This is a genomic window from uncultured Metabacillus sp. (genome assembly GCF_947503125.1).
Classification (GTDB): domain Bacteria; phylum Bacillota; class Bacilli; order Bacillales; family Bacillaceae; genus Metabacillus.
In genome coordinates, this window is sequence record NZ_CANNCR010000032.1 from 1 (window position 1) to 48,510 (window position 48,510).

Genomic DNA, 48,510 nt, shown 5'->3' on the forward strand with positions numbered 1-48,510 from the left:
TCGAGAGGTGGATCGCTGGCCTTCCTAGTTATATCAAGGCTTATTTGCCGATCTCACTCTGCGAAAGTTGAGTTAATTATATAAAACAATATGAGCCGGAGTATGTGCTTATTCTATCAGGGGATCACATTTATAAGATGGATTACAGTGAAATGCTTGCTTACCATATTGAAAAAGAGGCAGATGTCACAATTTCAGTTATCGAAGTACCTTGGGAAGAAGCAAGCCGTTTCGGTATTATGAGTACAAATGAAAGTTTGGAAATTTTGGAGTTTCAGGAAAAACCGGATCACCCAAAGAATAATTTAGCCTCAATGGGCATTTATATTTTTAAATGGTCTATTTTAAACAAGTATCTCGAAATAGATGCGCACGTCCCAAATTCGAATCACGACTTTGGAAATGACGTCATTCCTTTGCTTTTAGAACAAAAGAGAAAGCTTTTTGCATATCCGTTTAAAGGATACTGGAAAGATGTAGGGACTGTGAAGAGTTTGTGGGAGGCAAATATGGATTTACTATCGGTGAATTCACAGCTGAACTTATTTGAACAATCTTGGCGCATTTACTCTGTTAATCCAAATCAGCCTCCCCAATATATCGCCCCTGCTGCTGAGGTCGTTGAGTCCTTAATTAACGAGGGTTGTATTGTAGAAGGAAATATTTATCATTCCGTACTGTTCCAGGGAGCCCAGGTTGGAGAGCATTCGGTTGTCAATAAGTCTGTCGTAATGACGGATGCTAAAATAGGAGCTGATGTTTATATTGAAAATGTAATTATTCCTCCAGAGATGCATGTTCCAGACGGTACAATCATTCGTGCTGATTCAGAAAAGGATGAGGTTATTTTAGTTTCCGAAGAATTGCTTTCTGCGTTATAAGACGAGACAATTAAGCAAACGAAGGAGATGAACGCAATGAATAAGCAAATGTTGGGAATTATTGATGCATCACCATACACAGATGAATTAAAACCTTTAACAACTCACCGTACATTCTCTGCAATTCCGATTGCGGGAAGATACCGTTTAGTTGATTTTATGTTATCTAATCTGGTTAACTCCGGCATCTATAGCGTTGCGCTTTTTCCGAAAATTAACTCCCGTTCGTTATTAGACCATCTTGGTTCAGGCAAGCAATGGGATTTGGCTCGGAAAAGAGACGGTCTCTTTGTTTTCCCCCCAAGGGCAGATTACCCATTAGATCAATCTTCCATCGTTTCCCTATTGCGTTACCATATTGATTACTTTTTGCGAAGCAAGCAAAAATATGCGGTCATTACCAATAGTTGCACGATTTGCAATATTGATTTTAAGGATGTTCTGGATCATCATATTCGCTCAAATGCTCATATTACAGAAGTTTATCACAAAGAACAATCGCTTCATCTGTACGTTTTAGAAACAGCTTTATTGATTGATTTAATTCATCAAGAAAGTTTCCATGTGAAAACATTAAGTGAGTTCCTTCAATCTTTTTCTTCGAAATATAGCTTTTCCCGTTATGAACATGAAGGCTATACAATGGTTATATCCGACATTTCTTCCTACTTCAACAGCAGCATGGATATGTTGAATCGGCCAATCTGGGACCAGCTATTCGCAAAGGATAGACCCGTCTACACAAAAGCAAAAGATGAGCCTCCAACGCGCTATACGAAAACAGCTGTTGTAAAAAATTCCATGATTGCCAATGGGTGTGTCATTGAAGGATATGTAGAAAACTGTATTATCTTCCGCGGGGTAAAAATTGAAAAAGGTGCAATCGTTAAAAATAGCATTGTCATGCAAAAAAGCTGCGTTGGAGAGAAGGGCTTATTAAACTACGTTATTTTAGATAAAGACGTAAAGATAGAAAGAAATATACAATTAGTTGGTGATATTGAGAATCCTAATGTAATCCCAAAAGGAACCGTACAAGGCTCTTTGATGAATTTGTAATTGCGGCATTTGTCGCATCAGGATGAAAGCCGTTTGTAAAACAGGAAGTTTAGCGAATGTTCTAGGAGCTCAAAGATATGAATGAATTTAACTCCATTTTAGGCAGGTTTCACTTCATGATAGGTTACCGACCTAAGGTAATTCAACGAAAAAACGCTATCCTTTGTAATAGAATAAAAAGGATAGTGTTTTTTTATAAGTTTAAGATAATATTAATGCATTACCATTAATATTTATCCACTTGAAAGCGTTTTACAAAAGTGCTTATTTTTTCTTGATACATATTATTATCCTTTTGATAATGTTTATATCAATAGCTTTTGAATGTATTTTCAGAATAAACTTTTAAATTTTCGTTTTCTTTAAAATCGATTATAATTCTCTCATAATGAATAAATATTAGTCTTGTCTTTATTTGAAAGGATGAGGGATTTGACTAGACCAATCGTCATTTTTATTGGTTCTCTATTAATAGCAATAGCCTATAATCAATTTCTGATCCCACACGAAGTGTTAAGTGCTGGAATTAGTGGGATTGCCATAATTGTTGGCTTATTAACACCTTTTGATACTGGGGTAATGAATTTATTATTGAATTTGCCACTGCTTATTTTAGGGATGATGAAGCTTGGAAAACGATTTATCTCCTATACAATTTTGAGTGTTATTGTTCTTTCGGCAGCCCTTTACTACTTACCGGTGTATGCGGTTAGCTCAGACCCAATTCTTTCATCCATTTTTGGCGGAGTATTGTCTGGCATTGGAATCGGCTTAATATTGAGATACTCAGGATCCACAGGCGGTTTTGACATAATTGGAATGATACTAGCTAAGAAAATGGATTTCCCAATAGGAGCTATTTTGACAGGATTAAACGGAATTGTTATTTTGGTTTCAGGATTCCTTCTAAATTGGGATTCTGCTCTTTATACATTAGTGTCAATTTTTATTACAGGGAAAGTAATTGATTCCATTCATACTCACCACATGAAATTAACAGTCACTATTATTACGGACAAAGGCGAAGAAGTTCGTAACAAACTTTTAAGTCAGCTTTACCGCGGAATTACGATTATGGACGGAGAGGGCGGCTATACACAAATTAAGCGCAAGATATTGATGACTGTTATTTCCCGATACGAACTTGCTGATATGAAGCAATGTATTCGTGATGTTGACCCGAACGCATTTGTAAATATTACACAGACTGTTGATGTGATGGGTTTATTTAATCGCGATCAATCGAAAACAGCATTGCAAATGGAGAATTTGTAAACTGGGAGTGGTAATCACATTCCATAAGTTGAATAAAATTTTTTGTTGATTTTGAAAGGAGCTATTGGCTCTTTTTTTTTATACCATTAACTTCTTGTATCTAAATATAAATTGTCTATTCCAAAAATTTATCTTATCGAATTTTAGATGAAGTTGTTGAATACTTACTGGTGATAACATTTCCTTATCGCAACTTATAAATAAGTTATCATTTTCTTATTTTTATTTTCGAATATAGTAATAGTATAAGAGTAAAATCACCATGAATTGGAAACTGATATAGAACAAATTCACTAGCATTTAAGTGAAGGAGGAAAACGATGGATATTAAAAAGGATGTTCAACAGCAATTTGGTCGCAGTGCAAATCATTATGTAATAAGCAAAGGACACCGTAAAGGCGGAGATTTGAAAAAGCTCGTCGAAATGGCTCATGTGACGGGAAGCGAGGAGGTTCTTGACGTAGCCACAGGGGGTGGACATACAGCAAATGCTCTTGCTCCGCATGTTCAAAAGGTAACGGCCTTGGATCTAACACCTGAAATGTTATCAGCTGCTGAAAGGTTTATAAAAGAAAACGGACATGATAATGTTGTGTTTGTTGAAGGTGATGCTGAAAAATTGCCTTTTCCTGACGAAACGTTTGATCTCGTTACGTGTCGTATTGCCCCGCATCATTTCCCAAACATTGAACAATTTATTAGCGAGGTTTATCGTGTGTTAAAACACGGAGGAACATTCTTATTGGATGATAATGTCGCTCCCGAGGATGAGGGATTCGATCAATTCTATAATACTCTTGAAAAAATGAGGGACTATAGCCATTACCGGGCTTGGAAAAAATCAGAGTGGCTGCAAAAGCTAGAATTAAATGGGTTTGAAATACAAGAATGGCATCGTTTCGAAAAACGATTTGAATTTGAGAACTGGTGTGATCGGATGCATTTATCAGATTCGCAGAAAGCCGATTTAAACGAATTTATCCTCAAGACTACAGAAAAGGTAAAACGAAAATTTCGGATTCAAATAAATGATACTCAAATTACTTCATTCATTGGGGAGGCAATTCTGGTAAGTGCAACGAAAGAATAAAACAAATGAAAGTGGCAAGAGGAATAAACATTAATATTTATAGGTTCATACGGCTTGTTTGAAATTATTGTTGGAGCAATTTATTAGATTTATCTTTTTAAGATTAATTGTGGGAGCACTTTTCATAAAAGGAAATATAGATAAAATGCCTATGCAATACGTTTAAATATTGTGCTGCAAAAGAACTTAATTACGATCTTCCAGTATAGAACGTAAATGGTGTATTTCTAGTTTTATAAGTTTTTTAACAGATGGATCATTACATCGTTTAAAATCGCTCATTAAGCGTTCGAGTTCTCTAGAAAAAAGGAAGTAGTCATTTTTATCAAGCATATCCAACCCCCTATTCTTGGTGTTTAGTAGTAAATACCCGTTTATAAACGATTTAAAACCTCATTCAGCAATCCGTTTGTAACAAAAGAAATATTAATTTAATGATTGTGAAAAATAGAGGTTCAACTGAGGGATGAAGACTCTTTTTCAATGAAATAGGGCGCCTTCTCATTGATCATGGCGCCCGAAAATAGATCTTATCTTCATTTTTTAGTTGGATTTTCCCTTTTTAATCAATCCTAGTCATCGCGAGGAGCTTCTATGACTAATACTTAGAACTTATAAGCCCTCTTTCTCCAAGACTGGTCGTAAATTCAAATCGGTCTGAGCAATGAACACCCCGCTCAAAATGATGCTGTAGACCGCAAATATTATTTTCATTATCAAATTGATAAAAGGAAACACCCTTTTTATGTACTTTATTTTTTAAAAAATAGAGATGGTTATAGGAATATATACAATCAAAAGGCGAGAATGATAAGCTGTTAAGCTGTCTAATCAGGCGCATAAAGGTTTCATCGCGAAGCTCCTTTAGCATTTCATCAAGTGCAATAGGCAGCCTTTTTCTGATACGAACGGTATCCCCGCAATTCAATGATGTTAAGCCAAGCTCTGTTTTCACCTTCCCTAACCCCAGCCATTTTCCGGGTTTCCACCCGTGTGGACTTAAAATTTCTAAATAATTATCTTGAATCTCTTCTAATAAATGAAGTTCATCATTCATATCATCATATATGACATATTGTTCGTTCGTTACTTCGATTAAGCCAATAACGTACGAACGTTTTTGATTTAATAATAAGTCTGCTCGTTTAGAAGAATACATTCATTAAACCCTCCAGTGATTGTGAAACATGTAACGATAGTTATGGAAATACTGTTATCAACGTTTTAGACAAAAGTGATCAGGTTTATGCATGAACAGAATTTTCTGGGACAATTCAACAATTGATTAAGATGGGCATACAATACAATCTGCCAGAAGTAATGGGACGTGATGTGTTTAACAAACATGATAATTTACCCTAGGGAGATGATGCATCAATGTGTGGGATCACCGGATGGATAAACTTTAGAGAAAATATCCTTCATAAACAGGATACTGTTAAAAAGATGACAGAAACCTTGGCGAAAAGGGGGCCAGATGACACAAACATATGGGGAGAAGGAAACGTCTTATTTGGTCACAAACGATTAATTGTTGTTGACCCGGAATGCGGCATTCAGCCGATGACCCGGACAAAGGAAGGGAATTCTTATACGATTTGTTATAACGGTGAACTATATAACACAGAGGATATTAGAAAGGTCCTGTTAGCAAGAGGATACACCTTTAAAGGTCATTCAGATACTGAAGTTTTGCTGCAATCCTATATTGAGTGGGAAGAGGAATGTGTTCACCATTTAAATGGGATTTTTGCCTTTGCGGTTTGGGATTCTGCAAAGGAGAAGTTATTCATAGGCAGGGACCGTTTAGGGGTTAAACCGTTATTTTACAAGGAAGCTAACGGATCGCTTATTTTTGGTTCAGAATTAAAAGCGATTTTAGCCCATCCATCTGTTTCAGCAGTGTTAGATAAAACAGGCTTGTCAGAAATATTTGGTGTCGGCCCTTCCAGAACTCCGGGAAATGGCGTTTTTAAAGGAATCGATGAACTTCGCCCTGCTCATGCCCTTACCTTTACAAAAAATGGGTTAAAGAAATGGCGCTATTGGAATGTCGAAAGCAAGCCGCATGAGGATTCATTGGATGAGACAGCTGAAAAGGTCCGCTTCCTATTTACAGATGCCGTGAAACGGCAGCTTGTATCAGATGTGCCTTTATGTACGTTTCTTTCCGGTGGGGTCGATTCAAGCGCGATTACAGCGGTAGCCGCGGAGCATTACAAGCAGGAAGGAAAAGGCAGACTCCATACGTACTCGATTGACTATGAGGACAATGATAAATTCTTTAAAGCAAATGAGTTTCAGCCAAATTCCGATGCTCCATGGATTAATAAGATGAGTGAAACATTCAATACAGTACATCATCGCTGTGTGATTGCCCAGCAGGAATTAGTGGATAACTTAATCGAAGCGACCATTGTACGTGATTTACCAGGTATGGCTGATGTTGATTCTTCGCTGCTTTGGTTTTGCCGGGAGATCAAGAAGGAATTTGTCGTTAGCTTGTCTGGGGAGTGTGCAGACGAAATTTTTGGAGGATATCCATGGTTTCACCGCCCAGATGATTTAGCAAGATCGGCATTTCCTTGGATGCGTTCAACCGATGAGAGAATAAAGCTGTTAAAACCAGAATGGCAGGAAAAGCTAAAGTTACATGAATATGTGCAAGCACGTTATCAAGAAACGGTTAATGAAACCCCGCTTCTTGATGGAGAATCGGAATTAGAAGCTCAGCGGCGCCAGCTCTTTTATTTAAATATGCATTGGTTTATGACGAATTTATTAGACCGTAAAGATCGGATGAGCATGGGAGCGAGCTTAGAAGTTCGCGTTCCATTTGCGGATCATCGCCTTGTTGAGTATGTATGGAATATCCCTTGGGAAGTAAAGATGTATGGTGATCGTGAAAAAGGCATCTTGCGTAAAGCATTAGAGGGAATTCTTCCGAATGAAGTATTGTATCGAAAAAAGAGTCCATATCCTAAGACACATAACCCGGAATATACAAGGCTGGTGAAAAATTGGCTTTCTTCACTTATTGCCAGAAAAGATTCAATCTTACATGTATTATTAAATAAACAGGCACTACAAGATATTATTGAATCAGAAGGAAAAGCATTCCAGGTTCCTTGGTTTGGCCAGCTAATGTCCGGACCGCAGCTATTAGCACACTTAGCACAAATTCATGTATGGTTTGAAACCTATAAGATTAATATTGATGAACGGTAAAAAATGTAAGATTAAAGTAGCGAGGGACTGCAAATATGCAGTCCCTTAGTCTATCCTTCAATTATTGTGTGACGGGTCTCTGAGCAAAACTTTTTGTCATCCAAGCCCGTGATTTCCAACGATGCAGCATAATAATTCCTCGAAGCCATTCATCTGCTATAAATGCAATCCAAACGCCGATAAGTCCTAAATCAAAGTGAATGCCTAATAGATAGGCAACCGGTACACTTACACCCCACATGGACAGCATCCCCATATAAGTTGGAAAACGGATATCTCCGGCAGCGCGGAGTGATCCAATTAAAACCATATTAAAAGCTCTGCCAGGCTCAAGTAATATCGTTAGAAGAACAAGAATACCTCCAATTTCTAAAATATTTTCATTGGTTGTAAAAATGCCAAGGAGGGGATCAGAAAATATACTAAAGATGATGGCCATTAGCGTAGAAATAAGAATCCCTGAATAGAGACTTTTTAATCCCCTCGAATAAGCGGCATCATAATCCTTCGCTCCTATTAAATAACCAATTAATATTTGTGTCCCTTGGCTGACTGCTAAGCTAAACAACATCATAAACATCATGAGATTTTGTGTGTAAATTTTTGTTGTTAATGCCTCTGTTCCTAACATGGTGATAAAAAATGTTATTACCATCTGGGAAGTGTTATAAGAAAGTTGTTCACCTGCAGTAGGTACACCGATATGCAAAAGGTTTTTAATATGGTGTCCTGGCAGCTTAAATAGCTCTTTAAGATTGATCGTAAAGTGAACACGTTTCTTCAATACATAAACGATGACAATTAAACCTATTATACGTGATACAACTGTTGATATCGCAACACCTGGAACTCCGAGTACAGGTAAGCCGAATGGACCGAAAATAAAAAAGTAATTCCCTATAATATGGATAATATTCATCCCAATTGTGATATACATCGTATCCTTCGTATAGCCATAGCTTTTAAGAATGGCACTTGCTGTCATAAACAATGCTTGAATAAAGGAGAAGCCCCCTACAAGCTGTAAATAAATAGTTGCTTCCGGCAATAGTTCTCTAGGAAGATTCATCAGTAATAGAATCTCTTCACTTGCTATGACAATGGCTACACTAATAATCATGCTTATTAAAAAGTTTGCTGAAAGAGATACAGATGAAATCTCTTTCGCTTCTCTAAAATTATTCGCACCTAAATACCTAGCAACAAGAATTGTCGTACCTGTTGCAATGAAACCAAACATGACAATGATCAGAAATAAAATTTGATTTGATACACCAACAGCTGCTACTGCATTATCTGAATATTGACTTAGCATCAGTGTATCAGCACTCCCTAATAACATATGGAGCATTACTTCTATAAAAATTGGCCATGTTAGAGCAAATAATGTCATTTTACGATCTGGTTTTCTTAATGACATTTTCTCTCAACTCCTTCGATTATGCGTTAACAATTCTTACTTAGTTTACAGACGTTGTAGTATAATAGAAAGAGAGGATAACGACAACTTTTGGAGAAATACGACTATAAGGGAGATGCCGGATGGCTTACATTGCATTTAGAGTTCCGCCATTTCCGACCTTAATAAAAGGCGGGTATGCGGTATTTGAAAAGGGAGCCAAACACTTTAAAAGGGTATTTACAGTGTTTGATTTGATCTATGTGAAGTCAGGAGAATTATATATAACCGAGGATCAAACTCCTTATACTGTTGGTGAGGGGCAATACATCATTTTAGTGCCGGGGTTTGAACATTTTGGCCATAAGGAATGCCAAGTAAAGACGGAATATTATTGGTTACATTTTTTAATTCCTTTAGATCACGAGCTTGTAGAGGAAGGGATTGAGAATTGGGCGGATATCCAAGAATCAGAGGGAGACTTTGTGACTCCGGCATCGTATCGTTTTTGCCTTCCAAGTTTTGGAGAAACCCAGAATATGAAGTTTGTAGAAAATATTTTTGATAACTTAATGAGTATAGATCATCAAGCACCTGATTATCAATTAAGGCAGCAGCTGTATTTTCAAGAATTTCTTCTCCATTTGCAAAAGGAGGCCTGCAAAATCCCTTCTGCTGCAGAGCGTGTTGTTGAAGAAACGGTTAAATATATTCAGGAGAAATTTAAAGAGGAGATCAAGATGGAGGATATCGCGAATACCCTTCATTTTCATCCTGATTATATCACACGTTGTATGCAAAAAGTCATCGGTGTCACACCAAATATGTATTTAAATCAATATCGAATGAATCAAGCGAAAAAACTGCTGGCCACTACTGATGATAAAGTGGCAAACATCTCACAGGAAGTAGGGATTATTGATTCAACCTATTTCTCAAAGCTCTTTAAAAGAATTGAGGGCATAAGCCCTCTTGAGTATCGGAAAGTGATTCATAGGAGACAGCAAAGAAGTTGAACTTATTTAGTGATCAGCAAAAAAGTAAAATCATAGGGCTCTAATGTGACGGAAAGCTCGTTGGCATGTGCTGCAAACTCTTCCATCCTCCATAGATCAAGGATGGTTTTATCATGTAAGTCTAGAGGCAAGGGAAGAGTTTGTGTTGAAGGATGATTATTCATGACAGCAATGAAAAGCTGATGCTCATTTTCTTTGCTATAGCAGAGATAATTCCGTTCATTCTCAGCCGCCAAGATGTTAAATGTTCCTTCATTTGCTAAGATAGGGTAGCTCTTCCGCAAGTTGATCAGCTTTTTAAAAAAGTTCATCATGTCATGGTCCTGGTGCTCCATCTCCCACACCATACATTTTCTGCAGCCGGGATCCTGCTCGCCGGTCAGTCCGATTTCATCTCCATAGTAAATAGAGGGGGAGCCAAGAAAGCTGAGCTGAAAAGCTGTCAACAGCTTTACCTTTTGTCGATTCATTCTTGCTAGATTTAATAATCGGGGTGTATCATGGCTTCCAACTAAATTAAATGCAGCCTCATGTACAGGTTTTGGGTATTGATGAAGGCAGTTTTGCAGGTCGTGACTAAATTGTTCGGCACCTATAGCATCGTAAGCAAAAAAGCGGAGAAGATGGTTTGCTAACGGATAATTCATGACTGCATCGAATTGATCACCCGCAAGCCATGGCAAAGCATCATGCCAAACCTCGCCAACAAGATAAACATCCTTATTAATGGCTTTCACTGCTTGCCTAAAATCCCGCCAAAATTGATGATCAATTTCGTTTGCCACATCCAATCTCCACCCATCGATTTCAAACTCCCGAACCCAATATTGTCCAACCTCCAGCAAATACTTTTTGACATCAGGATGCTGGGTATTTAATTTTGGCATTTTCTTTTCGAATGCAAAGGTATGATAGTGCGGTTCACCTTCATGAGTTAAGGAAGAAAAGTGAAACCATTTCTTATATTGAGAGGCATCACGATTTTTTAAAGCATCCTGAAAAGCTGGAAACTCCTCACCGCAGTGATTAAACACAGCGTCAAGCATAACCCTTATCCCGCGTTTATGACATTCGGACACCAATCGTTTAAATGTGTTCTTATCGCCAAATTGCGGATCGATTTCCATATAATCAATTGAATCATACTTATGATTGGAACGAGCTTTGAAAATAGGTGTAAAGTAAATTCCATTGATTCCTAAATCAACTAAATAATCAAGCCGCTCGATAACCCCGTCAAAATCCCCGCCAAAGATTGTGGAAGCTGTTGGTTCCGTGCTATTCCATGGCAGTGTCCCATGCGGATCATTTTCTGGATTTCCATTTGCAAACCGATCAGGGAAAATTTGATACCAAATCGTGTTTTTCACCCATTCTGGAGCAGAAAAACAATCTGACGGGTGATGAAACGGAAAACAAAAATAAGCTGAAAAATCATCATGAACCGTGTCACTAAAGCCTTTTTCCGTGTAAAACAGCTCTTGTTCATGATTTTTTAATTGAAAGGCATAACGTATACGGCGCTGAGGCGGAATGACTTCAACAGCCCAGTAATCAAATAAATCATCATTTCCGCTCTTTTGCATATCGACAGTAGAATGCTTCCAACGGTGGTCTTCAAATTCAAACGGGTCCCCATAATAAAGGGTAATAGAATGTATGTCGTTTCGTTTTGCCTTTAACTGAATATGTAAGGCATGTTCATTAATGGCATAGGCAAATTGATTTTTTGGTCGATGGTAAATAGCCTCTTTAAACATAGATTCCTCCTTTATGAGCCTTTCATAGATTTTAAACTATCAATATAATTGACACATATTAAGAAAAATAACCAATTTCCGTTTGACGTGCGATAAGTGAAAGCGCTACTCTTAACAATAGAGTGAAAAAACCTTGAGTTTAGGAGGAACGGAAATTAAATGGTTAGAAAGGCTTTCATACGATTACTCATTCCGTTTCTTCTTTTTTACGCCTTACCAGTAAGTGCAGCTGAAAAAGAAGAACATCCATGGCAGGAGGAAATCGTTTATTACATAGTTGTTGATCGTTTTAATAACGGTAATCCACATAATGACGGGAAAGATCGAAATCCACAGGATCCCGCTGCCTATCATGGCGGAGACTTAGAAGGGGTTATAAAAAAGCTCGATTATCTGAAAGAAATGGGCTTTACCGCAATCGCTTTATCATCCGTTATGGCTAGTGAAGATTATACTGGAAATCTTGTTGAAAACCATAAACAGGTAGAAGAACATTTTGGAAGCATGGCAGATCTCCAGCGGTTGGTTGAAGAGGCACATAAACGGGAGATGAAAGTCATCTTAGAGTTTGTCGCAAACCATGTTGGACCGAATCATCCTTGGATCGAGGAAAAGCAGCAATGGTTCCATCAAAAAGTTGACTTAACAGATGTCCAAGATCAAGAAAACCGCTTAAACGGTTGGGTTAACGGATTACCTGATCTCGCGACTGAAAACGAAGAAACGAGAGATTTTTTAATTGAAACAGCTGCATGGTGGCTTGAGGAAACAAACGCAGACGGTTTTTACATCAATCATCCTGATACGATTGAAACAGAATTTTGGCAGCTATTTCAAAGTGAGATAAAAAAGGTAAACAACAATGCTTATTTAATAGGTTCCTTGCTAGACTCTAGCAATGAATCGAAGTATCTTGAGTCAGGATTTGATTCCATTCTAAATGAACGATTTTTTCAAGAAGCATCAGACATGTTTGCAAAGGTTGATCTGCCTTTTGCGGCTATGACAGACGTTGTGGAGAATTCATCACCTGCACTGATAACCTATCTTGATAGTGATAATGATGTCCGCTTTACGAGAAAATCAGTTGAAAATAACCAGCATCCAGGCATTCGCTTGAAAATGGCATTATCCTATATGTACACGATTCCTGGAACACCTTTCGTTTATTATGGAACAGAAATTGCCTTGAATGGGGGAGAGCCTCCTGAAAATCGCCCGCTTATGAATTTTCAATCTGATGAGGAATTGATTGATTATATTGGTAAGCTGGCAAAGATTCGCAACAGTCTGCCAGCCCTGACTAAAGGGGATTATCATGTCTTGTATGAAAAAGATGGTATGATCATTTTTACACGGACACTTGAGGACGAAACAGTTATTGTAGCGATCAACAATACATCTGCTTCACAAAAGGTCGTGATCCCTGAGGCTGATATTGCTGAAAATAAAGAGCTTCAAGGATTATTAACGGGTGATACATTTGAAGAAGAAAATGGAGAATATGAGTTTATCCTTGATCGCGAAATTGCTGAGATTTATGAAGTGAACGAAAAAAAGGGCTTGAATCTGCCGTTTATTAGTGTGTTTATTTTTGTACCCGTTTTGTTTATTGTGTTTTTAGTGCTGGCAAAAAAGCGAGGGAAAAGAAAAGAGTAATGGAAAAGAGCTGATCAGGTTGGTCAGCTCTTTTTGACGATCACTTAAGTATTAAAAATGGCGAACAAGAACATTCATTTTAAATTTTCTCTCATCTTTGAGAGAATGCTTCGTAGCTGCAGCAACTCTTCCTCGGAGATATTTTTACAAAGCGTTTCATGAAATTCTTCAGCGATCGGAATAACGTGCTGACTTAATTGCCGTCCAGCTTCAGTTAAATATAATCGCTGAATTCGGCGGTCATTTGGACAGCTGACCCTGTTGATAAATCCTTTTTGTTCGAGGCAGTGAGCCATTCTGGCAATATTTGTTTTATCCTTGTCGAGCTTTTCCGCAACCTCATTTTGACTTAGGCCATCTTGTTTCCAAAGCAGCATCATAATTAAATTTTGTTCTGGTGCAATATTAAGCGGGGCTAGTTTACTTTTAATGTAGCTTGTAAAAATTAAGTCGGATTGATGGATATAAATACTGATATAGTCATCTAATGCTAGGTTCATTTCATCTAAACTCCCAATTATTGTCTTAAAATAAGTTTAGATTGAAGCTATCTTAATGTCAATTTGCCTGATGAAAATGAAAAAAGGCTAACCATTTGATTAGCCTATAGAAACGAACATTAAAATGTATTTGCCGCAGTTGCTGCTTCTCTAAGTCCGTTTTCAATGATTTCATTTGCTTTGTCCGGGTTTTGATTATGCCCTTCAATAATGATGCTGGTCACATCTTTAATACCAAAGAAATCTAGAATCGTAGTTACATAGTTAACAGCCATTTCTTTTGAAGCAGCAGGCCCTTCAGAATAGACGCCACCTCGAGCATTAAGGAGAGCAACTTTTTTATCAGAAAGTAACCCGACTGGCCCTTCCGGCGTATATTTGAACGAAGTACCAGCTTGAGCAAGATAATCCATGTAGGTATGCAGTACAGCAGGAACAGTAAAGTTCCAAAGCGGGAAGGCAATGACAATTTTATCTGCTGCAAGAAACTGATCCAAATATTTTTTAACCGTTTTTGTTGCGGCTTGTTCCTCTGGAGTCAACTCGAGCCCCTTTCCTAACTTAAACATGCCGTTAATCATATCCGTGCTGTAATATGGTAAATTCTCTTCGAATAAATCAAGCTCCATGATTGTATCTTCAGCATGTGACTCTTTGTAGCTTTGCAAGAAAGCATCATATAATTGGACACTAACCGCCTGTGCCGCAGGGCGTGAATTTGCTTTAATAAATAATACGTTTGACATACATCTTCCTCCAGTTTTTAGTTGTTATAGCAACTTTGATTTCCCTCTACACGATTTTTTTAAAAATCTAACAAAAAGGTTGCTATACATACTATTTAAATTTAAAAAATATCATTCCTAAAGTCAAATGATTAAACTTAGGTGTTTCTAACGTATAGTTTATTTGAAAAGCGAAGGGACGTAATCATTTTAATGGAGGATGTTTTTTCCTGATATTGTCGTAAGTCTTTTGGTGTAGTTTTATTTAAGAGGGGAAAGGCTGTTTCAAAATGATTATCTCTTTTTGAAACAGCCTCTTGTCATCTTTCTCTACCCGTTAATAACCTTCCCGCCATTTACATGAAGGGTTTGTCCAGACATATATGAGGAGTCATCACTTGCTAAAAATACATATGCTGGTGCTAATTCTTCTGGTTGCCCAGGTCGTTTCATCGGTGTATCAGCTCCAAACGTGGCAACTTGATCTGCCGGGAAGGTTGACGGAATTAATGGAGTCCAAATTGGACCTGGTGCAACAGCATTTACACGGATCCCTTTGCCCGCTAAAGAAAGGGATAAGGATCTAGTAAAGGTTGTAATCGCTCCTTTAGTTGCTGAATAATCAATTAGCTGCTCATTTCCAGCATAGGCAGTAATCGATGATGTGTTAATAATTGCACTGCCGCCCTTTAAATGGGGAAGAGCAGCTTTTGTTAAATAGAAGAAAGAGAAAATATTTGTTCGGAATGTTCGTTCAAGCTGCTCGCTTGTGATATCTTCAATGCCTTTTTGTGGATGCTGTTCAGCAGCATTGTTTACTAAAATATCGATTTTTCCAAAAGCATTGACTGCCTCTGACACAATTTGCTGGCAAACTAATTCATCTCCAATATCCCCTGAAACGAGTAAGCATTTTTGTCCATGTTCCTCGACATGTTGTTTTGTTTCCTCTGCATCCTTTTGTTCATTTAAATAGGAAATCACAACATCTGCGCCTTCTTTTGCGAAAAAGACGGCAACAGCACGTCCGATTCCGCTGTCTCCTCCTGTAATGACCGCGACCTTGTTTTTCAGCTTTCCGCTGCCAATATAGGTTTTATCCTCAAATGCAGGTGCTGGATTCATAATATCCTCATGACCTGGCTGCACATTTTGATGCTGTGGCGGCATCGTTTGTTTTGGTTGATTTTGATTGTTGCTCAAATTGATTACCTCCTAAATGGAATTCGATTTTTGTAGTATGTGAAAAAATGGATGAAAGTATGTTTTTCTGGAGTGGTTTTGATATTCCCGTATGGCTAGGAGGTTAAACCTGAATTTTCCATTTAAATGAGGAAGGCTATCATTCCGGGTATGAAGGACAAGAAGGGGAAGAGAGTCAAGGAAAAGTCCCTTCATCAGCTCTTAGTTAGGATGTAAAGAAAAAATCCTTCTTCTCGTATGAGCACAGTTCCTCCGTAATTCGTACCTCAAAAAAAGAGCTCTGAAGCAACAGGCTTCAGGGCTCTTCATCATGAATTACATAACATTAAAATATTTCGCGTCTGGATGTGAAACAACTATCGCTGTAACAGAGGCTTCAGGCTCCATCATAAAGCCTTCTGTTAATTGAATGCCGATATCTTCTGGGCGCAATAGGTTAAAGAGTTTTTCTTGATCCTCTAGGTCCGGACATGCAGGGTAACCGAATGAATATCGTTGTCCCTGGTATTTTGCGGAGAATCGTTGATCCATTGTGAAGTCAGGTGCGTCAGGGAAGCCCCAACGGTCACGAATGAGTTGATGCGTTCTCTCTGCTAATCCTTCAGCAAGCTCCAAGGCAAGGGCTTGAACGGCATGGCTCTTTAGATAATCACCTTGTTCTTTAAAGCCTTGTGCCAGCTCGCGAATTTGGCTTCCAGCTGTAACAGCAAACATTGCAACATAATCAAAACCATCGTCCTGTTTAGGGCGAACATAGTCTGAAATACAACGATATGGCATCTTTTCCTGTCTAGGAAAATCAAATGTTTGCAGTATGGTCGTCGTATCATTTGGATCAAGTATATGCAATTTGTTCCCTTCGCTATAGGATGGGAAAAATTGATAAGCAGCAGCTGGTTTAAACCACTGCTTTTTTGCACCATCCTTCAGCAGCTCCTTAACTAGCTCGAATAGTTCCATCGCTTTTGGATCCTTCTTTTTCACCAATTCCTTGACCTTTCCTTTTAATCCAAGGTGGTGGCCAATTAACATTTGCATGTTCACATACGGGATAATTTGCGTTAGGTCAATATCCTTCAAAATGTGACGCTTCGTATCAACAGGCGTGAAGATTGGTGCTTCGCTTAGGTTTCCGCGTTTTTCAAAGAGCTCGGTAACAGCTTTTGTCGGTGCAGCCTTTGGTTTGGCTTCTTCCGTTACCGCTGCTTCTTTTTCAGCGAATAGCTCTGGTGTCGTTCGTAATTGATTCGCTAACGATAAACCATCCATCGCATCCTTCGCATATACAACAGGCCCCTTATATTGTGGTGCTATTTTCATTTTTGTAAATTTCCTTGAAAGGGCAGCACCGCCGACTAAAATTGGCAGATTGCAATTTGCTTCTTGCAAGTCTTGAGCGGTAATCACCATTTGCTGGGCGGATTTTACTAAAAGACCTGATAATCCAATTAAATCAGGCTTTTCATCCTTTACTGCTTGGATTAGGGTTTGAGGTGTAACCTTAATGCCAAGGTCGATAACCTTATAGCCGTTATTGCTTAAAATAATATCTACAAGGTTTTTTCCGATATCGTGAACATCACCTTTTACGGTTGCAAGAAGTATTTTCCCTTTTCCGCTGTCATCTTTTTTCTCCATATATTGCTCTAAAAAGGACACCGATGCTTTCATGACCTCTGCACTTTGAAGTACTTCGGCAACAATTAATTGATTGTCATTAAATAAGGCACCAACCTCAGCCATTCCGGCCATAAGTGGTCCATTAATGATCGATAGAGGATCAGGATACTTTTTAAGTGCCAATTCTAAATCGGGAATAAGTCCTTCTTTCGTTCCTTCTACGATATAATTGGCAAGCCGTTCTTCTAAATTAAGATTTTGAACAGGCTTTTTGTCCTCTTTTTTCTTGCCGCGATAGAAGTTCGTAAACGTTGCTAATGTTTCATCTGTTGTTTTAAACAATAGATCTTCAGCCATCTGAATTTCCTCTTTAGGAATGGAGGCAAATCGTTCTAGTTTTTCTGTGTTAACAATCGCATAGTCAAGACCTGCTTGTGTACAGTGGTATAAATAAACGGCATTTAATACCTCGCGTCCAACAGGCGGAAGACCGAAGGATACGTTACTAACTCCTAGGATGGTTAAGCATTCCGGCAAGCGTTCCTTAATAAGCTGAATGCCGCGCACCGTTTCATTTGCAGAACCAATATACTGTTCATCACCAGTTCCGACCGGAAATACGAGCGGGTCGAATATTAAATCACTAGCTTTTAAGCCATGTTTTTTAACAAGAAGGTCATGTGAGCGAATCGCCACTTCAAGCTTCTTTTCAGCAGTTAAGGCCATGCCGTCTTCATCAATCGTCCCAACAACTAATGCACCGCCATATTTTTTAACAAGCGGGACAATTGCATCAAACCGTTCTTCTCCATCTTCAAGGTTAATCGAGTTGATAATCGCTTTTCCTTGCGAGTACTTTAAAGCTTGTTCGATTACTTTTTCATCTGTTGAGTCAATCACAAGCGGTGCCTTTACTTTTTTTACAACCTCTTTAATGAATGCTTCCATGTCTTCCATTTCATCGCGATCTGGGTCTGCCAAGCAGATATCGATAACATGTGCTCCATTTTTTACCTGTGCTCTAGCAATCTCTGAAGCTTCTTCAAATTTTTGTTCAGCAATTAATCGTTTGAATTTACGAGAGCCGATGACATTTGTCCGTTCTCCAACAAATAATGGACGCATTCCTTCTTCATAAAGAAGCGCATCAATACCTGACACAGTATGACCGTTTGAAACCTCCTCAATTCTGCGTGGAGGAATAGCAGAAACGGCTTCTGAAATAGCTTTAATGTGCTCAGGTGTTGTACCACAGCAGCCGCCAACAAGATTCAACCAGCCTTGTTCAGCAAAGCCAACAAGCTTTTTCGCAAGTGATTCAGGTGATTCATGGTAGTTGCCTTCTTCATCAGGCAGCCCTGCATTTGGATAGCAGCTTACAGCTGTGCTAGCCAATCCAGAAAGCGTTCGAATATGGTCTGTCATAAATTCAGGACCTGTTGCACAGTTTAGACCAACAGAAATTGGCTTCATATGCTCTAAGGAGATATAAAATGCTTCAATATCTTGACCGGCTAATGTTGTTCCCATCGGTTCAATTGTTCCAGATACCATAAGCGGAAGTTCTTTCCCTGTTTGTTCAAAAGCCTTTTGGATCCCGATAAAACCAGCTTTTACATTTAGCATATCCTGGCTTGTTTCAAGGAGAAGAACATCTGCTCCGCCAATGATTAATCCTCTGGCTTGTTCCTCGTAGTTATCGACCAATGTATCAAAGGTTGTACCACCTGTAACAGATAATGTTTTTGTTGTTGGACCCATTGCACCGGCAACAAATCTCGGTTTCTCGGGTGTTGAGTATTTTTCAGCGGCTTTTTTTGCAAGTTTCGCTGATTCAATATTAAGCTCGAGAGCCAGTGAGCCCAATTCATATTCGTCTAAGACTAAACCGGTAGCACCGAATGTGTTTGTGGAAATAATATCTGAGCCTGCTTCGAGGTAGGCTTCATGGATTTTTTCGATTGTTGTTGGAGCTGTTAATGTTAAATATTCATTACAGCCTTCATATTCTTCCCCGCCAAAATCAGCCGGTGTGAGATTTGCAGCTTGAATCATTGTACCCATTGCACCGTCAAGTACAAGGATTCGTTTCTTTAGTTCATCCCTGATGCTACACATGTGTAATCTTCCTTTCAGCCAGTTGTTTTTCCTTTTCATGGATGTAATTTGTAAGCTCCACTGTAAGGTCGTATTGTAGGAATGGAGTAATTAAATAAATGCCATTGAATAAATCAAATGCTGTATCAATCAAATCCTTGGCAATGGCAAGGCCTTCTTGACGTGCTTTTTCTTTATCCGTTCCTGCAGCAGCCATTTTTTCGCGAATGGAATCTGATAATTTAATGCCCGGAATTTCATTATGAATAAATTCAGCGTTACGACTTGAAGTTAACGGCATGATGCCAATATAGATCGGTGCCTTCAGCTCGCGTGTCGCTTCATAAACATCAATGATTTGCTGATTTGAATATAGCGGCTGTGAGATAAAATAATCTGCACCATGGGCAATTTTCTTTTCAAGCCTTACAACTGCTTTGTCTAAGTGGCGTACATTTGGATTAAAAGCAGCGGCAACTGAGAAATTTGTTTTCGCTCCTAATGGTTTTCCAGAATAAGATACACCCTCATTAAATTGTTTAATTAAACTGATTAAATCAAATGATGATAAATCATAAACAGATGTTGCTCCAGGGAAATCGCCGATTTTCGAAGGGTCCCCGGTTATTGCTAATACGTCTGTTAATCCTAAAGAATGCAAGCCCATTAAATGAGATTGTAGTCCAATTAGGTTGCGGTCACGACATGTAATATGAATTAGCATTCTTCCACCGGTTTTTTCTTTTGCTAGTATTCCAGCAGCCAAATTGCTTATCCGCGGAGAGGCAAGCGAGTTATCCGCAAGGGTTAAGGCATCGATACCAGCATTTTGCAATGCTTGTGCGCCTTCAAGGAATACATTCATCCCAAGCTTTTTCGGAGGATCAAGCTCAACAATGACAGAACGTTTTTGCTTAACCATTTCTTGCAGAGGCGGAAGAGTTTCATTATTTTTTGTAACAATCGTTTCTTGCTGTTGCTTAGGAGCTTTCACCTTTTTTTCAGTAACAGGAGCTAAATGGGAAACTGCCTTAGCCATTGCTTGAATATGCTTTGGGGTTGTACCGCAGCATCCGCCTATTAAACGAACTCCTTGCTCTCTAAACTTTTGTGCACTCTCTCTAAAATAACCTTCATCAGATTCATAGACTAGACGTCCTTCATTAAAGGCAGGCAGGCTGCTGTTTGGAAACACTGATAAATAGGCATGACCCAGAAGCGGTACTTCTTCAAGAGATTGAATCATATGATATGGCCCTAAATGACAGTTTAAGCCAATGACATTTGCACCAAGCTCCTCTAGAAGGGAAAAGGCATTTGTTACGGTTGTTCCATCTTGAAGGACACCCGCTTCATGAAGGGATACATTGGCAATGATCGGTTTGTTTGTTTCCTTTTTTGCGATTTGCAGGACCGTTTTCATTTCTTCTAAATCATAGTAGGTTTCTAATAAAATCCCGTCGACATCCTCATTTAAGAGAATAAAAAGCTGTTCTCTGAAGTTTCGCTTAATTTCTTCTAGAGTATGTGCGCTCTTCTTAAAGGTACGAACACCGCCGATTGTGCCAAAGACATATGTTGAAGGTGCTGCTGCCCGTTTTGCGATTTGTACTGCTTGCTTGTTAATTTGTCTAATGTCATCTTCTAAGCCGTAACGTGAGAGTTTAATATCATTTGCTCCATATGTGTTCGTTTGAATGACATCTGCACCAGCTTGAATATAGGCTTGATGAACACGCAGCACGTCCTCAGGCTTTGAAAGATTTAATTCCTCAAAGCAGCGATCGACACCGTGGGTATAAAGCATTGTTCCCATTGCTCCATCTCCAATTAAAATCTTTTTCTGTAAGTCTTCCAAAAAGCTCATTGAAAAGCCTCCGATCTATTTAATAAAGTGGCGAGGAAATAGATTGAATCGATCTCTAATAAAAAAAGCCTTCTTAAGCAGAAGACTGAATGATTCAAAGCTTCCCCTTATCTTTCAAGCATTTTACATGCTTAGCTGGAATTAGCACCTTGGCACTCGGAAGATCTTAGGAGGGTGAAAAGTTGATTGTTTTGAAAAGTTGAAAGAAATGACCCAATCTTAGTTTTGTTTGTTTTCTTTCAGCACCGGCAAGCTTACGCTTGCCAGCGGCTTGGTTAGCAAGCCTTGTGAAAAATAATAAAAAATGCTTCGAACAAACAAGTGCGTTTTGTTCGATTCATTTTTTATTATTTTTCGGTGCTGAAAGAAAACAACTTAGGGTTATTTTCGAACTTTGAGACAATCACCGAATCCTGAGATCTTCACTCGTTGTTGACCGGTTGCTGAAGCTTCATTGGGCCAGTCCCTCAGCTTCTCTTGATAAGATATGAAATTAACATATTTACTTTAATATCTTGAAAAGTGTTACAACTAATTTATCTAATATTGCGAAAAATATCAATAGTTAAATGATTTTTTATTGAAAAATACAGATGGGAAAAGGTGGAATAGTAGTATTTGTGTTAGAAAAAGGCAGCTCACATGCTGTGATACTGCCATTGTAAAAATCAGTCTTTACTTATCGGTAATTAATAAACTGTACATCAATTGGCAGGTCGGCTCCTTTGATTGCGGCAATGACTTGCTGGAGGTCGTCTCTGCTTTTTCCGGTCACACGGATTTGATCATCCTGGATTTGTGATTTGACTTTTAATCCTGTATTTTTAATGATAGTATTGATTTTTTTCGCGTTTTCTTTGTCAATGCCGGAAACTAGTTCAGCTCTTTGACGAACAGTTCCGCCTGATGCATTCTCGATTTTTTTGTATGAAATGTTTTTTATTGGGACATTTCGCTTGATTAGCTTTGAGATCAAAACATCTTTTAATTGCTCAAGCTTGTACTCATCATCAGAAACTAAAATAAGTTCTTCTTTCTCTAATGTAATATTGCTTTTACTTCTTTTAAAATCATAGCGCGTGGCAATTTCTTTCATAGCAATATTGATTGCATTTGAAACTTCAGGAAATTCGACTTTGGATACAATATCAAATGAACTATCTTTCGCCATATTCATCCTCCATTATGTATATAATATGGTTAGATTATAGTAAAATAAGACAATGATCACAACTTTTTACAATCCAAAACGAGACTTGTGTTCTGTAATGGATATGATTAAGATGAGAGATTAGGTTACGTTTTACTTAAAGATGAAAGGATCGATATAAAGATGATGCCAGGTACTTTTGCAACATTAACAATAGATGAGAAGGTCGACTTTGGTTATTTTTTAACGGATGGAAAAGAGCGTGTACTTTTACATCATAATGAAGTGGTCGGGGAAATTGAAGTAGGTGAAGAGGTTGAGGTCTTTTTCGTATTAGATGCACAGGACCGCTTAGCTGCCACGATGAAAAAGCCGCTTATAACAGAGGATACATATGCTTGGGTAACGGTAGTCGATGTTGTCGAGGAATTCGGGGCATTTGTCGATATTGGCTTAAGCAAGGATGCCCTTGTGGCCAAAGATCATCTCCCTTATTTACGTGAGGTATGGCCAAAGCCAGGTGATAAACTTTACTGTACATTGAAGGTTTCAGGAAATGGCCGCTTTTTTGCACGACTTGCAACTGAGGAGATTGTCGTCCCGCTAAGTAAAAAAGCTGATCGTTCAATATTTAATAAAGAAGTAACAGGCACGGTCTACCGTATGATTGTTGCAGGTTCATTTATTTTAACAGAAGAAGGATATAAAGGGTTTATCCATTCATCACAAAGGACAATTGAACCTCGTTTAGGCGAGACAGTTACGGGACGAGTGATCGATGTGAAAGAGGATGGAACGGTTAATGTTAGCTTACTTCCACGTAAGCATGAAGCGTTAAGCGGTGATGCTGAAAGAATCTATGGATATATGCAGGAAAGAGGCGGTGCCATGCCTTATACAGATAAAAGTGATCCAGACGATATTAAGGAACGATTTGGACTAAGTAAGGGAGCATTTAAACGTGCTTTAGGCCACTTAATGAAACATGGCAGAGTCTATCAGCAGGATGGCTGGACATACTTTAAAGAAAACAACGACCAATAAGGTTGTGACGTGGGTTGAGGCTAAGCGGGGGACCGTTACCAATTGTGGATATAGAAAAGACTTTAATCATAGATCTTGCGATTTTATGTCCTACAAAATATACTATTTTTAAAAGAATGAATAGGTTAAAAGTACCGATATAACAGGTAAAAGGATTTGGTATGGGGATGGAAATAAAGGTTCTGGCAGTCGAAAATGGTGTACATAACGAATTAGTCTTAACTAGGGAACAATATAAAAATTTAAAAGATCAAAACTATTTTTTGCACGGTAATCAGGTTTATCATTATGGCAGGATGGATCTGCAAATGAATTGCCTAACCATTTATGTGAGTCCAGAAAAATAATGCAGGATTAAAAAGAGGATGTCTCAAAACTCCACTGAAGAGTTCAGAGTGAGACATCCTCTTTACTATTATTTATGATCCGTTCTCTTAGAATATTGATGTTCGCCTGCTTGGCGGTTTTTTTCGCGCATCATATTTTTTTCGTGACGTTTCGCATTATTATCTTTTGCCTTTTTGTCGTTGTCACTAGTGTGTGGCATGATAAAGCTCCTTTCAAACGAATGTAGCCTTATCATGCCCATATAAGGAAGAACTATGTATTATAGTTCATCATTTAAGAAGAAGACCGCTAGCGTGCCGGGACCTGCATGTGCACCAACAACTGCTCCAACGTAATTGATATAGATTTCCTTTGGTGAGAATGCTTCTTCAATCATTTCCTTCAATTCATTTGCTGCTTTTTCGTCATCACCATGGCTAATTGCTATTGTTTGATTTTTTAGGTTCACGCCCCGTTCTCTCATGATTTCAATCATCCGCTTGAATACCTTTTTGCGGCCGCGAATTTTTTCAAGCGGAACAAGCTTTCCGTTCTCCACATGAAGCAACGGCTTTATATTTAAAAGACCTCCAACAAAGGCAGATGTTTTGCTGATTCTTCCTCCGCGTGCTAAATATTCTAAATCATCAACTGTAAAGATATGCTCCATTTTTGAACAGTAGCTTGTAACGGCTGTTTCGATTTCGCTTAAAGATTGCCCTTTTTCAGATAACTCTTTTGCATATTTAACAGCAAGACCATGTCCAAGTGAAGCACACTTTGAATCAACAATTGATAAATGGAAGTCAGGATATTCTTCCAGCACCTCATTGCGCATCATCATCGCCGTTTGATATGTGCCAGAAAGCTCTGAGGAAAATGCCACATAAAGGCTTGGAATTCCTTTGGTTGCTAAGCTGGTAAATAGTTCCTTTAAACTAAGCGGGGATGCCTGTGATGTTTTGACAACTGTTCCTTCTCTCATAGCATCATAAAGCTGCTTAGGTTTTATTTCTTTTTGATCTGCGAGCTGTTCTCCATTCATTTCTACACTGAGTGGAAAAAATGAAATGGAATGTTCTTCAAAATAGTTGATCGGTAAATCACACGCACTATCGGCTATGATGTGTACATTCATTCAAACACCTCATTTGAGTAGATTTTTGTTCTCATAATTGTGAAAAAATTTATAGTATGTAAGGTTTCATTTTAATTTTATGCATTTTTGTCGCTTTTATTGTGTTCTTCAAGGCGCTTGCGCTTTTCTTTTTAGTTTATCATGCCCCGCCTAAAATACAATCTTTGTATTCATTTCTTATAAAAATGGGAACAACAAGGGTAAGGCATTTTGAATGCAAGGAGGGAAATTTATTCATGGTAAAAGGTGAAGTCAAAAAAATAATTGTTGTCCTTATTGGAGCATTATTAAATGCAATTGCGTTGAATTTGTTTTTAATTCCGGCAAATGTATATTCAAGCGGTTTTACAGGAGTCTCTCAACTTTTGTCCAGCGTAATTGAGCAATATACTCCTTTTTATCTTTCCACAGGTATTCTATTATTACTATTGAATATTCCGGTTGCCTTTTTAGGGTGGAAAAAGGTAGGGAAATCCTTTACCCTATATAGCTTTTTAAGCGTAGCAGCGACAACTGTATTTTTAGAGTTTATTCCAATTGCATCTTTATCTGAAGACATCATCCTTAATGCTGTGTTTGGGGGTGTCATTCTTGCAATTGGTGTGGGGATTACCTTGAAATTTGGTGCTTCCACTGGTGGACTGGATATTATCGCAATGATTCTTTCCAGAATGAAGGATAAGCCTGTAGGTACTTACTTTTTTATATTAAATGCCATCATTATTTTAACAGCCGGTTTGTTGTATGGGTGGGAAAAAGCCTTATATACCCTTGTGACCCTTTATGTAACAACAAGAGTTATTGATACAATCCATACGAGACATGTTAAGCTTACTGCGATGATTGTAACAAAAAAAGCGGATGAGCTTAAAAAGGCAATCCATGCCAAGTTAGTTAGAGGGATTACCACCCTTCCTGCTAAAGGAGGCTTTACAAACGAACCAAAGGATATGTTAATTATTGTCATAACTCGTTATGAATTGTATGATTTAGAGAGAATTATTAAGCAAGTAGATCCAAATGCGTTTACAAATATTATTCAAACAACAGGAATAATGGGCTTCTTCAGAAAGGATTAATGAGGTGAATGGAATGGGAAGGTCGTTTTTGGCTTTCGGTATGATGCTTTTGTTATTACTAGGCTGTGCAAATGGAAATGAAAATCCTGCAAATACCATTGTTGAAGAAGGGGCGGAAGATGTGGAGAAAAAAGAGCTCGATTTTGAAGTTGACGTAAATCCTTTTTCAGATCAAGTCGAATTTTTGCTGACGATCACAAATCATACAACAGAGACGAAAAAACTTGAATTTTCTACAAGCCAAAAGTATGAAATCATCGTCAGGGATGCAAATCAACAAGAAGTGTATCGTTATTCTCAAGGGAAAATGTTTGCTCAGGTGATGGAGTATGCTCTTATAAAACCGGAAGAGAGCATGAAATGGAATGAAGCATGGAATTTTACAGGTCAAGGGATAAAACCTGGTGAATACGAGGCTGAAATAACTATTTTAGCTCGCAATGAAGAAAAACTTGTTGAAAAAGTATCATTTCAAATACCTGAATAAACCTAAAGGTCTGCTCCTTTCATTTAAGAAGGGTCAGACCTTTAGTGATCTAAATAGAATCAATTGTTTTTTGAAACTCTCGCAATTGGGCTCGTTCTGCGTCTGTGCAATTCATATACGCGGAGGATAACGCATTTTTTGCTTTTAAGATCGCTTCGTATTTATCACCTTGAGCGGCTCCACTTGCAATAGAAGCTGCATGTGCAACAGATTCTCGAGCTTGTTGAAACAATTGGTTGCCCATTTATATCCCTCCAAGGGTATCAATCGCTTTATTTGCATTACGTGCTTCAGCTTCTGATAAAGTTGTATGGTAAGGGAACCTCTCATCGTGCTTAGTAACTGTATCTTTGCCTTGTTGAACAAAACGTCTAGACTTGTTACGGTTACCCATTGATAAAGCCCCCCTTTATAAATGGTGACGTTGATTCAACGTCCATATTATTTTGTACGAAATGAAAGGATATATAAATGGCAAATTGTATCTGCGTTGACACCGCTGTTTAAAGGGATAAAACACCTTTTAAATAATGGGCAATTCCATCCTCTTCATTTGACTTAGTAACATGGTTAGCAATCGCTTTAAGCTCATCTATTGCATTTCCCATAGCCACCCCATGTCCGGCATATTGAATCATTTCAAAGTCATTATCCTCGTCTCCGAAAGCAATAATTCTCTCTGCCGGAATGTCATAATAGGCTGCAATCTTTTGTAAGCCGACCGCTTTATTAATTCCTGCCTTTATGATTTCTATAACATGCCATGGTGCTGCCCATCTTCTATGATCAACAATTTCAGCATGCACATCTGATAAATAGGTTCTAATTTTTTCAACATCCTTTTCATCAGCATGAATAAGGATGCTTGTCACATCATCTCCAAGGCTTTCTCGCAAGTCCCCAATTTTAACCTTAGGATTTCCCATGCTAAAGATATCTAAAAGCTTTTCATCATGATAATGGAAATACACATCATCCACTATTTCAGCGAGCATATTATGTATACGATGCTTTTCTGCTGCCTCAATGATTTCTTTTACAACCTTCAGTTCAAGTGTTGTATGATAGGTTCCCCACTCATCGTTTTGAGGGTGATGGACAAATGCCCCATTAAAATTAACAATCGGGGTTGTAAGTTGTAATTCATCGTAATAAATGGAGCTTGATCGAAAGGGTCTTCCTGTCGCAATACAGACAATATGCCCAGCTGCCATCGCCTTTTGAATGACTTCCTTTGAATTCGGTGAAATCGTCTTATCGTCCTTTAAAAGAGTGCCGTCTAAGTCTAAAGCAATTAAGAAGGGTTTCGTTTCCATACAGTCTCCTTTTTATCTTCGACAGATTTTGTTTTTTCTTTTGCGAAATCAAACTGTTATTGTAAATTGTTTAAGTTTTTGACATCCAGCTCCAGCGCCTAGCCCCTCTAGGGTCTAGTCACTCATGAATTGAAGGTAAAGTACACCTTCTATTCATGAGTGGCTTATTTGCCCGAGGCTGATCAAGGCGCTTGCGCTTTAGTAATAGTGTATCTTTTTTCCAAGTTTCATGTCTACATGTTACAATGAATTAGAGGCAAAATAGTAGGGAGGCGCGTTTTAGCTTGGTAATTATTGAAAAAATGAATGTAGCAGACATTCCACTACTACATATTGTAAATCATTCAGATAAGGATAAAAAAACTCCTTTTGTTATTTTTGTCCATGGCTTTACGAGTGCGAAGGAAAACAATTTGCATTATGCTTATTATTTAGCTGAAAAAGGAGTTAGAGTGGTACTTCCTGAAGCAATATATCATGGTGAACGAAGCAAACAGCATGATACAAAGGAATTAAGCATGAGGTTTTGGAAAATCGTTTTAAATGAAATAAAAGAAATTAACATACTTAAAGAGCATTTTGAGGAATGCGGGTTGATTGACAATCAACGAATTGGGGTAGCGGGTACCTCTATGGGAGGAATTACTACCTTAGGTGCTTTAACTCAATATGATTGGATCAAAGCAGCAGTAAGTCTTATGGGCAGCCCTTGTTTTACATTTCTTTTAAAGGACCAGTTAGCGACTTTAGAGAAAAACGGAGTGGAATTGCCTTTATCAAAGGAAGAAATTGCAGAACAGCTTTCGCTTTTAGAACCATATGATTTAAGCCTTCATAAAGAAAAGCTGCAAAACCGGCCATTATTATTTTGGCATGGGGAACGAGATCAAGTTGTTCCATTTGCGCCTACCTTTCAATTTTACAAGGATATCATTCCGATGTATGAAAAAACACCTGAAAATTTAAAGTTTATTGCCGATCCGTTAGCAGATCATAAGGTTTCTCGCGAAGGGGTTTTAGCGTTGGTGGAATGGTTTGACCGTTATTTGTAGTTTCATCAAATCAGGATTCAAGAGGCATTTACCTTTTAATTATAAGGTTTCTTTACTATACTTGATGTACGATCTTAAGAGAGGAGCGGTAAACATGGATGAAGCATTAAAGGAAAATATACTTGGAGCACTTGAAACAGTTGTCGATCCGGAGCTAGGTGTTGATATCGTCAATCTTGGACTTGTATACGACGTTGATATGGATGAACAAGGGAAAACAGAGGTTACGATGACCTTGACATCAATGGGCTGTCCTTTGGCAGGCACGATTGTTGAGCAAGTGAAAAATGCTCTTTATGATATCCCGGAAGTAAAGGAAGTTGAAGTCAATATCGTTTGGAGTCCTCCATGGACAAAGGATAAAATGTCCAGAATTGCAAAAATTGCTTTAGGCATTCAATAAGATAATAAAAAACATCAGTGGAAACATACTTCACTGGTGTTTTTTATTTAAATTCGAATAGAATGATCTTCTTTTATGCAAATCAATGCATATATATAAATTGGCATACAGAGAGAAAAAATTGTTCTTTATCCTATCTTTAAAGGATTTTTTTGAAAAATTCATAAAAATATTTTTTATACGCTTGATTTTATTTTTATACATATTTATAATGAGAAATAATTTAGAAGATATCGAACTTAACAAGAGAAGGTGATTTGGTGAAAGTCGGAATTGTCGGGGCTACCGGTTATGGTGGAGTCGAACTATATCGTATCTTGTCTAATCATCCATATGTAGAGGAGTGTATATTATATTCATCCTCTGAAATGGATGTTCCATATATTCATTCGTTTCCGCATTTAACGGATTTAAGCAGCCATATACTAAATAATATTGACGTGGATGAAATAAAAAACAACGTAAAGGTTTTATTTCTTGCGACCCCGCCAGGTGTATCCAGAACCTTATCACCGCAATTTATTGGATCAGATGTAAAGATCATCGATTTGTCTGGGGACTTAAGGTTAAAAAATAAGAGCGAATATGAAAAGTGGTATAAACGTGAATGTGTAGCTGAAGATGTTCTAGAGAAAGCTGTATACGGTCTTTCCGAATTAAATAAAGCGGACATAACAAAGGCTGATTTACTCGCAAATCCAGGATGTTTTCCAACTGCAACGATATTAGGTCTAGCACCAGTTGTCCGGGAAAAACGAATTCATGAGCAGTCCATTATAGTTGATGCAAAAACAGGCGTTTCAGGTGCAGGACGTAATGCATCACAAGCAACTCATTTTTCTGAAGTAAACGAAAATGTAAAGATCTATAAAGTTCATGAGCATCAGCATGTACCGGAAATTGAACAAGCGCTTCACGCATTAAATGACGCGGTTTCTTATATTTCCTTTAGCACACACTTAATTCCGATGACACGCGGAATTATGTCAACGATTTATGCTAGTTTAACAGATACGCATACGACGGAAAAATTACTAGATTTATATAAAGAATTTTATGCGGACTCTCCTTTTGTCCGCATTCGGAAGCAAAACGAGTTTCCATCAACAAAAGAAGTTTACGGTTCAAACTTTTGCGATATAGGTATAAAAATAGATGAGCGTACCAACCGAGTTACGATTGTATCGGTCATTGATAATTTAATGAAGGGTGCGGCAGGTCAGGCGGTACAAAACTTCAATCTTATGAACGGATTTGACGAAACAACCGGATTATTCCATGCACCAATTTATCCATAATGACAACCAGGGAGGAAAAAGCAGTGTTACAAACAGAGGAAACCCCTTGCTATACAAAAATTGAAGATGGATCTGTCGTTACACCGAAAGGATTTTCAGCCGATGGTGTTCACGCGGGATTAAGATATTCTAAAAATGATATAGGCGTTATTTATAGTGAAGTTCCTGCTAATTGTGCGGCAGTTTATACTCAAAGTCACTTTCAGGCAGCACCATTAAAGGTAACACAAGAAAGTATTGCAAAGGAAGGTCTCCTGCAAGCCATTATCGTGAACAGTGCGAATGCCAATGCATGTACAGGTGAACAAGGTCTTCAAGATGCATACGAGATGAGAGACCGAACAGCGAAGTTGTTTCAGATTGAAAATCACTATGTAGCTGTTGCTTCAACGGGTGTTATCGGCGAATTTTTAAAAATGGATAAAATTCGCCAAGGGATCGACCAATTAAAGCCAGAGGCGACAAAGGAAGCGGCTGTTGAATTCCAACAAGCGATTCTTACAACAGATTTAGTCATGAAAACATCATGCTATGAGGTGATGATTGACGGGAAAAAGGTGACGATCGGCGGAGCTGCAAAGGGTTCGGGCATGATTCACCCAAACATGGCGACAATGCTTGCCTTTGTGACAACTGATGCGAATATCGATTCAGCATCTTTGCAAGGTGCCTTAAAAGAAATTACTGATAAAACATATAACCAAATTACAGTGGACGGCGATACTTCAACAAATGACATGGTGCTTGTACTCGCAAATGGTCAAGCAGGAAATGAGCAATTAAATGAAAACCATCCGCAGTGGAATGATTTTAAAGCTGCCTTTCAAATGGTTAGTGAAGAGCTTGCCAAACAGATTGCCAAAGATGGCGAAGGGGCAACAAAGCTGATTGAGGTTGAAGTGACAGGAGCGAAAACGAAGCAGGAAGCAAATCTTGTTGCGAAGAAAATCGTTGGCTCAAGCTTGGTAAAAACAGCTGTGTATGGTGCTGATGCAAACTGGGGAAGAATTATTTGCGCAGTCGGCTATAGTGAAGCAGCAGTCGAGCCGGAAAACATCGATATTTATCTAGGTGATCTTTGCTTATTTACAAATAATAGCCCACAACTCTTTTCAGAGGAAGAAGCAAGTGATTACTTAAAAAAGGATCAAGTGAAAATTTCAGTTAACCTGGGCGTTGGAGAGGAAGCGGGCAAAGCTTGGGGCTGTGATTTAACCTATGATTACGTGAAAATAAACGCAAGTTACAGAACATAAGGAGATCAAAATGTCAAAAACAGTCGTATTAAAATGTGGCGGAAGCACAGTAAACCAATTGTCAGAATCATTTTTTCAAAGTTTACATGCATTAGTTGAGAACAACTGGAAGGTCATGATTGTCCATGGCGGCGGACCAGATATCACAAATATGCTGAAAGCTTTAAATATTGAGACAGAGTTCGTAGGCGGGCAACGTAAAACAACAGAAGCTGTTTTGGAAGTTGCTGAAATGGTTTTAGCAGGCAAGATTAATAAACAGCTGACAAACCTGTTACAACAAAAAGAACTTAAAGCAATTGGAATATCAGGTAGTGATGGGAGGACTTTACAAGCTGATTATTTAAATAAAGAAACATTAGGCTTAGTTGGTAAAGTGAGAACTGTCGATACCTCCATTGTTTCATTGCTAATGGAAAATGGGTATATACCTGTGATGGCGCCACTTGCACGTACTGTGACAAATGAGACTCTAAATGTCAATGCAGACTTAGCTGCAGCAGCAATTGCCCATGCTATAGGAGCTGAAAAGTTTTTATTCGTAACAGATGTACCTGGAATTTTGGACGGAGAGAAGCAGTTGATTGATAAAATTACGCCATCTGAAATCGAAACACTGATTAACAACGAAGTCATTACTGGCGGCATGATCCCAAAGGTGCAATCTGCTGTTGCAACCTTATCAGATGTATGTAAAGAGGTCATGATTGTCAGTGGACAGCAAGCATTTATCGAGGATGACCAATTTAAGGGAACTAAAATTGTAAACGAGAAGGAGGTTTTGTCATGAGTTATTTATTTCCAACCTATGCAAGATGGAATGTTACCGTAAAAGAAGCAAAAGGCACATGGGTTACTGATGAAAATGGCACTAAATATTTAGATTTTGTCTCAGGGATTGCTGTATGTAATTTAGGTCATGCAAATGAGGAAATTATCCAGGCTGTTCATGATCAGCTCGCAAAATACTGGCATACGTCCAATATGTTTCATCAGCCGATTCAAGAGGATGTTGCGAAGGTTCTCGTTGAGAATAGTGATGGAGATGCTGTTTTCTTTTGTAATAGTGGTGCAGAAGCAAACGAAGCTGCGATAAAACTTGCCAGAAAGCATACAGGCAAATCGAAAATCGTGACGTTCCTTCAATCCTTCCATGGCCGAACATTTGCAACGATGTCTGCAACAGGTCAGGAAAAAATTCAGCAAGGCTTTGGACCGCTTCTTCAAACATTTACCTATTTTCCTTACAATGATGCAGCTGCACTAGAGGAGTTAGAGGATGATGTGGCAGCCATTATGCTTGAGGTTGTTCAGGGAGAAGGCGGAGTTATCCCAGCACAACAGGAATTTATTGGAAAAGTTACGGAAACATGCAAGCGTATTGGTGCTTTACTCATCATCGATGAAATCCAAACAGGAATTGGCCGAACAGGCAAGGCTTTTGGCTACCAACATTACGGGATTTCCCCTGATATCATAACATCTGCTAAGGGGTTGGGAAATGGATTGCCTGTTGGAGCCATGATTGGTAAAGCATCGCTTATCGAAGCCTTTCAAGCAGGGAGCCATGGTTCCACTTTTGGCGGAAATCCAATTGCAATGGCAGCAGCAAAGGCAACTCTAGCAAAAATTTTCAATGATGATTTTCTAAAAGAAGTGAATGAAAAAAGTGACTATCTAGTGAATAAGCTGAATAGAATAATAGGAAATCATCCACTTGTAAAAGAAATACGTGGAAAAGGGCTATTAATTGGGATAGAATGTAAGAAACAGGCTGGAGCTATGATTGATCAGTTAAGAGAACAGCATTTGCTCGTCATTGCTGCAGGTCCAAATGTCATCCGTCTGATCCCGCCTTTAACCGTTTCATATGAAGAAATTGATAAGGCAATTGAAATCATTGATAAAGCTTTTTCTCAGCAAACAGCTATCGCTCATTAACTTGAGCATTTTTTTTACAGGTGATTGAATAAAAATACTTAGTGTTTAATAAATATCCAAATAGGTTTACATCTATGAGGAGCATACGTTTAGAAGGATCATTTAAGACAAACGAGAGGTGCAAACAGATGAAAGGATATCTCCATTTAGAAGATGGTTCAGTATATACCGGTGAGCTGGAACATGGTTCTTCTCAGGATATAAACGGAGAAATTGTATTTTTTACAGGGATGACAGGGTATCAGGAAGTGTTAACAGACCCTTCTTATAAAAATCAAATTGTGGTCTTTACGTATCCGCTAATTGGAAACTACGGGATAAACATCAGTGATGATGAAAGTAAACAACCGCAGGTAAAAGCAGTGGTCATGTATGAATGTACAGACAATTATTCTCACTTTGAAGCAAAGTATAGTTTCAAGGAATATTTGCAAAAGTGGAATATTCCAATCATTCATCACATTGATACACGGGCGATTGTGAAAAAGATCCGCAACCACGGTTCAATGGCTGCAACAATTTCTCAGGTGCAAAACAAAGAAAGCAAGCCTTGTGAAATCTACGAAGATGGTGTGTTTGAAGTAGCGTCAACACAGATGCAAACCTATGGAAATGGTGAAAAGCATATTGCATTAATTGATTTTGGCTATAAAAAATCGATCCTTACTTCATTGCTTAATAGAGGCTGTAAGGTAACAACCGTTCCATTTAAAATGATGGATCAAGTCACAAAATTAAAGCCAGATGGTGTCCTATTATCAAATGGACCAGGGGACCCGGAGCAGCTTTCAAACTATTTTTCACAAATTAAAGAAGTTGTTTCTGCATACCCAACTCTCGGAATTTGTTTGGGCCATCAATTGATCGCTCTTTCTTTTGGGGCAAAAACAAAAAAACTATTGTTCGGTCATAGAGGGGCAAACCAGCCGGTTTATGATACGAAAACGAAAAAAGTATTTATCACCTCACAAAATCACAGCTATGTTGTGGTCGGTGAGAGTTTAAAAGACACAAATTTAACAAAGCGTTTTTATCATATTAATGATGATTCAATCGAAGGATTATCGCATTCTACATTACCAATTTTAACAGCACAATTTCATCCAGAAGCACATCCAGGACCTTCGGATAGTGAATGGATTTTTGATGAATTTTTAGATTTAGTCGCTGCAGCAAAAGGAGAAATACTTTATGTCTAAAAACAAATCAATTAAAAAAATCGTTGTCATTGGTTCTGGGCCAATTGTTATTGGCCAGGCGGCAGAATTTGATTATGCCGGAACACAGGGCTGCTTAGCCTTAAAAGAAGAAGGCTATACAGTTGTTTTAGTTAACAACAATCCTGCAACCATTATGACAGATGAAGAATTTTCAGATGTTCTATACTTTGAACCTTTAACGGTTGAAAGTGTTACAAAGATAATTGAAAAAGAAAGACCTGATGGCTTACTTGCATCATTAGGCGGCCAAACAGGACTTAACTTAGCGATGGAGCTTCATGAAGCAGGAGTGCTGGAAAAATACGGAGTCAAACTGCTCGGTACCTCGATTGAATCGATTCGCAAAGGGGAAGACCGAAACGAGTTCCGCCAGTTAATGTATGATTTAAATGAACCAATACCAGAAAGCTCAATTGTGACTACATTAGAGGAAGCTTTGGAATTTTCCAATAAAATTGGATTTCCGATCATCATTCGCCCAGCCTACACATTAGGCGGTAAAGGCGGCGGGATCGCTAATAATCCCGAGGAATTCAAAAAATTAGTAAAAAGCGGCTTGCAGGCAAGTCCGATTACCCAATGTTTAATCGAGAAAAGTATTGCAGGCTTTAAAGAAGTTGAATATGAGATGATCCGTGATTATAAGGGAACATGTATTTCTGTATGTAACATGGAAAACATTGATCCAGTTGGTGTGCATACAGGGGATTCGATTGTTGTTGCACCATCTCAAACCTTGACTGATCAAGATTATCATATGCTCAGAACGGCTGCAGTAAAAATCGTTTCAGCTCTTGGTGTGGTCGGTGGATGTAACATTCAATTAGCTTTGGACACTAAAAGCAAGCAATACTATGTTATTGAAGTTAATCCACGGGTCAGCAGGTCTTCTGCTCTAGCATCAAAAGCTACAGGCTATCCGATTGCGAAAATTGCTGCAAAGCTGGCAGTTGGCTATACATTGGATGAATTGAAAAATCCATTAACAATGAGTACGTATGCGAGCTTTGAGCCGGCACTTGACTATGTTGTCGTAAAATTCCCAAGATGGCCGTTTGATAAATTCAATAAAGCTGATCGCAAGCTTGGTACGAAAATGAAAGCAACCGGTGAAGTAATGGCGATTGAGCGCAATTTAGAGGCTGCGCTGCAAAAGGCTTGTGATTCTCTTGAGCTAGATAATATTGGGACACATTTACCAGAGTTCAAGGACTTATCAATCGATGAACTTACAGCGGTAATGAATAAAACAGATGACCGCAGATTCTTTGCTGTAATGGAATTGATTAGAAAAGGAATGGCGATTGAAGAAATACATGCAATGACTGAAATGGATCTATATTTCTTGTCTTGCTTTAAAAAGATTGTCGACCTTGAGCAGCAATTGAAACAGCAAACGATTGCTACGTTAGATGCTGATTTAATAACTAAAGTAAAAGAAAAAGGCTTTTCTGATCGAACAATCGCATCTTTGATTCAAGCACCTGAAGCAAAGGTAAGAGCGCTTCGACTAGAGAGTGGAGTAACCGCTGCTTATAAATATGTAGATACATGTGCTGCTGAATTTGAAGCTCGTACAAACTATTTTTATTCTACTTACTTTGGGGAAAATGAACAGCCTTCCCTGTCAGATAAGAAACGAATTTTAATTATCGGCTCTGGTCCGATTCGAATCGGTCAAGGGATTGAATTTGACTATAGTGCAGTTCACGGAATCAAAGCTTTAAGGCAGTTAGGCTATGAAGCAATCATGATCAACAATAACCCTGAAACCGTTAGTACCGATTTTGAAACGGCAGACCGCTTATATTTTGAACCGATCACCCTTGAGCATGTTTTAAATATTGTTGAATCTGAACAAATCGATTCAGTCATTGTTCAATACGGTGGTCAAACAGCGATCAATCTTGCAGAGCAACTAGAAGCAGCAGGTGTGAAATTACTCGGAACAGATACTGAAACACTTGACTGGCTTGAAGACCGTGATAAGTTCTATCAATTATTAGATGAGCTTTCTATTCCACATGCTGCAGGCTTAACGGCAAACAATGCCGAGGAAGCGATCAAAGGTGCAAGTGAAATCGGCTATCCGATTCTGTTAAGACCATCTTATGTAATCGGTGGTAAAGGAATGGTCGTTGTTCATAATGAAGAAACATTAACAAAAATGCTTGCTGAAAGTACAACGATGATCTATCCTGTTTTAATCGATCAGTTTGTTCAAGGGGTTGAAGGTGAAATTGACCTTATTTCAGATGGGAAAGAAGCGTTTATCCCAACCTATATTGAACATGTTGAGCCTGCAGGTGTTCACTCAGGTGATAGCTTAGCGATTCTTCCTTCACAGAGCTTCACAGAACAACATAAGCAGGTCATTGCTGGGTATGCAAATGCACTTGTGAAAAAATTGAATTACCGTGGGATCATGAATATTCAATTTTTGGTGAAGGATGAGCAAATTTATGTGCTTGAGGTAAATCCTCGTGCAAGCCGAACAGCACCAATTATCAGTAAGGTGACAAGTATCCCGATTATTAAGCATGCTACGTATTTATTATGTGGAAAAACATTAAGTGAGCTTGCGATTAAGCCTTCAGAAATAAACGATTGGGTTGCTGTTAAATATCCAGTATTCTCAAGCCACGCCCTTCATGATGTCGATCTGACACTTGGACCGGAAATGAAGGCAACGGGAGAAGGCATGTGTGTCGGTCAAAATGTAGAAAAAGTCTATCGAAAGATTTTTTATAAAGATTTGCAACAAGTAACAAGTGTTTATTTTGATACAATAAATGAGGAAGCAATTGAAGCGACTAAGAAAGCTGGTCTTCAGGCGATTACAAGTGATTATGCTGCATGGGTTGAAGGGGAGAAAGGAATTTTTGTTTCATTAGATGATAGTGAAGCGGCAAAATTAGACCGACAAGCTGCTTTAGAAAAAGGAATGATCCTATTTACAAACCTTTCAACGTATTATGCAAGCATACAAGCACTTACTGCGGACGATGAACATGTATTATCGATTCAGGAGCTAACCAAAAAGGAAGTGGTTAAACAATGAGCAATGTAAATTTAAAAGAAAAAACAGCAGTTGGCAAAAGAGATTTTCTGACCCTGCTTGACTATAGCAAAGAAGAGATTCTTCATCTTATTGACGAGGCATTTAAATTAGAAGAAAATCCCCTGCAGCCGGTTTTAGCGGGCAAGACACTTGCTATGATTTTTGAAAAATCATCAACGCGGACACGTGTATCGTTTGAGACAGGCATGCTTCAATTAGGAGGCCATGCCCTGTTTTTAAGCAGCCAGGACCTTCAATTAGGCAGAGGGGAACCTGTATCTGATACAGCAAAGGTTTTATCAGGGTATGTTGATGCGATTATGATTCGTACGTTTGGTCATGATAAAATTGAAGAGCTTGCAAAGCATGCGAGCATTCCGGTTATTAACGGATTAACAGATTTATTCCACCCATGTCAAGCCCTTGCTGATTTAAAAACAATCTATCGTTTAAAAGGTCAGTTTGCTGGTGTGAAAACAGCGTATTTAGGTGACGGAAACAATGTGGCACACTCATTAATGATTGCCGCAGCAAAGGTTGGCATGGACTTTTCATTAGGATGTCCTAAAGGCTATGAACCAAATCAAGAGATTGTTGAAAAAGCACAAAAAATTGCTGAGGAAACTGGAGCGAAAATTGTGATTACAAATGATCCAGTCGAAGCGGTTCAAGATGCGGACATCGTATACACAGATGTATGGGCAAGCATGGGTCAGGAAAGTGAACAACAAGAGCGTTTAATCGCATTTAAAGATTTCCAGGTAAATGATGAACTTGTGAAGCATGCAAAAGAAGATTACCATTTCCTTCACTGCCTGCCAGCACATCGCGAAGAGGAAGTTACAGCATCCATCATTGATGGTGAGCATTCAGCCGTATTTGAGCAAGCAGAAAATCGTCTGCATGTTCAAAAGGCGTTGTTGAAGGAATTGCTTGCTTAATAATAAAGAGAAAAGAAGGCGTGTAATCATAATTACGCCTTCTTTTTTTGTTATAACAGAAAATCCAATTTTCTACAGAACAGGAAATAAGTAGCGCCCTAATGGGTGCTCATGAAATATATGAGTCAGGAGATACTATACACAAACAAGAGAGGAGGGGGATAGAATGGGCCAACAGCATCGTTTTCGCACAGGTCAGAAGGCACCTAATAATGGGACTTATGTAGAAATAGGTGAAACAGGGGACAATGTGAAAAATCCTGCTCAAATCAAATTAAAGGCGGGAGATCGATTCCCTGAAACGGCTAACCATAACCGACAATGGACATATAAAAGAAAACCTTAATACGAAAAGCGGAAGCGCCTTGCTCAGCGACGTATGAACTGGAGCACTCCGTATGAGATAAAGGAAACACGAAGAGCGTAAGCGATTCGATGTTGACTTATCGTAAGGAGGAGGGGGAAGTTCATTAGTCGCTAGGCGCTGGAGCTAGACACCAAAACTAAGTATAAAAACCATACAATTGTGTACTTACTTTATTTTTCATTAATTGAAAAAACCCTACAACGATGTAGGGTTTTTTGATTGTGAAGTCGAACAATCATTTAATGATGATCATTTGCTGCTGGCTCGTTAGGGATGACTTCCGCAATAATAAAGATGACAACGATTGCAATAACAGAAAGAATGGTTGAAGTCATGAAGTCATAATGACCGCCTGTCATTGAATTAACAACATATGATGCCATATGTATTAATAAAAACCCCCAGAAAAATGTCCAAAAGAAACGCACTGCTATTCACCTCTATTTCCAGACGAATTCTGATTCTATCTTATCACAGATTTAATGAATAGTAAAAGCACCTTTTAAAACGTTCATAAACTATTCAATGTGATATTCGTCTATATTTTGGATAATAGTGATAACGTCCCATTCTTTTTAAATCGGTATACATACATTATATAGAATGTAAAGGAATATGATGTTTTCACAACCTCTTTTCCGCATTCAAAATTTGCAAATGAGAAAGGTGGTGGGCAAGTGATGACAATTACGGAGCGCTTTTTTCAAATTGAAACAGAATGGAATGTTGTTCATTTACCAACAAGACCGAATGGGTTTGGAATTTTAATAATTGGTGACCGTTCAGACTTTGTAGATGAAAACTCAAGCTTTTGGCATCAACATTACGGAAGAAACCAGCTAATTAAAGAGCTTATGAACGAAGGGTATACATTATTTCATTCAAATTTATATGGTAGTAATTGGGGTAGTCCTCGTGCTGTGACAATGGCGAAGCAGCTATACCATTTAATCATGAAAAAGGAAATATTAAATCAGCGTATTCATGTGCTAACAGAAGGTATGGGTGGATTAACAGCATTGCAATTAATGGAAACTATGCCTGATAAGATCCGCTCTGTCGCGATGATGAATCCTTGCCTTGACCTCCAAGCCCATCTCGAAAAGGAAAAAGAGCATAAGTTTTTTTATAAGCGTTTAATGAGGGAAATTTCTGTCGCTTATGAAATAGAAGAAAAAAAGATTAAATCAGTACATCTGCCATCGATGTATGATTGTACGTCTAATCAACCAGTTCGGATTTGGCAAAGAATGAATCTCGCGACTTATTCACCAAAAGATCATTGCAAAAAATATGAAGAAATACGAAAAAAAAGTGGCAGCCCAATTCGACTTATTTATCATTTAGGAGAAAATCCTTACCGAATCAACCAATCCATCATAAAATTTTATAAAGAGAATGAGAGGGTTTTGTAATAAAGTGAGACTTACAGTTTTACTGCTCGTTTAAACACGCCAACTGGAGAATAGCTCCTTCAAAGTTGGCGTGTTCTTTTTTCTGCACAAGAAAGCATAAAAATTTTAGGTTTTCTCCATTAGGATTTGGTACAAGTCGAGTTTTTCTAAACGGACTAATTTTATCAGGCAATGCATACGATACAATATCTTTCTATTTAGGAGGAACGGAATGTTAAACCACGTTATTGTTTTTGGAACACACACATATGTTGGCTTTGCCCTTTGTGAACGGTTGATTAATGAAGGAATAGAGGTAAAGGGGATTTATTCATCCCCAACCAATCCTATAAATAAACATCTATTAAATGAGCGGTTTATGATGATCGGAAGAAATGCTTTATTTCGAAAGGTGGAAGGATATGAAGCATCTGAGGAAGAAAAATCGGCTGACATGATCATCCATTGCTGTGATGACGGAATTGAAGCACCATTGATCGCTGAAGATCGTAAGCAACTAGCCATTTCGGTGAATTTAGCAAAAAAATTAAAGATTCCATATGTTTTTATTACCTCTGATAATAATGGTCAGGATGGATTACGAAAAGAGCATATGGAGTTTTGTGAGCAATATGTTTCAAGTCATTTAGAGAGCTGCACGACGTTTCGTCTTCCTGTTTTATTTGGACCATATCAACCAATAACAGAAGAAATTCATCAATTTTTAATGAAAGACCAACGTGAAGCTGTATTGCATATTAATGAACCGATTCTTTTCATTGAAGATGCCGTTGATACAATATGGGAGTTATTAGAAGTCAGTGTTCAAGGAAAAGATTATGTTTTACAAAGTGAAATGAAACAAGAGAAGGTATCGCTAGCTTCTATGGAAATCCAACTTAATGCCAGCAAGCGACATAATAAAGGTTCTGAAACCTATTTGATTAAAGAAATAACAAGCATGGATGAGGGTTTAAAAGCACAGTTGGAATTTATTAAAAAATACCGTAATATTCTTAGTCCTTAGTCAGATAATACTTGTGTAATCTAACGACGAGATAGTAAGGAAAGAAGGGTGTCTATGTCCAAAAAACTTGGACTTATCTTTCTTTTACTATTTTCGCTTTTGGTTGTGGACAACCATTTAATAAGGAAACAAGGCATGCTCGTTCCTGAAAGGAATGATATTTAAGTTTAGGGAACAAAAGGGTATAAAGGTCTTCAAAAAAATACAAACTGAAACGAGATACTTTCTAAATCAATTGCAATCAGTCTATACAATTTCAATTAGTCATTATAAGATAGAAATGATAAAAAAATAGCTGGAGTGAGAATAATGGAACAACATCCTAAAGCGATGGAATTTATGCAAATCGCAATGAAATACTTACCTGAAGCGAAGCAAAAGCTTGAAGGATCGGGAATTGAATTGTCAATGGAAACAATTCAACCGATGATGGAATTATTTACGAAAGTAATGGGAGAAGCATACGAATTAGGAAAGAAAGACGCACAATAAATAATGGGGGCTGCTTAAAAAGGATCTGCTCCTTTGTTTTAAAACAGCCCCTTCCCTACATTCCTGAGCAGAAGGCAAAGAACACCTTCAAATCTGGAATGTTTTTTAATTTTCTGAGTCTAGAAGGCGCTATTATTTTTTTATTTTGGTTTTAATAAAGTTAATGACTGGAGTAATCTCCTCAAGCATTGGTTTTAGATTATTAATTGATGTCATAATATCATCTAATTGTTCAAATAGAGTAAAATAGTTGACCTCATCTGTTTGATTCAAGTTCTTGTGGGAAGATTGTTGTGAAGGGTTTCGTCTCTGTCTTCCATTTATAGATCTTGACCCGAATAAAAAGGCATTAAAACGGTCGGCTTCTGACATTTCTTCAACTTTTTCAGTTTTTTCAACCTCTTCAAATTCAATTTCTGCCTCATGGGCATTCTTTTCCTCAAATTGATCACCTTGATCCACCGATATCACCCCCATTAAGATGAAATATCTTTCATTTACTATTAAATTATGACTAAGTACTGTACTTGTTCTAGTCGGTTGTCCTAAAACATTATGATTGAAAAAGAAAGGCCAATAAGATAAAATTAGTACCAAGTCATAATAATTGATGATAAAGTCTTGCAAAATAAAACGATACCTAACTTTATATTAAGGGGTTGTACATATGAACGCTGGATTTATAGGCATTGGACGTTACACACCAGAAAAGGTTCTAACAAATGCCGATTTAGAAAAAATGGTGGATACTTCTGATGAATGGATTCGAACAAGAACAGGAATTGAAGAACGCAGGATTGCTGATGATTCTATGAATACATCGGATATGGGATTATTGGCTGCTGAAAAGGCTCTCGAAAATGCTGGGATTGCCGCTGAGGACTTGGATTTAATCCTTGTTGCAACGGTAACCCCTGATCAGCCTTTTCCAACTGTTGCATGTATGCTTCAAGAAAGATTAGGGGCTAAAAAAGCTGCTGCAATGGATATTAGTGCTGCCTGTGCCGGTTTTATGTATGGTGTCATCACAGCCAAGCAGTTTATCGAAACAGGTGCTTATAAGCATGTATTAGTAGTAGGTGTTGAAAAGCTTTCAAAAATCACGGATTGGGAAGACCGTAATACCGCTGTGTTATTTGGCGATGGGGCTGGTGCTGCCGTTATTGGGCCGGTTAGTGAAGGCAAGGGCATTTTATCCTTTGAGCTTGGTGCAGATGGGACAGGAGCTAAGCATCTATACCAAGATGAATACATTATTATGAATGGCAGAGAAGTATTTAAATTTGCTGTTAGACAAATGGGTGAATCAAGTGTAAATGTTCTTGAAAAAGTCGGTCTAAGTAAAGAAGATGTTGATTTCCTCATTCCACATCAAGCAAATATTCGCATCATGGAAGCGGCAAGAGAACGTCTTGAGCTTCCAGTTGAAAAAATGTCAAAAACGGTGCATAAATATGGAAACACATCTGCAGCTTCGATCCCTATTTCGTTAGTGGAGGAAGTAGAAGCAGGCAAAATCAAGGATGGCGATGTTATCGTTATGGTTGGTTTCGGCGGCGGTTTAACCTGGGGGGCCATTGCCCTGCGTTGGGGTCGTTAAGAAATAACTTTTTAAGAAGATTCTTTTATGTTCATACTAAAGAGCAATTACAATACGTCAATCATAAATAAAAACTGATTACGATTAGGCTTTTTAGCAACAGTGGTAAAGTCTAAAACGATCAAAAAAGGTGAGGTGCAATCATCATGGAAAAGAAACGAGTTGTCGTAACGGGTTTAGGAGCGGTTACTCCAATTGGAAATGATGTACAAACTACTTGGGAAAATGCGATAAAGGGTGTTTCAGGAATTGGACCAATTACTCGTGTAAACCCAGATGATTATCCAGCTAAAGTAGCTGCAGAGTTAAAAGATTTTGATGTCGAACAGTTTATGGATAAAAAAGATGCAAGAAAAATGGACCGTTTTACACAATATGCGGTTGCTGCTTCGTTGATGGCTGTGAAAGATGCGGATTTAGAAATTACGGATGAAAATGCTCCGCGTGTTGGAGTATGGATTGGTTCAGGTATTGGCGGAATGGAAACATTCGAACAGCAATACAGAACGCTACTCGAAAAAGGCCCGCGTCGTGTCAGCCCATTTTTCGTTCCAATGCTTATCCCTGACATGGCTACAGGTCAAGTTTCAATTGCTTTAGGGGCAAGAGGGTTTAACTCATGTACAGTGACAGCTTGTGCAACAGGGACAAACTCAATCGGTGATGCGTTTCGAGTCATTGAGCGAGGAGAAGCTGATGTTATGGTAACAGGCGGTGCAGAGGCTCCTCTGACAGAGATGTCTTTTGCAGGCTTTACAGCAAATAAGGCTTTATCAACAAATCCTGATCCAAATACAGCAAGCAGACCATTTGATAAGGATCGGGACGGTTTTGTCATGGGTGAAGGTGCAGGTATCATCGTACTTGAAGAATTAGAACATGCACTAGCTCGCGGTGCAAAAATTTATGCTGAAATCGTTGGCTACGGTGCAACAGGTGATGCCTATCATATTACTGCGCCGGCTCCTAATGGCGAGGGCGGGGCAAGAGCAATGAAACAAGCGGTTGAAGGCAGCGGACTTGCGATCACAGATATTGACTACATCAATGCCCATGGTACAAGTACTCCTTACAATGATAAATTCGAAACATTAGCGATTAAAGAGGTTTTTGGAGATCATGCTTATAAGCTAGCAATTAGCTCAACAAAATCAATGACAGGTCATTTATTAGGTGCTGCAGGTGGAGTAGAAGCTATATTAAGTATTTTAGCTATTAAAGAAGGCATTATTCCTCCAACGATTAATTATCAAACACCTGATCCGGAATGTGACCTTGACTATGTTCCGAACGAAGCCAGAAAGATAGAGGTCAAAGCTGCCCTTAGTAACTCTTTAGGCTTTGGCGGACATAACGCTACGATTATTTTTAAAAAATATGAAAACTAGATGAAGCAATGATAGAGACTGTCTCAGGTGGGGTTTACCTATTTAAGACAGTTTCTTTTTTACATTTCTAAAAGAACACCTCTTCAAAGCTTTTCATAAGCTAGGTAAGGAAGGGGTGTTAAAAATGAGCGTTATTGACACAAAAAAATGGTTAAAGGAAACACCTGATCAGCTTGACATCTGCAGAAAATTAAAGGCTTATTTCCCGCATTTAAAAACAGGTGAGATCACTAAGCATTTGAATTCGTTTGGCATGTATAAAAGAACCGGCAAACTAGATGAATGGCTTGAAAAAATGGAAAAGGAAAGCATCTATGAATTTGTGAAAGAAGAAGAGCAAAAGCTGAAAGAGGAATGGAATGGTCCAAACATACCGATTTTTATCTTTCCAAGTGACATGAATAATCGAAAAATCGAAACAGAATATAAAGGAAGAGCAGGTTTGGCTTTTCACGATAAATTGTTTTTGTTTTTATCACTAAATATAGTAAAAAGTAATATTAAGTCTGTTTTGATTCATGAATATCATCATGTTTGCCGCATAAGCTCTGTAAGTAAGAAAGAACAAGATTTTACCATCATCGATACCGTTATTTTGGAGGGCTTGGCGGAAAATGCTGTTAGAGAAAAAATGGGTGATCATCATGTTGCTGCATGGACTACCTTTTATACAGATGCCCACTGTGAACGTTTTTTTGAAAGAATTATTTATCCGCAAAGGGATGTATCGATTGAAAGTCGTAGCTATTCCCAATTAATGTATGGCACAGGACTGTATCCAAACATGCTGGGTTATGCAGTTGGCTATTACATCGTGAAAAACTATATGAACCAAACCGGAAAAAAAACGATCGATCTGCTAGGTACACCAGCTGAAGAAATAATAAATAGAAACTAACCATTTTTATTCATATCCTTCCACCTTCAAACATAGTGATGACTAAAGACAAGTTTTTGGGAAATAAATTTATGTATATTCTGTATAGATTGGAATAAATTCTCTTTTTATTGCCAATACTGTTTGACAAATGGTACTGAAGTGAGGGATTTTAAATGTTATTTCTTCATGATGTTTGGGTAAATTGGTTTGAAGGTGAAGAGAACGGGTACAATGTCTGTCATTTCCATGAATGGAGAAAGGATGATAGTGTTGAACTCCTTGATCAGGTCCCCCTTTTAAAGGTTAATTCCTTACTTTTTGACTACATAGAAAATAACTTATCGGAGTTACCGCCTGGTCTATTAAAAGATATTTTTCAGAAGGCTTATATTCGTAAAAACCATGAAAGAATTCAATTAGACTACTGTTTTGTTGTTACAGATGGTATTGGGATTTTAGCGGTTGATACGATCGGCTACACGATACCAATTCGTAAAAGCCGGATCATTCCGCGGCAAGAGCAGCTTGTCTTTGAAATGGTAAAGGATGTTGAGCCAGAAGAGTATTCGACTGAATTCATTCAAAATGGATCAGAGGAAAAAGAATATCATATTTTATCATTAGCACCAGAGCATGTACGTGGGTTGACAAGAAAAGAGCGTCAATTAAAACAGCTATTATTTATGGCACTTGACCAATTACAAGCAACGAAAAATGCTGCTGAGGTTAAGTACTGGTACACAGAATGGAATCCAACCATGTATCACGACATTCAACAAAGAGAATTTCATGAAGTGTGGCAAAGGCTTTATGAGGAAACATTGCACGGATGGTCACCTAAACATGCTCAACTATGTGAGAACTTAATTAAAGGACAACCATTCTTTGAAAAGCTCTGGGATATGGAGCAAGAGTCAAAGGTAAACTAGCTTGGACAAGCATAGGAAAAATCAAAAAACGATGTGATCTAAATGTTCGATAAGCATTTAGAGCGCATCGTTTTTGAATTTTAATTTATACCTAGTTTAGGTGTCTAGCTCCAGGCGCCATCGGCGAAGCACAGGACGTGCAAGTGCAGTTATGAGATAAGGCCGCCCTAGTTTTTAACTGCCTCTAGGGTCTAGTCAAATAGGAATTGAAGATAAAGAACACCTTCTATTCCTATTCGCCTTATACTTGTCGCCAAATGCTAAGCGCCTTGCGTTTTTCTTATTTACGGCCAAGCCCCATTGCTTTCTCCATCTTTTTAAGAGTTTTACTTGCAATGGCGTTGGCCTTTTCTGCACCTTTGTCTAAAATTTCATCTAATTCTTTTGATTCCATCAAATGCTTATATTTCTCCTGAATAGGTGCTAATGTATTAATGACAACCTCTGCTACATCACGTTTGAAATCTCCATAGCCCTTTCCTTCATATCTTGCTTCAATTTGGTCGATCGGTTCATTAGTTAAAATCGAGTAAATGGATAAGAGATTTGAAACCCCTGGCTTGTTTTCTTTGTCATATTTAACAATACCATCTGAGTCTGTTACAGCACTTTTGATCTTTTTCTCGATTTGCTTTGGTTCATCTAATAATGTAATAAATGCTTTTTGGTTAGGATCTGATTTGCTCATTTTCTTAGTTGGATCTGCAAGTGACATGATGCGGGCTCCAACCTTTGGAATACGTACTTCAGGGATCGTAAGGATGTCATTATACTTTTTGTTAAAACGTTCAGCCAAATCACGTGTTAATTCTAAATGCTGCTTTTGATCCTCTCCAACTGGCACCAAATCAGTATTATAAAGAAGAATATCAGCAGCCATTAAAGGCGGATAGGTGAGCAGACCTGCTGAAACAGCTTCTTTTCCATGAGATTTATCTTTAAATTGTGTCATGCGCTCAAGCTCACCGATATAGGAGACGCATTGCAGCATCCATCCTGCTTGGGCATGTGCCGGAACCTCTGATTGAATAAACAGCGTAGCTTTTTCTGGATCAATTCCAACAGCAAGATAAAGTGATGCGAGACTTCTTATGTTTCTTCTTAGTGCCGCAGGATCTTGTGCAACAGTGATGGCATGCTGGTCAACAATACAGAAGTAACAATTATATTCATCCTGTAAATCGACAAACTGCTTTAATGCGCCAATATAATTACCTAGTGTTACAGATCCGCTTGGTTGAATACCTGAGAAAATGGTTTTCATCATTTTTATACCCATTCCTTTCGCTTCGCTCAAGGCACAAAACGTAATGAAATAAGTTTTGTACCTCGAGCGTCTA

Annotated in this window: 44 protein-coding genes, 1 pseudogene and 1 riboswitch; of the genes and pseudogenes, 28 read left to right on the forward strand and 17 right to left on the reverse strand. The window is 38.3% G+C overall.

What is annotated here, in order from left to right; translation table 11 throughout:
* Positions 1-74 precede the first annotated feature (74 nt).
* From Q1B07_RS17645 to Q1B07_RS17660, 4 genes and pseudogenes are all read left to right on the forward strand, one after another.
* Positions 75-881: pseudogene (locus tag Q1B07_RS17645) on the forward strand (sugar phosphate nucleotidyltransferase); the annotation flags it as partial.
* A gap of 36 nt (positions 882-917) precedes the next feature.
* Positions 918-1,940: a sugar phosphate nucleotidyltransferase gene (locus Q1B07_RS17650; protein WP_299092701.1), complete on the forward strand. Its 1,023-nt coding sequence runs from the start codon at positions 918-920 to the stop codon at positions 1,938-1,940.
* A gap of 423 nt (positions 1,941-2,363) precedes the next feature.
* Positions 2,364-3,215, forward strand: a complete 852-nt coding sequence (locus Q1B07_RS17655; RefSeq protein ID WP_299092706.1) for a YitT family protein — start codon at positions 2,364-2,366, stop codon at positions 3,213-3,215.
* Between the two features lie 320 nt (positions 3,216-3,535).
* A complete protein-coding gene (locus tag Q1B07_RS17660) occupies positions 3,536-4,306 on the forward strand; it encodes a methyltransferase domain-containing protein (RefSeq protein ID WP_299092699.1) in 771 nt (256 codons plus the stop codon).
* Positions 4,307-4,904: 598 nt separating this feature from the next.
* Here the strand turns inward: Q1B07_RS17660 and Q1B07_RS17665 are convergent.
* Positions 4,905-5,465: a DUF2777 family protein gene (locus Q1B07_RS17665; RefSeq protein ID WP_299092697.1), complete on the reverse strand. Its 561-nt coding sequence runs from the start codon at positions 5,463-5,465 to the stop codon at positions 4,905-4,907.
* A gap of 218 nt (positions 5,466-5,683) precedes the next feature.
* Between Q1B07_RS17665 and asnB the strand changes: the two genes are divergently transcribed.
* The gene (gene asnB / locus Q1B07_RS17670) at positions 5,684-7,534 is read left to right on the forward strand and encodes an asparagine synthase (glutamine-hydrolyzing) (RefSeq protein ID WP_299092695.1); all 1,851 of its coding nucleotides are present in this window, start codon (positions 5,684-5,686) and stop codon (positions 7,532-7,534) included.
* A gap of 61 nt (positions 7,535-7,595) precedes the next feature.
* Here asnB and Q1B07_RS17675 read toward each other — a convergent pair whose 3' ends face one another.
* The gene (locus Q1B07_RS17675; RefSeq protein WP_299092693.1) at positions 7,596-8,954 is read right to left on the reverse strand and encodes an MATE family efflux transporter; all 1,359 of its coding nucleotides are present in this window, start codon (positions 8,952-8,954) and stop codon (positions 7,596-7,598) included.
* Positions 8,955-9,076: 122 nt separating this feature from the next.
* Between Q1B07_RS17675 and Q1B07_RS17680 the strand changes: the two genes are divergently transcribed.
* Positions 9,077-9,949, forward strand: a complete 873-nt coding sequence (locus Q1B07_RS17680; RefSeq protein WP_299092692.1) for an AraC family transcriptional regulator — start codon at positions 9,077-9,079, stop codon at positions 9,947-9,949.
* A gap of 2 nt (positions 9,950-9,951) precedes the next feature.
* Here the strand turns inward: Q1B07_RS17680 and Q1B07_RS17685 are convergent, their stop codons facing one another.
* Complete coding sequence (locus Q1B07_RS17685) at positions 9,952-11,709, reverse strand: alpha-glycosidase (RefSeq protein ID WP_299092690.1); 1,758 nt, start codon at positions 11,707-11,709, stop codon at positions 9,952-9,954.
* A 159-nt stretch (positions 11,710-11,868) separates the two neighbouring features.
* Here Q1B07_RS17685 and Q1B07_RS17690 point away from each other — a divergent pair, with 159 nt between their 5' ends.
* On the forward strand, positions 11,869-13,368 hold the full coding sequence (locus Q1B07_RS17690) for an alpha-amylase family glycosyl hydrolase (RefSeq protein WP_299092689.1): 1,500 nt from the start codon (positions 11,869-11,871) through the stop codon (positions 13,366-13,368).
* A 74-nt stretch (positions 13,369-13,442) separates the two neighbouring features.
* Here Q1B07_RS17690 and Q1B07_RS17695 read toward each other — a convergent pair whose 3' ends face one another.
* From Q1B07_RS17695 to Q1B07_RS17720, 6 genes are all read right to left on the reverse strand, one after another.
* Positions 13,443-13,868, reverse strand: coding sequence for a MarR family transcriptional regulator (locus tag Q1B07_RS17695; RefSeq protein WP_299092688.1), 426 nt, complete (start codon positions 13,866-13,868; stop codon positions 13,443-13,445).
* Between the two features lie 119 nt (positions 13,869-13,987).
* Entirely contained in the window at positions 13,988-14,614 is a 627-nt protein-coding gene (locus tag Q1B07_RS17700; RefSeq protein WP_299092687.1) for an FMN-dependent NADH-azoreductase, read from the reverse strand.
* Between the two features lie 309 nt (positions 14,615-14,923).
* The gene (locus tag Q1B07_RS17705) at positions 14,924-15,796 is read right to left on the reverse strand and encodes an SDR family oxidoreductase (protein WP_299092686.1); all 873 of its coding nucleotides are present in this window, start codon (positions 15,794-15,796) and stop codon (positions 14,924-14,926) included.
* Positions 15,797-16,111: 315 nt separating this feature from the next.
* Entirely contained in the window at positions 16,112-19,534 is a 3,423-nt protein-coding gene (gene metH / locus Q1B07_RS17710; protein WP_299092684.1) for a methionine synthase, read from the reverse strand.
* Entirely contained in the window at positions 19,527-21,380 is a 1,854-nt protein-coding gene (locus tag Q1B07_RS17715; RefSeq protein ID WP_299092682.1) for a bifunctional homocysteine S-methyltransferase/methylenetetrahydrofolate reductase, read from the reverse strand. Before Q1B07_RS17715 ends, metH begins: the two co-directional genes overlap by 8 nt.
* A gap of 104 nt (positions 21,381-21,484) precedes the next feature.
* A riboswitch (SAM riboswitch) is annotated at positions 21,485-21,867 on the reverse strand.
* Between the two features lie 192 nt (positions 21,868-22,059).
* Positions 22,060-22,551: a YajQ family cyclic di-GMP-binding protein gene (locus Q1B07_RS17720; protein ID WP_299092680.1), complete on the reverse strand. Its 492-nt coding sequence runs from the start codon at positions 22,549-22,551 to the stop codon at positions 22,060-22,062.
* 162 nt (positions 22,552-22,713) lie between these two features.
* Here Q1B07_RS17720 and Q1B07_RS17725 point away from each other — a divergent pair, with 162 nt between their 5' ends.
* Both Q1B07_RS17725 and Q1B07_RS17730 read left to right on the forward strand, forming a co-directional pair.
* A complete protein-coding gene (locus tag Q1B07_RS17725; protein WP_299092679.1) occupies positions 22,714-23,574 on the forward strand; it encodes a S1-like domain-containing RNA-binding protein in 861 nt (286 codons plus the stop codon).
* 161 nt (positions 23,575-23,735) lie between these two features.
* Complete coding sequence (locus Q1B07_RS17730; protein WP_299833193.1) at positions 23,736-23,921, forward strand: hypothetical protein; 186 nt, start codon at positions 23,736-23,738, stop codon at positions 23,919-23,921.
* Positions 23,922-23,989: 68 nt separating this feature from the next.
* On the opposite strand, the gene Q1B07_RS17735 is transcribed toward Q1B07_RS17730, so the two are convergent.
* Together Q1B07_RS17735 and Q1B07_RS17740 are read right to left on the reverse strand one after the other, a co-directional pair.
* Positions 23,990-24,121: a DUF3941 domain-containing protein gene (locus Q1B07_RS17735; protein WP_299092676.1), complete on the reverse strand. Its 132-nt coding sequence runs from the start codon at positions 24,119-24,121 to the stop codon at positions 23,990-23,992.
* A gap of 60 nt (positions 24,122-24,181) precedes the next feature.
* Positions 24,182-25,039 carry a DegV family protein gene (locus Q1B07_RS17740; RefSeq protein ID WP_299092674.1) on the reverse strand — a complete coding sequence of 286 codons (858 nt, stop codon included), beginning with the start codon at positions 25,037-25,039 and terminating at the stop codon, positions 24,182-24,184.
* Between the two features lie 236 nt (positions 25,040-25,275).
* On the opposite strand from Q1B07_RS17740, the gene Q1B07_RS17745 reads away from it, so the two are divergent.
* The gene (locus Q1B07_RS17745; protein WP_299092673.1) at positions 25,276-26,118 is read left to right on the forward strand and encodes a YitT family protein; all 843 of its coding nucleotides are present in this window, start codon (positions 25,276-25,278) and stop codon (positions 26,116-26,118) included.
* 13 nt (positions 26,119-26,131) lie between these two features.
* Complete coding sequence (locus tag Q1B07_RS17750) at positions 26,132-26,605, forward strand: BsuPI-related putative proteinase inhibitor (protein WP_299092672.1); 474 nt, start codon at positions 26,132-26,134, stop codon at positions 26,603-26,605.
* Between the two features lie 49 nt (positions 26,606-26,654).
* Here Q1B07_RS17750 and Q1B07_RS17755 read toward each other — a convergent pair whose 3' ends face one another.
* The 3 genes from Q1B07_RS17755 to Q1B07_RS17765 form a co-directional block, all read right to left on the reverse strand.
* The gene (locus tag Q1B07_RS17755) at positions 26,655-26,849 is read right to left on the reverse strand and encodes a DUF3813 domain-containing protein (protein WP_299092670.1); all 195 of its coding nucleotides are present in this window, start codon (positions 26,847-26,849) and stop codon (positions 26,655-26,657) included.
* Positions 26,850-26,999: a hypothetical protein gene (locus tag Q1B07_RS17760; protein ID WP_299092668.1), complete on the reverse strand. Its 150-nt coding sequence runs from the start codon at positions 26,997-26,999 to the stop codon at positions 26,850-26,852.
* 109 nt (positions 27,000-27,108) lie between these two features.
* The gene (locus Q1B07_RS17765; RefSeq protein ID WP_299092666.1) at positions 27,109-27,921 is read right to left on the reverse strand and encodes a Cof-type HAD-IIB family hydrolase; all 813 of its coding nucleotides are present in this window, start codon (positions 27,919-27,921) and stop codon (positions 27,109-27,111) included.
* Between the two features lie 284 nt (positions 27,922-28,205).
* Between Q1B07_RS17765 and yjfP the strand changes: the two genes are divergently transcribed.
* From yjfP to Q1B07_RS17815, 10 genes are all read left to right on the forward strand, one after another.
* Complete coding sequence (yjfP, locus tag Q1B07_RS17770) at positions 28,206-28,973, forward strand: esterase (RefSeq protein ID WP_299092664.1); 768 nt, start codon at positions 28,206-28,208, stop codon at positions 28,971-28,973.
* A gap of 94 nt (positions 28,974-29,067) precedes the next feature.
* The gene (locus tag Q1B07_RS17775) at positions 29,068-29,376 is read left to right on the forward strand and encodes a metal-sulfur cluster assembly factor (protein ID WP_299092662.1); all 309 of its coding nucleotides are present in this window, start codon (positions 29,068-29,070) and stop codon (positions 29,374-29,376) included.
* 260 nt (positions 29,377-29,636) lie between these two features.
* On the forward strand, positions 29,637-30,674 hold the full coding sequence (gene argC / locus Q1B07_RS17780) for an N-acetyl-gamma-glutamyl-phosphate reductase (RefSeq protein WP_299092661.1): 1,038 nt from the start codon (positions 29,637-29,639) through the stop codon (positions 30,672-30,674).
* 23 nt (positions 30,675-30,697) lie between these two features.
* Positions 30,698-31,930 (forward strand): bifunctional ornithine acetyltransferase/N-acetylglutamate synthase, encoded by a 1,233-nt coding sequence (gene argJ, locus Q1B07_RS17785; protein ID WP_299092660.1) that lies wholly within the window; start codon positions 30,698-30,700, stop codon positions 31,928-31,930.
* Positions 31,931-31,940: 10 nt separating this feature from the next.
* A complete protein-coding gene (argB, locus tag Q1B07_RS17790) occupies positions 31,941-32,720 on the forward strand; it encodes an acetylglutamate kinase (protein WP_299092659.1) in 780 nt (259 codons plus the stop codon).
* On the forward strand, positions 32,717-33,871 hold the full coding sequence (locus Q1B07_RS17795) for an acetylornithine transaminase (protein ID WP_299092658.1): 1,155 nt from the start codon (positions 32,717-32,719) through the stop codon (positions 33,869-33,871). Before argB ends, Q1B07_RS17795 begins: the two co-directional genes overlap by 4 nt.
* Positions 33,872-33,999: 128 nt before the next feature.
* The gene (locus Q1B07_RS17800; RefSeq protein WP_299092657.1) at positions 34,000-35,070 is read left to right on the forward strand and encodes a carbamoyl phosphate synthase small subunit; all 1,071 of its coding nucleotides are present in this window, start codon (positions 34,000-34,002) and stop codon (positions 35,068-35,070) included.
* The gene (locus Q1B07_RS17805; protein ID WP_299092656.1) at positions 35,063-38,152 is read left to right on the forward strand and encodes a carbamoyl phosphate synthase large subunit; all 3,090 of its coding nucleotides are present in this window, start codon (positions 35,063-35,065) and stop codon (positions 38,150-38,152) included. The genes Q1B07_RS17800 and Q1B07_RS17805 overlap by 8 nt, the downstream gene beginning before the upstream one ends.
* The gene (argF, locus tag Q1B07_RS17810; protein WP_299092654.1) at positions 38,149-39,093 is read left to right on the forward strand and encodes an ornithine carbamoyltransferase; all 945 of its coding nucleotides are present in this window, start codon (positions 38,149-38,151) and stop codon (positions 39,091-39,093) included. Before Q1B07_RS17805 ends, argF begins: the two co-directional genes overlap by 4 nt.
* Before the next feature lie 166 nt (positions 39,094-39,259).
* Positions 39,260-39,439 (forward strand): YjzC family protein, encoded by a 180-nt coding sequence (locus Q1B07_RS17815; RefSeq protein ID WP_299092652.1) that lies wholly within the window; start codon positions 39,260-39,262, stop codon positions 39,437-39,439.
* Positions 39,440-39,699: 260 nt separating this feature from the next.
* Here Q1B07_RS17815 and Q1B07_RS17820 read toward each other — a convergent pair whose 3' ends face one another.
* Complete coding sequence (locus Q1B07_RS17820) at positions 39,700-39,888, reverse strand: YjzD family protein (protein WP_299092650.1); 189 nt, start codon at positions 39,886-39,888, stop codon at positions 39,700-39,702.
* 252 nt (positions 39,889-40,140) lie between these two features.
* Here Q1B07_RS17820 and Q1B07_RS17825 point away from each other — a divergent pair, with 252 nt between their 5' ends.
* The 3 genes from Q1B07_RS17825 to Q1B07_RS17835 all read left to right on the forward strand — a co-directional run bounded on the left by Q1B07_RS17825 (position 40,141) and on the right by Q1B07_RS17835 (position 42,373).
* Positions 40,141-40,875 (forward strand): hypothetical protein, encoded by a 735-nt coding sequence (locus tag Q1B07_RS17825; protein WP_299092704.1) that lies wholly within the window; start codon positions 40,141-40,143, stop codon positions 40,873-40,875.
* 211 nt (positions 40,876-41,086) lie between these two features.
* Complete coding sequence (locus tag Q1B07_RS17830) at positions 41,087-41,881, forward strand: hypothetical protein (RefSeq protein ID WP_299092649.1); 795 nt, start codon at positions 41,087-41,089, stop codon at positions 41,879-41,881.
* A gap of 309 nt (positions 41,882-42,190) precedes the next feature.
* Positions 42,191-42,373, forward strand: coding sequence for a ComZ family protein (locus tag Q1B07_RS17835; protein WP_299092648.1), 183 nt, complete (start codon positions 42,191-42,193; stop codon positions 42,371-42,373).
* A gap of 132 nt (positions 42,374-42,505) precedes the next feature.
* On the opposite strand, the gene Q1B07_RS17840 is transcribed toward Q1B07_RS17835, so the two are convergent.
* Positions 42,506-42,835, reverse strand: coding sequence for a hypothetical protein (locus tag Q1B07_RS17840; protein WP_299092646.1), 330 nt, complete (start codon positions 42,833-42,835; stop codon positions 42,506-42,508).
* A 205-nt stretch (positions 42,836-43,040) separates the two neighbouring features.
* Between Q1B07_RS17840 and Q1B07_RS17845 the strand changes: the two genes are divergently transcribed.
* From Q1B07_RS17845 to Q1B07_RS17860, 4 genes are all read left to right on the forward strand, one after another.
* Positions 43,041-43,973: a beta-ketoacyl-ACP synthase III gene (locus Q1B07_RS17845; protein WP_299092645.1), complete on the forward strand. Its 933-nt coding sequence runs from the start codon at positions 43,041-43,043 to the stop codon at positions 43,971-43,973.
* A gap of 146 nt (positions 43,974-44,119) precedes the next feature.
* Entirely contained in the window at positions 44,120-45,361 is a 1,242-nt protein-coding gene (gene fabF, locus Q1B07_RS17850) for a beta-ketoacyl-ACP synthase II (protein WP_299092644.1), read from the forward strand.
* 124 nt (positions 45,362-45,485) lie between these two features.
* The gene (locus Q1B07_RS17855; protein WP_299092643.1) at positions 45,486-46,259 is read left to right on the forward strand and encodes a DUF2268 domain-containing protein; all 774 of its coding nucleotides are present in this window, start codon (positions 45,486-45,488) and stop codon (positions 46,257-46,259) included.
* 155 nt (positions 46,260-46,414) lie between these two features.
* Positions 46,415-47,170: a YjbA family protein gene (locus tag Q1B07_RS17860; RefSeq protein ID WP_299092642.1), complete on the forward strand. Its 756-nt coding sequence runs from the start codon at positions 46,415-46,417 to the stop codon at positions 47,168-47,170.
* Between the two features lie 280 nt (positions 47,171-47,450).
* On the opposite strand, the gene trpS is transcribed toward Q1B07_RS17860, so the two are convergent.
* Positions 47,451-48,434 carry a tryptophan--tRNA ligase gene (trpS, locus tag Q1B07_RS17865; protein WP_299092702.1) on the reverse strand — a complete coding sequence of 328 codons (984 nt, stop codon included), beginning with the start codon at positions 48,432-48,434 and terminating at the stop codon, positions 47,451-47,453.
* Positions 48,435-48,510 lie beyond the last annotated feature (76 nt).

Coding starts and splice junctions, on each gene's coding strand:
- Q1B07_RS17650 (WP_299092701.1), top strand. CDS start 918: ATGAATAAGCAAATGTTGGGAATTATTGATGCATCACCATACACAGAT.
- Q1B07_RS17755 (WP_299092670.1), bottom strand. CDS start 26,849: ATGGGCAACCAATTGTTTCAACAAGCTCGAGAATCTGTTGCACATGCA.
- Q1B07_RS17815 (WP_299092652.1), top strand. CDS start 39,260: ATGGGCCAACAGCATCGTTTTCGCACAGGTCAGAAGGCACCTAATAAT.
- argB (WP_299092659.1), top strand. CDS start 31,941: ATGTCAAAAACAGTCGTATTAAAATGTGGCGGAAGCACAGTAAACCAA.
- Q1B07_RS17825 (WP_299092704.1), top strand. CDS start 40,141: ATGACAATTACGGAGCGCTTTTTTCAAATTGAAACAGAATGGAATGTT.
- Q1B07_RS17715 (WP_299092682.1), bottom strand. CDS start 21,380: ATGAGCTTTTTGGAAGACTTACAGAAAAAGATTTTAATTGGAGATGGA.
- Q1B07_RS17860 (WP_299092642.1), top strand. CDS start 46,415: ATGTTATTTCTTCATGATGTTTGGGTAAATTGGTTTGAAGGTGAAGAG.
- Q1B07_RS17675 (WP_299092693.1), bottom strand. CDS start 8,954: ATGTCATTAAGAAAACCAGATCGTAAAATGACATTATTTGCTCTAACA.
- Q1B07_RS17730 (WP_299833193.1), top strand. CDS start 23,736: ATGGGGATGGAAATAAAGGTTCTGGCAGTCGAAAATGGTGTACATAAC.
- Q1B07_RS17725 (WP_299092679.1), top strand. CDS start 22,714: ATGATGCCAGGTACTTTTGCAACATTAACAATAGATGAGAAGGTCGAC.
- Q1B07_RS17695 (WP_299092688.1), bottom strand. CDS start 13,868: ATGAACCTAGCATTAGATGACTATATCAGTATTTATATCCATCAATCC.
- Q1B07_RS17795 (WP_299092658.1), top strand. CDS start 32,717: ATGAGTTATTTATTTCCAACCTATGCAAGATGGAATGTTACCGTAAAA.
- Q1B07_RS17735 (WP_299092676.1), bottom strand. CDS start 24,121: ATGCCACACACTAGTGACAACGACAAAAAGGCAAAAGATAATAATGCG.
- trpS (WP_299092702.1), bottom strand. CDS start 48,434: ATGAAAACCATTTTCTCAGGTATTCAACCAAGCGGATCTGTAACACTA.
- Q1B07_RS17685 (WP_299092690.1), bottom strand. CDS start 11,709: ATGTTTAAAGAGGCTATTTACCATCGACCAAAAAATCAATTTGCCTAT.
- Q1B07_RS17745 (WP_299092673.1), top strand. CDS start 25,276: ATGGTAAAAGGTGAAGTCAAAAAAATAATTGTTGTCCTTATTGGAGCA.
- Q1B07_RS17720 (WP_299092680.1), bottom strand. CDS start 22,551: ATGGCGAAAGATAGTTCATTTGATATTGTATCCAAAGTCGAATTTCCT.
- Q1B07_RS17750 (WP_299092672.1), top strand. CDS start 26,132: ATGGGAAGGTCGTTTTTGGCTTTCGGTATGATGCTTTTGTTATTACTA.
- Q1B07_RS17740 (WP_299092674.1), bottom strand. CDS start 25,039: ATGAATGTACACATCATAGCCGATAGTGCGTGTGATTTACCGATCAAC.
- Q1B07_RS17700 (WP_299092687.1), bottom strand. CDS start 14,614: ATGTCAAACGTATTATTTATTAAAGCAAATTCACGCCCTGCGGCACAG.
- Q1B07_RS17665 (WP_299092697.1), bottom strand. CDS start 5,465: ATGTATTCTTCTAAACGAGCAGACTTATTATTAAATCAAAAACGTTCG.
- Q1B07_RS17830 (WP_299092649.1), top strand. CDS start 41,087: ATGTTAAACCACGTTATTGTTTTTGGAACACACACATATGTTGGCTTT.
- Q1B07_RS17855 (WP_299092643.1), top strand. CDS start 45,486: ATGAGCGTTATTGACACAAAAAAATGGTTAAAGGAAACACCTGATCAG.
- metH (WP_299092684.1), bottom strand. CDS start 19,534: ATGTGTAGCATCAGGGATGAACTAAAGAAACGAATCCTTGTACTTGAC.
- Q1B07_RS17655 (WP_299092706.1), top strand. CDS start 2,364: ATGAGGGATTTGACTAGACCAATCGTCATTTTTATTGGTTCTCTATTA.
- Q1B07_RS17660 (WP_299092699.1), top strand. CDS start 3,536: ATGGATATTAAAAAGGATGTTCAACAGCAATTTGGTCGCAGTGCAAAT.
- Q1B07_RS17765 (WP_299092666.1), bottom strand. CDS start 27,921: ATGGAAACGAAACCCTTCTTAATTGCTTTAGACTTAGACGGCACTCTT.
- Q1B07_RS17835 (WP_299092648.1), top strand. CDS start 42,191: ATGGAACAACATCCTAAAGCGATGGAATTTATGCAAATCGCAATGAAA.
- Q1B07_RS17775 (WP_299092662.1), top strand. CDS start 29,068: ATGGATGAAGCATTAAAGGAAAATATACTTGGAGCACTTGAAACAGTT.
- Q1B07_RS17845 (WP_299092645.1), top strand. CDS start 43,041: ATGAACGCTGGATTTATAGGCATTGGACGTTACACACCAGAAAAGGTT.
- fabF (WP_299092644.1), top strand. CDS start 44,120: ATGGAAAAGAAACGAGTTGTCGTAACGGGTTTAGGAGCGGTTACTCCA.
- asnB (WP_299092695.1), top strand. CDS start 5,684: ATGTGTGGGATCACCGGATGGATAAACTTTAGAGAAAATATCCTTCAT.
- Q1B07_RS17800 (WP_299092657.1), top strand. CDS start 34,000: ATGAAAGGATATCTCCATTTAGAAGATGGTTCAGTATATACCGGTGAG.
- Q1B07_RS17690 (WP_299092689.1), top strand. CDS start 11,869: ATGGTTAGAAAGGCTTTCATACGATTACTCATTCCGTTTCTTCTTTTT.
- argF (WP_299092654.1), top strand. CDS start 38,149: ATGAGCAATGTAAATTTAAAAGAAAAAACAGCAGTTGGCAAAAGAGAT.
- Q1B07_RS17805 (WP_299092656.1), top strand. CDS start 35,063: ATGTCTAAAAACAAATCAATTAAAAAAATCGTTGTCATTGGTTCTGGG.
- Q1B07_RS17760 (WP_299092668.1), bottom strand. CDS start 26,999: ATGGGTAACCGTAACAAGTCTAGACGTTTTGTTCAACAAGGCAAAGAT.
- Q1B07_RS17680 (WP_299092692.1), top strand. CDS start 9,077: ATGGCTTACATTGCATTTAGAGTTCCGCCATTTCCGACCTTAATAAAA.